The organism is Vibrio sp. B4-6 (assembly GCF_963888245.1).
In the GTDB taxonomy this organism is placed as follows: domain Bacteria; phylum Pseudomonadota; class Gammaproteobacteria; order Enterobacterales; family Vibrionaceae; genus Vibrio; species Vibrio anguillarum.
The window spans coordinates 1-55145 of the sequence record NZ_CAWPIM010000007.1; the positions used below are offsets into that span (position 1 = coordinate 1).

Annotated in this window: 51 protein-coding genes, 1 tRNA gene, 2 rRNA genes, 1 pseudogene and 1 riboswitch; of the genes and pseudogenes, 21 read left to right on the top strand and 34 right to left on the bottom strand. The window is 44.8% G+C overall.

Going from position 1 to position 55145, the window contains the following annotated elements; translation table 11 throughout:
• Positions 1-120, bottom strand: a 16S ribosomal RNA gene (locus AACV20_RS01980); the annotation flags it as partial.
• Between the two features lie 607 nt (positions 121-727).
• Here AACV20_RS01980 and AACV20_RS01985 point away from each other — a divergent pair.
• A complete protein-coding gene (locus tag AACV20_RS01985; RefSeq protein ID WP_017049959.1) occupies positions 728-1183 on the top strand; it encodes an RNA recognition motif domain-containing protein in 456 nt (151 codons plus the stop codon).
• Here the strand turns inward: AACV20_RS01985 and murI are convergent.
• The 3 genes from murI to btuB are packed head-to-tail and all read right to left on the bottom strand — an operon-like array spanning position 1146 to position 4550.
• Positions 1146-1949, bottom strand: coding sequence for a glutamate racemase (murI, locus tag AACV20_RS01990; protein ID WP_026028593.1), 804 nt, complete (start codon positions 1947-1949; stop codon positions 1146-1148). The genes AACV20_RS01985 and murI overlap by 38 nt on opposite strands.
• A 30-nt stretch (positions 1950-1979) precedes the next feature.
• Positions 1980-2669 carry an ATPase gene (locus AACV20_RS01995; RefSeq protein WP_442712885.1) on the bottom strand — a complete coding sequence of 230 codons (690 nt, stop codon included), beginning with the start codon at positions 2667-2669 and terminating at the stop codon, positions 1980-1982.
• 45 nt (positions 2670-2714) lie between these two features.
• Positions 2715-4550, bottom strand: coding sequence for a TonB-dependent vitamin B12 receptor (gene btuB, locus AACV20_RS02000; RefSeq protein WP_170907872.1), 1836 nt, complete (start codon positions 4548-4550; stop codon positions 2715-2717).
• 47 nt (positions 4551-4597) lie between these two features.
• Positions 4598-4793, bottom strand: a riboswitch (cobalamin riboswitch).
• Positions 4794-4953: 160 nt separating this feature from the next.
• Between btuB and trmA the strand changes: the two genes are divergently transcribed.
• Positions 4954-6063 (top strand): tRNA (uridine(54)-C5)-methyltransferase TrmA, encoded by a 1110-nt coding sequence (trmA, locus tag AACV20_RS02005; protein ID WP_170907873.1) that lies wholly within the window; start codon positions 4954-4956, stop codon positions 6061-6063.
• A 161-nt stretch (positions 6064-6224) separates the two neighbouring features.
• Positions 6225-7817 (top strand): DNA cytosine methyltransferase, encoded by a 1593-nt coding sequence (locus AACV20_RS02010; RefSeq protein WP_170907874.1) that lies wholly within the window; start codon positions 6225-6227, stop codon positions 7815-7817.
• A 9-nt stretch (positions 7818-7826) separates the two neighbouring features.
• On the opposite strand, the gene AACV20_RS02015 is transcribed toward AACV20_RS02010, so the two are convergent.
• Together AACV20_RS02015 and AACV20_RS02020 are read right to left on the bottom strand one after the other, a co-directional pair.
• Entirely contained in the window at positions 7827-8318 is a 492-nt protein-coding gene (locus tag AACV20_RS02015) for a HEPN domain-containing protein (protein ID WP_170907875.1), read from the bottom strand.
• 3 nt (positions 8319-8321) lie between these two features.
• Complete coding sequence (locus AACV20_RS02020; RefSeq protein WP_170907876.1) at positions 8322-9899, bottom strand: DUF262 domain-containing protein; 1578 nt, start codon at positions 9897-9899, stop codon at positions 8322-8324.
• 225 nt (positions 9900-10124) lie between these two features.
• On the opposite strand from AACV20_RS02020, the pseudogene AACV20_RS02025 reads away from it, so the two are divergent.
• Both AACV20_RS02025 and AACV20_RS02030 read left to right on the top strand, forming a co-directional pair.
• A pseudogene (locus AACV20_RS02025) lies at positions 10125-10482 on the top strand (JAB domain-containing protein); the annotation flags it as partial.
• Positions 10483-11068: 586 nt separating this feature from the next.
• On the top strand, positions 11069-14170 hold the full coding sequence (locus tag AACV20_RS02030; protein WP_170907877.1) for a beta-galactosidase: 3102 nt from the start codon (positions 11069-11071) through the stop codon (positions 14168-14170).
• Between the two features lie 159 nt (positions 14171-14329).
• Here the strand turns inward: AACV20_RS02030 and AACV20_RS02040 are convergent, their stop codons facing one another.
• Positions 14330-14707 carry a YijD family membrane protein gene (locus tag AACV20_RS02040; RefSeq protein ID WP_017042075.1) on the bottom strand — a complete coding sequence of 126 codons (378 nt, stop codon included), beginning with the start codon at positions 14705-14707 and terminating at the stop codon, positions 14330-14332.
• Positions 14707-15348 carry an HTH-type transcriptional repressor FabR gene (gene fabR / locus AACV20_RS02045; protein WP_017048583.1) on the bottom strand — a complete coding sequence of 214 codons (642 nt, stop codon included), beginning with the start codon at positions 15346-15348 and terminating at the stop codon, positions 14707-14709. The genes AACV20_RS02040 and fabR overlap by 1 nt, the downstream gene beginning before the upstream one ends.
• 286 nt (positions 15349-15634) lie before the next feature.
• On the opposite strand from fabR, the gene sthA reads away from it, so the two are divergent.
• Positions 15635-17035, top strand: a complete 1401-nt coding sequence (gene sthA / locus AACV20_RS02050) for a Si-specific NAD(P)(+) transhydrogenase (RefSeq protein WP_017048582.1) — start codon at positions 15635-15637, stop codon at positions 17033-17035.
• A gap of 103 nt (positions 17036-17138) precedes the next feature.
• Here sthA and dinF read toward each other — a convergent pair whose 3' ends face one another.
• The 3 genes from dinF to lexA all read right to left on the bottom strand — a co-directional run bounded on the left by dinF (position 17139) and on the right by lexA (position 20081).
• Positions 17139-18482, bottom strand: coding sequence for an MATE family efflux transporter DinF (gene dinF / locus AACV20_RS02055; protein ID WP_017044868.1), 1344 nt, complete (start codon positions 18480-18482; stop codon positions 17139-17141).
• A 62-nt stretch (positions 18483-18544) separates the two neighbouring features.
• On the bottom strand, positions 18545-19363 hold the full coding sequence (locus AACV20_RS02060) for a class I SAM-dependent methyltransferase (RefSeq protein WP_017048580.1): 819 nt from the start codon (positions 19361-19363) through the stop codon (positions 18545-18547).
• A 94-nt stretch (positions 19364-19457) separates the two neighbouring features.
• Entirely contained in the window at positions 19458-20081 is a 624-nt protein-coding gene (lexA, locus tag AACV20_RS02065) for a transcriptional repressor LexA (protein ID WP_026028591.1), read from the bottom strand.
• A 319-nt stretch (positions 20082-20400) separates the two neighbouring features.
• Here lexA and plsB point away from each other — a divergent pair, with 319 nt between their 5' ends.
• Positions 20401-22824, top strand: coding sequence for a glycerol-3-phosphate 1-O-acyltransferase PlsB (plsB, locus tag AACV20_RS02070; RefSeq protein WP_170907878.1), 2424 nt, complete (start codon positions 20401-20403; stop codon positions 22822-22824).
• A gap of 60 nt (positions 22825-22884) precedes the next feature.
• Here plsB and ubiA read toward each other — a convergent pair whose 3' ends face one another.
• Both ubiA and AACV20_RS02080 read right to left on the bottom strand, forming a co-directional pair.
• Complete coding sequence (ubiA, locus tag AACV20_RS02075) at positions 22885-23739, bottom strand: 4-hydroxybenzoate octaprenyltransferase (RefSeq protein ID WP_017042069.1); 855 nt, start codon at positions 23737-23739, stop codon at positions 22885-22887.
• Complete coding sequence (locus AACV20_RS02080) at positions 23736-24290, bottom strand: chorismate lyase (protein ID WP_013855487.1); 555 nt, start codon at positions 24288-24290, stop codon at positions 23736-23738. The genes ubiA and AACV20_RS02080 overlap by 4 nt, the downstream gene beginning before the upstream one ends.
• A 236-nt stretch (positions 24291-24526) precedes the next feature.
• Here AACV20_RS02080 and AACV20_RS02085 point away from each other — a divergent pair, with 236 nt between their 5' ends.
• Positions 24527-24934, top strand: a complete 408-nt coding sequence (locus tag AACV20_RS02085) for a flagellar basal body-associated protein FliL (protein ID WP_013855488.1) — start codon at positions 24527-24529, stop codon at positions 24932-24934.
• A 32-nt stretch (positions 24935-24966) separates the two neighbouring features.
• On the opposite strand, the gene glpG is transcribed toward AACV20_RS02085, so the two are convergent.
• The 6 genes from glpG to ftsY form a co-directional block, all read right to left on the bottom strand.
• A complete protein-coding gene (gene glpG / locus AACV20_RS02090) occupies positions 24967-25800 on the bottom strand; it encodes a rhomboid family intramembrane serine protease GlpG (RefSeq protein WP_170907879.1) in 834 nt (277 codons plus the stop codon).
• Positions 25801-25808: 8 nt separating this feature from the next.
• A complete protein-coding gene (glpE, locus tag AACV20_RS02095; RefSeq protein ID WP_010316900.1) occupies positions 25809-26129 on the bottom strand; it encodes a thiosulfate sulfurtransferase GlpE in 321 nt (106 codons plus the stop codon).
• A gap of 395 nt (positions 26130-26524) precedes the next feature.
• Entirely contained in the window at positions 26525-27382 is an 858-nt protein-coding gene (gene rpoH, locus AACV20_RS02100; RefSeq protein WP_170907880.1) for an RNA polymerase sigma factor RpoH, read from the bottom strand.
• A gap of 175 nt (positions 27383-27557) precedes the next feature.
• Positions 27558-28526, bottom strand: a complete 969-nt coding sequence (gene ftsX, locus AACV20_RS02105; RefSeq protein ID WP_170907881.1) for a permease-like cell division protein FtsX — start codon at positions 28524-28526, stop codon at positions 27558-27560.
• Entirely contained in the window at positions 28516-29190 is a 675-nt protein-coding gene (ftsE, locus tag AACV20_RS02110; RefSeq protein ID WP_010316903.1) for a cell division ATP-binding protein FtsE, read from the bottom strand. The genes ftsX and ftsE overlap by 11 nt, the downstream gene beginning before the upstream one ends.
• A 62-nt stretch (positions 29191-29252) precedes the next feature.
• Positions 29253-30437 carry a signal recognition particle-docking protein FtsY gene (gene ftsY, locus AACV20_RS02115; RefSeq protein WP_170907882.1) on the bottom strand — a complete coding sequence of 395 codons (1185 nt, stop codon included), beginning with the start codon at positions 30435-30437 and terminating at the stop codon, positions 29253-29255.
• 202 nt (positions 30438-30639) lie between these two features.
• Between ftsY and rsmD the strand changes: the two genes are divergently transcribed.
• Positions 30640-31239, top strand: coding sequence for a 16S rRNA (guanine(966)-N(2))-methyltransferase RsmD (rsmD, locus tag AACV20_RS02120; protein ID WP_170907890.1), 600 nt, complete (start codon positions 30640-30642; stop codon positions 31237-31239).
• On the top strand, positions 31236-31502 hold the full coding sequence (locus AACV20_RS02125; protein ID WP_013855495.1) for a DUF1145 domain-containing protein: 267 nt from the start codon (positions 31236-31238) through the stop codon (positions 31500-31502). Before rsmD ends, AACV20_RS02125 begins: the two co-directional genes overlap by 4 nt.
• 75 nt (positions 31503-31577) lie before the next feature.
• Here AACV20_RS02125 and AACV20_RS02130 read toward each other — a convergent pair whose 3' ends face one another.
• The 3 genes from AACV20_RS02130 to AACV20_RS02140 form a co-directional block, all read right to left on the bottom strand.
• Positions 31578-32165: a YhgN family NAAT transporter gene (locus AACV20_RS02130; RefSeq protein ID WP_017048588.1), complete on the bottom strand. Its 588-nt coding sequence runs from the start codon at positions 32163-32165 to the stop codon at positions 31578-31580.
• Positions 32166-32265: 100 nt separating this feature from the next.
• Complete coding sequence (locus AACV20_RS02135; RefSeq protein WP_170899709.1) at positions 32266-32889, bottom strand: lysoplasmalogenase; 624 nt, start codon at positions 32887-32889, stop codon at positions 32266-32268.
• 917 nt (positions 32890-33806) lie between these two features.
• Positions 33807-34181: a hypothetical protein gene (locus AACV20_RS02140; RefSeq protein ID WP_026028288.1), complete on the bottom strand. Its 375-nt coding sequence runs from the start codon at positions 34179-34181 to the stop codon at positions 33807-33809.
• 220 nt (positions 34182-34401) lie between these two features.
• On the opposite strand from AACV20_RS02140, the gene AACV20_RS02145 reads away from it, so the two are divergent.
• Entirely contained in the window at positions 34402-34731 is a 330-nt protein-coding gene (locus tag AACV20_RS02145) for a DUF2500 domain-containing protein (RefSeq protein WP_017042056.1), read from the top strand.
• Here AACV20_RS02145 and AACV20_RS02150 read toward each other — a convergent pair.
• Positions 34728-35741 (bottom strand): acyltransferase, encoded by a 1014-nt coding sequence (locus tag AACV20_RS02150; RefSeq protein WP_013855506.1) that lies wholly within the window; start codon positions 35739-35741, stop codon positions 34728-34730. The genes AACV20_RS02145 and AACV20_RS02150 overlap by 4 nt on opposite strands.
• Before the next feature lie 220 nt (positions 35742-35961).
• Here AACV20_RS02150 and AACV20_RS02155 point away from each other — a divergent pair, with 220 nt between their 5' ends.
• A complete protein-coding gene (locus tag AACV20_RS02155; RefSeq protein ID WP_013855507.1) occupies positions 35962-36432 on the top strand; it encodes a Dps family protein in 471 nt (156 codons plus the stop codon).
• Between the two features lie 63 nt (positions 36433-36495).
• On the opposite strand, the gene AACV20_RS02160 is transcribed toward AACV20_RS02155, so the two are convergent.
• Both AACV20_RS02160 and rhtB read right to left on the bottom strand, forming a co-directional pair.
• Positions 36496-37722 carry an EAL and HDOD domain-containing protein gene (locus AACV20_RS02160; RefSeq protein ID WP_013855508.1) on the bottom strand — a complete coding sequence of 409 codons (1227 nt, stop codon included), beginning with the start codon at positions 37720-37722 and terminating at the stop codon, positions 36496-36498.
• A 36-nt stretch (positions 37723-37758) separates the two neighbouring features.
• Complete coding sequence (gene rhtB, locus AACV20_RS02165) at positions 37759-38376, bottom strand: homoserine/homoserine lactone efflux protein (protein ID WP_170907883.1); 618 nt, start codon at positions 38374-38376, stop codon at positions 37759-37761.
• Between the two features lie 74 nt (positions 38377-38450).
• Between rhtB and AACV20_RS02170 the strand changes: the two genes are divergently transcribed.
• The 4 genes from AACV20_RS02170 (at position 38451) to AACV20_RS02185 (ending at position 42251) form a co-directional block, all read left to right on the top strand.
• A complete protein-coding gene (locus tag AACV20_RS02170) occupies positions 38451-39461 on the top strand; it encodes an alpha/beta fold hydrolase (protein ID WP_013855510.1) in 1011 nt (336 codons plus the stop codon).
• A 138-nt stretch (positions 39462-39599) separates the two neighbouring features.
• Positions 39600-40427 carry a Cof-type HAD-IIB family hydrolase gene (locus AACV20_RS02175; protein ID WP_013855511.1) on the top strand — a complete coding sequence of 276 codons (828 nt, stop codon included), beginning with the start codon at positions 39600-39602 and terminating at the stop codon, positions 40425-40427.
• A 189-nt stretch (positions 40428-40616) separates the two neighbouring features.
• On the top strand, positions 40617-41645 hold the full coding sequence (locus tag AACV20_RS02180) for a COG3650 family protein (RefSeq protein WP_170907884.1): 1029 nt from the start codon (positions 40617-40619) through the stop codon (positions 41643-41645).
• The gene (locus AACV20_RS02185) at positions 41646-42251 is read left to right on the top strand and encodes a tRNA-uridine aminocarboxypropyltransferase (RefSeq protein ID WP_017042049.1); all 606 of its coding nucleotides are present in this window, start codon (positions 41646-41648) and stop codon (positions 42249-42251) included. It abuts the gene before it with no gap.
• Here AACV20_RS02185 and yigB read toward each other — a convergent pair.
• From yigB to lptM, 6 genes are read right to left on the bottom strand one after another with little or no spacing between them, the layout of a single operon-like run.
• Positions 42237-42950 carry a 5-amino-6-(5-phospho-D-ribitylamino)uracil phosphatase YigB gene (gene yigB, locus AACV20_RS02190; protein WP_017042048.1) on the bottom strand — a complete coding sequence of 238 codons (714 nt, stop codon included), beginning with the start codon at positions 42948-42950 and terminating at the stop codon, positions 42237-42239. The genes AACV20_RS02185 and yigB overlap by 15 nt on opposite strands.
• A gap of 3 nt (positions 42951-42953) precedes the next feature.
• Complete coding sequence (gene xerC / locus AACV20_RS02195; RefSeq protein ID WP_010319873.1) at positions 42954-43886, bottom strand: tyrosine recombinase XerC; 933 nt, start codon at positions 43884-43886, stop codon at positions 42954-42956.
• Positions 43858-44562: a DUF484 family protein gene (locus AACV20_RS02200; protein WP_019281077.1), complete on the bottom strand. Its 705-nt coding sequence runs from the start codon at positions 44560-44562 to the stop codon at positions 43858-43860. The genes xerC and AACV20_RS02200 overlap by 29 nt, the downstream gene beginning before the upstream one ends.
• A 24-nt stretch (positions 44563-44586) precedes the next feature.
• Positions 44587-45417, bottom strand: coding sequence for a diaminopimelate epimerase (dapF, locus tag AACV20_RS02205; RefSeq protein WP_010319875.1), 831 nt, complete (start codon positions 45415-45417; stop codon positions 44587-44589).
• Between the two features lie 11 nt (positions 45418-45428).
• The gene (gene lysA / locus AACV20_RS02210; RefSeq protein WP_170907885.1) at positions 45429-46682 is read right to left on the bottom strand and encodes a diaminopimelate decarboxylase; all 1254 of its coding nucleotides are present in this window, start codon (positions 46680-46682) and stop codon (positions 45429-45431) included.
• Positions 46683-46711: 29 nt separating this feature from the next.
• Positions 46712-46831, bottom strand: coding sequence for an LPS translocon maturation chaperone LptM (lptM, locus tag AACV20_RS17595; RefSeq protein ID WP_033197445.1), 120 nt, complete (start codon positions 46829-46831; stop codon positions 46712-46714).
• A 75-nt stretch (positions 46832-46906) separates the two neighbouring features.
• Here lptM and cyaY point away from each other — a divergent pair, with 75 nt between their 5' ends.
• Positions 46907-47221: an iron donor protein CyaY gene (gene cyaY, locus AACV20_RS02220; protein ID WP_017044535.1), complete on the top strand. Its 315-nt coding sequence runs from the start codon at positions 46907-46909 to the stop codon at positions 47219-47221.
• A 44-nt stretch (positions 47222-47265) separates the two neighbouring features.
• Here cyaY and AACV20_RS02225 read toward each other — a convergent pair whose 3' ends face one another.
• Entirely contained in the window at positions 47266-49794 is a 2529-nt protein-coding gene (locus AACV20_RS02225; protein WP_170907886.1) for a class I adenylate cyclase, read from the bottom strand.
• 350 nt (positions 49795-50144) lie between these two features.
• On the opposite strand from AACV20_RS02225, the gene hemC reads away from it, so the two are divergent.
• The 4 genes from hemC to AACV20_RS02245 are packed head-to-tail and all read left to right on the top strand — an operon-like array spanning position 50145 to position 54194.
• Entirely contained in the window at positions 50145-51083 is a 939-nt protein-coding gene (hemC, locus tag AACV20_RS02230) for a hydroxymethylbilane synthase (RefSeq protein WP_026028808.1), read from the top strand.
• A 3-nt stretch (positions 51084-51086) separates the two neighbouring features.
• Positions 51087-51848, top strand: coding sequence for a uroporphyrinogen-III synthase (locus tag AACV20_RS02235; protein WP_170907887.1), 762 nt, complete (start codon positions 51087-51089; stop codon positions 51846-51848).
• Positions 51832-53013: a uroporphyrinogen-III C-methyltransferase gene (locus tag AACV20_RS02240; protein ID WP_170907888.1), complete on the top strand. Its 1182-nt coding sequence runs from the start codon at positions 51832-51834 to the stop codon at positions 53011-53013. The genes AACV20_RS02235 and AACV20_RS02240 overlap by 17 nt, the downstream gene beginning before the upstream one ends.
• A complete protein-coding gene (locus AACV20_RS02245; RefSeq protein ID WP_170907889.1) occupies positions 53013-54194 on the top strand; it encodes a heme biosynthesis protein HemY in 1182 nt (393 codons plus the stop codon). The genes AACV20_RS02240 and AACV20_RS02245 overlap by 1 nt, the downstream gene beginning before the upstream one ends.
• A 650-nt stretch (positions 54195-54844) precedes the next feature.
• Here the strand turns inward: AACV20_RS02245 and AACV20_RS02250 are convergent.
• Together AACV20_RS02250 and rrf are read right to left on the bottom strand one after the other, a co-directional pair.
• Positions 54845-54935 (bottom strand) — tRNA-Ser (locus AACV20_RS02250).
• A gap of 92 nt (positions 54936-55027) precedes the next feature.
• Positions 55028-55143, bottom strand: a 5S ribosomal RNA gene (gene rrf, locus AACV20_RS02255).
• Positions 55144-55145: the final 2 nt, after the last annotated feature.

A 55145-nucleotide genomic window follows, 5' to 3' on the forward strand; every position in this document is an offset into this window, starting at 1 on the left:
TTACTCACCCGTCCGCCGCTCGCCACCCAAGGAACAAGTTCCTCTGTGCTGCCGCTCGACTTGCATGTGTTAGGCCTGCCGCCAGCGTTCAATCTGAGCCATGATCAAACTCTTCAATTAAAGTTTTTTTGGTCCTAAGACCGGCTCAATGAATACTGACTTCAAAACTGCTCTTACTCGAAAGTAAAAAAGTAATTTTAAAGCTATTGTTGCTCCAACAGAACAACAATGAATTGACTGTGCCAAAATCAAGTAAACTTGATTCTGATTGGTCACTCAGTTTATTGATAAATCTTTTTTGATTATCATCAACGAGTGCCCACACAGATTGATAGGTTTATATTGTTAAAGAGCGTTCCTGTCGAACAAGACCGTTAAGTCCGCGTCGCTAGGGGTGCGAATAATACGCTTTAGCTTTTAAGAGTCAAGAATTATTTTTAACTATCTTTCTCTTTCAACTAGTAACTCGTTTGTGAGGCTTGCCTCACTCCGTGTCAGTGAGGCGGCATTATAGGGAGGTTTTACAATGTGACAAGTTCTTTTTTAAAATCACCTTTCATTCGCTTAAAAAGCCACCAATGTCGCGTTTTATTGAATAAAACTTCAACATTTGAAGGTTATCACAGCAATTGGTTGGAAAAACACCAAGCATAAACGTAAGATTGATGTGTCTATTTTGTTAATCCTAGACATCCTTCTTCTTTTACTTGATATGTAGTATTCCAATATGAACTCTAATAAATCGATTTTACTGGTTGCATCTCTTGCAATAATAGGCGCAATCCTTTTTTCTCTGGTCGCGCTTTCTCCCGCAATTACTTTTGTTCTTGGTGTTGTCTCTTCCGCTCTTGTTTTTAAATTTTTTGGCAGCAAAACGCTAACCGATGATGAGGAGTCAAAACTCTCAACGAAAACACTGTATGTCGGTAACTTGCCATACAAAGCGAATGAAGCTCATGTTCGTGAACTTTTTGCCAAATATGGAGAAGTCTTTGCCGTACGTTTGATGAAAGATAAGCGGACAGGCAAAAGGCGTGGATTTGGCTTTGTTGTGATGGCTTCTGCGAATGTAGATAGTGCTATTTCAGCTTTAAATGAGAAAGACTATATGCAGCGTACATTGAAGGTACGTGTGGCGAATGATCCTAAACATCCTGATGACGATATGTTTGAACAGGAGTAAAACCTAAGTGAGCTAATCGGCTATTGAGCGCGCTTTCTTCCCAAGGAGGTGCGCTTGATAATATCTTGTGTTGTTTGATTTTGCATTGTGGCTCGCTTTTAACGCCCAATAGCTCTTGCACACGACGAGCAATAGCTTCTCCGGAATCAACTAGTACGACACTCTTCCCTAATACGGCTTGGATCTCTTCTTTTATTAATGGGAAGTGTGTACAGCCAAGGACCGCCACATCAATACGGTTCACCAAAGGGCTAAGAATCTCTTTTAATTCTGCAAGATCGACAGCTTTGCCCCTCAATTTTTCTTCTGCCATATCCACTAAGCGCGTTGACCCTAGCAATTCAACATTCTTGTCAGATGAAAAATCTCGAATCAAATCGTGAGTGTATTGACGAGTGATAGTCGCTGGGGTGGCAATGAGTCCCACGGCTTTATTTGCCAGTGACGAGGCCGGTTTAATCGCAGGGACAACCCCCACAACTGGTACAGCAAGACAAGAACGCAACTTGGGTAAGACGATGGTGCTTGCGGTATTACAAGCAATAACGACCAAATCAATACGCTCTTTCACAACGACATCGCTTACCAACCTAACCACACGCTTAATTAACACCTCTTGATTGAGCTCTCCATAAGGATAAGCTTCATTGTCAAACAGGTAGATGTAGTTTAATTGTGGTAGTTTGGCTTGAACCTCTTGATAAACCGATAACCCACCAACACCAGAGTCAAAGATAAGCACATTAAGCTGAGACGGTTGCGACACTCTGAGCACCTTATAATGAAAACGTTCCGATCATACTCGCTCTTTATCAATTGGCAATGCTCTTGCTCGGTATCTTTGGTGACAAAAGCGTTCCCCCAGTTGGAGATGCGTCAACTCTAACTCCAGTGTTCCACCCAAAAAACAGGGCGCGTCGATGACCAGTGTATAAAACTCGCCATTTTCGCCACACGGGTCAACCTTTGCTGGTAAAGAATCAATAAACGCTCGTCCATAAGGTTGTCCACAATAGTCTGGCGTGAGGCTGTGACCATCTGTCGTCATCACCATGGTTTGGATGCCGCGATTTATGATCTCTCGCGCAAGAGCGCTACTATCTTCGCCTAACAAGGGCAACACACACTCCCAGCCAGCCGGTTCAATATAGCTTTTGCGATACTGCGCAATACCGTTACAGAACATATCGCCAAAAGCAACGGCGTCTATCTCTAATCCACTTTGTTTTAATGTGCTGATGATGGTCGATTGATAAAGCTCGTTACTTGGAAATACGGCAGGCAGCTCTATTTTGACAACGGGTAATTTTAAAAGTCGTGCTTGTAGCTCAATTACATACAAAGGGGTGGCTTGAAAGGGCACTTCATCTTCGACATAAGTGGTAAAAATGCCCACCACACAATAACGGCTATCTTCCAATAATCGCTCTAAAGTGAGGGTTGAATCTTTTCCACTAGACCAACTGACAATAACGTTCTTTTTCATCATCACACTCGCAAAGTAAAAACCGCCCACTGGCGGTTTCAAAAATTAGAATTGGTAAGTAGCATTTACGTAATATGTACGCTCTGGAGATGGGTATCCACCAGCTGTCTCGTACTCTTCATCAGTAAGGTTCTCGACTCGACCGTTTAAAGTAAGATTTTCATTTACGTAGTAGTTAACTGAAACATCAAACAAACTGTATGCAGCCAACTCTTCAGAGAAGTCTGGTCGCTCACCGACGTATTGGTACCCCAATGACAAATCAACATCATCGAAACTAGCTACCGCGTTATACTTATAAATCTTCTTAGCACGGCGGACTAACTGTTCACCAGATTGGTCTTTTGGATCTTGGAAGTTAGCGCTCACTTGGTGGTTAATAAAGCCTGTATCAAAACCGACAACCATTTCCACACCACGTAATTGGCTTTCACCATTAGTGTTGTAATACTTACTCGTCGCGTAATTATAATCAATTAAGTCTTCAACGTTTGTATCGTATCCAGTAATTGACCAATCAACCTCTTGGATTAAACCACTAAAAGTTAATTCAAATGAATCCGCTTTCTCGGCTTCTAGCTTGTCATTACCGTAGTAACTATATAGTTGATACAAGTTCGGAGCTTTAAACGATGTACCATAGGCAGCCTTAACCACAAGCCATTCTGCGTAACGATAACCTAACCCTGTGTTATACGTTGTTTCAGTACCAAACTGTTCATTGTCATCAGCACGAATGCTCAACTCACCAAACACTTTGTCCGCATCTGCGTTTAATGCTGTGAAGTATGCAACATTGGTTCGATCATATTCAGTATTCGATGGCTTAACGATGTAGGCCTCATCTCGCCAATCAACACCACCACTTAACGTCAGTGCTGAAGTAACTTTGTATGAGTTTACCCATTGAACATTAAGTTGCTCAAGCTCATCAGACGTAGCCGAAGAAGAGTTCTTACCTAGAGACTTTTCGTAATTCCAGTTGTCTTGGTTTTGATAATTAACTAGGAATTCAGACTTTAGCTCACTGCCATTAAATTTAACGCCAGCAGCAACAGTAGAGTTTTGTACTTCAGCTTCTTTGTAAGAGTGGACAGGGTTGCCGGTATTATAATCAACATACGAACCATCATATTGAGAGATAGTCTCGAACATTCGGAAATTCGCAAAGCCACTCCACTGTTGGTCGAAGTTATGTACGTACCCGAGCAAAGCATTACGTGATTCAAACCCATGACGGTCACCATCGTTTACTCCGGGCATTGGGTGAACGTTATAGCCCTCATCAGAATCGTAACCAACCGATACGTTTAAATGACCGTTCTCGCCAACTTTAGTACCACTAACAAAACTTAATTCTTCATAATCACGGCTGCCTAATCCTGCACTCACTACAGTTTCTTCATTGTCAGAACTGACAACTGTAATGATATTAATCACACCACCAATAGCCTCTGAACCATACATAGCAGCACGAGCACCTCGTACATACTCTACTCGGTCAACAAATGCGATTGGCAGCTGGCTGAAATCGACACCACCTTTTGCAGCGCGAGCAAAACGAATGCCGTCAATTAAGACAAGAACCTGATCAGAGTTAGCACCTCGAACAAAGATCGAAGCTTGCTGGCCTCTACCACCATTCTGTGTAACTTGAATACCCGTTAATCGTTTGAATACATCAGTTAGTGACTTAGCTTGAATACGAGCTATATCTTGACGTGTCACAACCTCCACTTGAGCAATAACACTTTCGGTACTTTGCTCAAAACGGTTAGCCGTAACCACCATGGTTTCGTCAGCAGATGCTTCTTGGGCGTGTAAATTGGAGATAAGTGAAAGCAGCGATGCTACAGCCGCCGCTAAAAGGGATTTATTCATATTGTGATCCTAATTCGCGTAAGTCCTACCAAATCAACCAAAAGGTGGCATAGATTTGGCTGCTGGCAGGTATTCGGACTTGAGAGCTCTTGACCTACTAACCCGACTTCCCACAGCATTTTCCTGCAGTGTCATATTGGGTGTTCGTTCTCTCTTACCGCTGCGCGTCAGTTCTGGATTCACACCAGATTCCCTTTTCGGCCATCTATACCGCTAGATAGCACCAGCTGAGGGCGATACTATGGCTCTATTGATAATTTGTCTAGTACTGATTGGTGTCAGCTATTTTTGTTAGCTCGCAATTAATGACTAATTCAGGACAAAACTGGACAAGCGCGAGGGATTGAATAAAATCTGCGCTCTTTATTATTTGAATGCACCATACCCAAGCAAAGGTAATACCATGGCGACTCTTGATGTAAACCCACAACACTACCAGCAACAGTTGGCGGAAAAGACCGAGCGTCTGACCCAAATGTTCGCACAATACAACATGCCTCAGTTGGAAGTGTTTGAATCACCAGAGCAGCATTACCGTATGCGTGCAGAATTTCGAGTTTGGCACGAAGGTGATGAGCTTTATTACATCATGTTCAACCAAGAAACGCGTGAAAAATACCGCGTTGACCAGTTTCCTGCGGCCAGTCGTTTAATTAATGATTTGATGCCACTTTTGGTCGATGCAATTAAAGGCAGCGACTCACTGCGCCGTAAACTTTTCCAAGTGGATTTTCTCTCCACTCTTAGTGGTGAAGTACTGGTTTCTCTGCTTTATCATCGCCAACTCGATGAAGAATGGATAACCCAAGCAAAAGCATTAAAACAGCGTCTCAATGATGAGGGATTCAACCTCAATTTGATTGGCCGTGCACGTAAAATGAAAGTCGTGCTCGATCGAGATTTTGTGATTGAGAAGCTGAACGTACATGGTCAAAGTTATATTTATCAACAAGTGGAAAACAGCTTTACTCAGCCAAACGGTACTGTCGCACAAAAAATGTTGGAATGGGCCGTTGACTGTACGCAAGAGAGCCAAGGCGATTTATTAGAGCTCTACTGTGGGAATGGTAACTTTTCACTGGCATTGGCGAAAAATTTCGAGCGAGTGCTCGCAACCGAATTAGCCAAACCTTCTGTTGATTCCGCGCAATACAACATTGCGGCGAATAAAATAGACAATGTGCAAATCATCCGCATGTCTGCCGAAGAATTTACTCAAGCGATGGAAGGTCAACGTGAGTTTCGCCGTTTGCAACAGGCTGGAGTTGATCTCAAAAGCTATCGTTGCAACACCATTTTTGTTGACCCACCGCGCTCGGGGATGGATATCGATACCTGCAAAATGGTGCAAGGCTACGAGCGGATTGTGTATATCTCCTGCAACCCAGAAACCTTAAAAGAGAATTTAGACACTCTATGTGAAACACACAAAGTGACTCGTTTCGCTCTATTCGACCAATTTCCTTACACCCACCACATGGAAGCAGGAGTGATGCTGGAGAAGATTAAATAAGGGATGGTAGCAAAATAATCATAGTTAAAAGTGCCACAGGGTATAGCCCGGGGTACAGCTAAGTTTAAAGCGAACATCAAATCGTTTGCCAAGTAATCCTGGACCTTAAACAACAAATGTTTTAGCATATCAATTGAATAATTATCTAAGTGAGTACTGATTTGAATCATATTGAGCTTTTTTCTGGGTGTGGCGGGTTATCTTTAGGCTTAGCTAAGGCTGGTTTTGAACTTACATTCGCTAATGAGTTATCACCAATGGCAGCTGAAACGTTTGCATATAACTTGTTAGGGGAAGATTTAGATTTATTTGCAAAACAAGGAAAAAACAGCAAGAAAACTTTCTGGCTCAGTAGCAAGTATCTAGACTTAACTCGTAGACTTAGAGAAAACCCTTTTGAGTATCCAGATCTGGATACAGGTGTTTCAGACATACCAGATGAATACCAAAAACTACAAGGAAGTCTTTTGATAGGGAATATCATTCATCTAAACCAGATTTTAGAAGCTAACCCTCAACTTCTTAATGAAATAAAAAGTGGATTTGGAAATGGTGGAATAGATCTTGTCTCAGGAGGCCCACCTTGTCAGAGTTTCAGTTTGGCAGGCCTAAGAAAAAAAGATTGCGATAAGAATTTATTACCTTGGGAGTTTGCAAAGTTTGTAGGCATGGTAGAGCCCAAGCTAGTAATGCTCGAAAACGTATCAGGTATACTGAGACCTTTCAATGAAGACGGTATAAAATACTATGCTTGGTTTGAGGTAGCCAAGGCTTTTGCAGAACAGAGCTACATACCATTATGTCTGCATGTTAATGCGCGGTTGGCAGGAGTCCCTCAGAATAGACCTCGTTTTATAATGATTGCGATCCGAAAGGATACGTTTTCAAGCATATCACCCTCTTTAAATGAATATGAAAAAAAACTACTAACCCCTTGTGTAGAGCTATTTAAAAAAATTCAAGAAGGTAAAGCCGTCGATATTCGAGATTATCACTGTTATGACGTTAGCATTGGAAAAGACTTAGACTTGTTTCGGAACTCTTTTTTAGCACCTCTTGTTAGCAATAAAGAAGTATCTGTAAAAATGGCAATTCATGATTTACGCCTCAGAAAAGAGAATAAAAAGTCATTATATGTCAATGAGTTAAATAAAAAATTTGAGAGTGTTTTGGGTAAGGCTAATTCAATATCTAACCATGTACCAAGAAAAAATAATGAGCTGGTAAAAAGAAGGTTTCGAGTTTATCAAGTGCTTCAAAAATGTAGCCAAGATGCAAAAAAACAAGTTTTTGGTATTTTAAAAGGTAAAGTGATTGATTTAAGTGATTCAGTTTGGGAAGAATTGAAAAAACATAAGTTTGTATCTACGGAAGGTGAGTATGTCAATTTTAGTGCAAAAGAAGACTTGACTAGATATCTAAAGAATCATCCGACAAAAAAACGAAGCCAACGTGCACTAGATGAACATCAACCAGCACCTGCGGCTTTATCTATACCAGACGATGCTTGCCATTACGATAGTAACGAACTCAGAACTCTTACAGTGCGGGAAATGGCTAGAATCCAATCCTTTCCCGATGCATTCAAATTTCGCGCGAAAGTAACTACTGGGGGAACAATGAGACGCTATGAAGTGCCTCAATATACTCAAGTTGGCAACGCTGTTCCCCCATTATTAGCTCGCAAGCTTGGTAGCTCTATTTTAGATTTATTAAACAGAGATCTAATTCGGACTTTAGAATCAACTTCATGAATAATCTTATTACTGGATTTTTTCCTCTATAAAAGAAACTAAATTGCTAACGGTAGAAAAAGCAGTGCAAACCGATACCAATGTAACGCCAGTAGTGTTCGATTCCTGACCATGGGCAATGCTGTTACGCCAACGGACGATCGAGTTTATATGGCTCTTTCTACTTGCATCTTCTTCAAGCCACGTAGAAAACTCATCACTCCATACTGAGTTAAATTGATGCAGAATAGTTTTTATATTATCTGCATTCATATTTCTAGATATCGGCCATGTCTCTTCTACATATCTAGCCACTTGAGGTCTGGATCCTTGAAACGCATAGTGTAACAATAACTCTTTAATAGATTGCTCTAAATATCCAGAGACCAACACAGCAAGATACTTAGCATTGTTAGCTTGGGTTTCTGGGCTACTATATTCATCCTCATTAAATAGCTTAAACAAATAGGTTATTCTAGACCTATATTTATCATGCCCTCTATGGCGAGACCTTGCTATCATAATCTAACCTTTGAATATATTTATCGCTATATTAATTCTATTTATTACATTTCCAGTATCATTAATAAACTCCGCAGTCGAATCTAAATAAATAGGATCAGAAATCAGCTGCTCTATCTTTCTATTTATTTTTTCATCAGTATCAAACACCACCCCCGAAGATAACGCTTTAGCAAAGCCAACAGTCACTGCATCAAATTTTGATAACAACAAAGTTCCACCAACTTTGAACAATGATGAGCCACAAGCATTCAATAAACGATCTACTATTGACTCAAAAAGTTCTTGCGATTTAAGAATCTTGTCATGCTCCATATTACGGTTCTCACCCATATATTTATCTAGGAAACTAGGCATCGGAGCTTTGTATTTTTCGTAGTTATTAAATAGAGCAAAAAATCTCAAAATAGTTTCGACGTCTTTATATCGGCTATGCTCAGTACCAAACAAGCTACGCCATGACGAATTTTTGTTTAATCGATGAAGAAAATCATCGAATGGGCCGTGGAAAATACACGATCTAAGCTCTTGTGCCTGTAAGGCTTTTCCACTAGTGTTTAAGCGTCTAAATATCTGAACAACTGCATTGTTGTATTCCTGCCCATATTCAGGGCTATCAGAAGATATATCTGGTTTTATCACTATACTATGTATTATCGAATCACTTAAGGTTCGGGCATCTACATCTTCGAGAATTTTAGACTTAGAACTTTTAGCGACCTCACGATTAAAATAACAGCCTCGTAGATCTGCATGGATTTTTTTACTATTTGATAAAGCAAAGTCTCCAGCTAAAAATCGTTGAAGTGTTTTTAGTCGCTGCTGCCCATCGACAATATTTAAAGTCTTGGAATCACGATCTTGAGCAAGAAAAATATTTGGTACAGGTAATCCCAGAATTAAGGATTCAATAAATCTGGACTGTTCGGTCAAACCCCATACAAAACCTCGTTGAAAGCCTGGTAAGTTTATATCTCCGCGCTTTAATCTCTTAACGAGTCCTTCGACATCGCTATCCCACCCATAACTAGAAACTTCAAATCGTGACAGCACAGCGCTTTCACTACTTTCGTCAAGTTCAACTTTAGTATCTTCTCCAGCTCCAACGATTCCCACTAATGTATCAGAGTCAATATTAATCCTACTGACAATTTCAGAAAAGTCTGAACCATCAGATACATCTAACGGACACTCATCAGATAGGTTTAACAATATGATATTATTATTTTCAATAAACACAGCAAACACTTGTCCATCCGAAGCAAAGCGATTGAACCTTCCAGGCCAAAATCGAGTATCGCCCCTCTTTGTCGCTTTATATAAGGAAGACTTTGTTTCCTCTCGAACTCCATTACTTAAAACAATACAAGGGAGCATCACTTTATTCTCTGGACCTGACAGCTGAGTATCATAGTCATGTACTTGCTTATCTTTCAGTAACTGATTTATTGGTGCAGTTGCATCTAAGATGCTTTTCGTAAGCCCAGTTTCTGTGACATAAAGCAGCTCAAAATCAATATTCAATTCTGTTAAAGCATCTGCCTTTTCTTGCTCAGTCGGTGTTAATTCTCTTGTGTTCATCTTTTCAACCTAAATTAAGAACAATAAGTCTTGGCCATTGTTTACATGAGTTGAGATAAGTTTCATATCTTGTTCTACTATGCCCTTTTAAAACAATTCAATCAAATGTAAAGCACATTTATAATAAGTTACCATCAAAAATACCACGCTAACTTCAATCCAAAAATTCTTCAGGTATATGTCATCAATGTGAAACCCCACCATTGATTCTGACAGGAGCCTGAAATGAATCCAAAAACACCCGATTACCAGAAGCAGCAACGCTATCAGGAAAATGAAATCCTAGAGCATACAGCTGAAATACTGGCAACACGCTATGAGCGTGAAGTGTTTGCCTTATTGCTGCTGGATAACCAAAAAGTTTAAAGAGCTGTTTCATGGAACGGTGGAACCACCAGCGTATACCCACGAGAAGTGGTGAAAGCGGTATTAGAAGTAAATGCAGCAGCGGTGATATTTGCCCATAACCATCCATCCGGAGATTCAACACCTTCCCTAGCTGACTTACGGATTACCGAAAGACTCAAGGACGCTCTAGCGCTGGTAGATTATTCGCGTACATGACCATATCGTGACAGGTGAGGATACAGCTCAATGCAGAGCCCATATGATAACCGTTGAGATCGCCGCTTACCTTCTGTCCCCAATGCAGAATCTCTGCATACTCACCCAATTCTACAATCAGTAGAGCCTGCCCACCGGTTAATTCAATCAATGGTTATCTGTCATTTTGTCTGACTTTGAAGCAGGAAATTACATCGCATCACAATGAATAGAACAAAATAATCGGTGAGCCAAACCAAATTCATGGGAACGTTTACAGATTGATTTTGATATAAACGTCAGATCCAAAGCCAATCTCATCAAGGAAAGTTCATCACTTCGCCGTTAAAATTGCTTAAAAGCATATTCCAGAGAGGATGATCACACGAAAGAAGAATAAATCCGTTATTACTATGAAAATGCAAATCCCATCATGGAAACGTTTCCACATTTTATTTACACTGAGTAGCAAGTTAGGACTCAAAAAATAAAACGATTAGCTACTCTATGTATGGCACTGTTTTTGGCCGCGTTAGCGTCGACTACCAGAGCAAAAAAGTCATCCATTACGGTATTCACTACCGTAGCGCAACACGGTTAGAAACAAAAAATCAAGTAGGAAAACCATGAAGGCATTTTCAGATATTCTCCAACGACGTGACTGGGAAACCCCACAATCAGTGAATATTCACTGCTTAAAAGCACACAGCCCACTTTCCAGTTACCGAGATATTGACCATGCCCGTGACGGCGTTTACGCCCAACGTCAATCGCTGAATGGCCAATGGAAATTCAAAGTGTTCGACTCGCCAGAACAAGTCGAAGGCGAGTTTATTCAAACCAAATTCAATGACACGAACTGGGATGAAATAACGGTTCCTTCCAACTGGCAGCTACAAGGCTACGACAAACCAATTTACACCAACGTAAAATACCCGTTTGAAGTAAACCCTCCATTCGTACCCGCCGAAAACCCGACAGGTTGTTACCGCACTACGATTTCCCGCTCAGAAGCCGATCTTACCAATACACAGCGCATCATCTTCGATGGTGTGAACTCAGCATTCCACCTATGGTGCAACGGCACTTGGGTGGGATACAGCCAAGATAGCCGCTTGCCTTCCGAATTCGACTTATCGCCCTACCTAGTGGCTGGCGAGAATACACTTGCCGTGATGGTGATGCGTTGGTGTGATGGCAGCTACCTAGAAGACCAAGACATGTGGTGGCTAAGTGGTATTTTCCGCGACGTAACTTTGCTTTCTAAACCGCAATACTGCATTGAAGATGTATTCGTCACGCCAGATTTGGATGCGTGTTATCGCGATGGTTCACTATCAATCGTGACGCACATTTCAGCGCCAGATTGTTACCAAGTGCAAGTGCAGCTCTTTGATGGTGAATGCGCAGTGACTGAGCCGCGAATTGATCGCCCGCACAACCGCCGTATTGACGAGCGAGGCACATACGATGACGTGGTATTTCAAACATTGCATGTGCGTGAGCCAAACAAATGGAGCGCAGAAACCCCCAATCTATACCGCCTAGTCGTTTCACTATTAGATGAAAACGGCATACATCTAGAGAGTGAAGCCTATCATGTGGGCTTTCGCAAAGTGGAAATCACTGATGGTCAGTTGAAACTCAACGGCAGGCCTTTGCTGATCCGTGGCGTTAACCGTCATGAGCATCATCCAGAGCTTGGGCATGTGATGACAGAAGAAGACATGATCCGCGACATCTGTTTGATGAAGCAATACAATTTCAACGCGGTACGTACAGCGCACTACCCAAATCACCCTCGTTGGTACGAACTGTGTGACCAATACGGCTTGTACGTGTGCGATGAAGCGAACATCGAAACCCATGGCATGCAGCCGATGAATCGCCTTTCGAGCAATCCACAATGGGCACACGCATACATGAGCCGCTACACCCAAATGGTGATGCGCGATAAAAACCATCCTTCTATCATCATCTGGTCTTTGGGTAACGAGTCTGGCCACGGCAGCAACCACAATGCGATGTACGCCTGGTCGAAAAACTACGATTCGTCGCGCCCTGTTCAATATGAAGGTGGCGGTGCCAATACCGCTGCAACCGACATCATTGCGCCTATGTACGCCCGTGTGAATACAACGATTGCAGATGAAGCAGTACCAAAATGGCCAATCAAAAAATGGATTTCTCTACCCAACGAAACTCGCCCACTGATCTTATGTGAATACGCTCACGCAATGGGTAACAGTTTGGGGAGTTTTAATGAATATTGGGATGCATTCCGCGAGTTTCCTCGCCTTCAAGGCGGATTTATCTGGGATTGGGTAGACCAAGGCTTGAGCCAATGGGACGAGAACGGCCAACACTTCTGGGCTTACGGTGGCGATTTTGGCGATAAAATCAATGACCGCCAGTTCTGCATCAACGGGTTGATCTTCCCAGATCGCACTGTGCATCCAACATTGGAAGAAGCCAAATACTGCCAGCGTATGATTCGCGTGTCGCTGCAAGAACAAGCGAAAGGATTCTGTCATCTATTAGTAACTAACGAAAACCTATTTCGTGCAACGGACAACGAGCAATTGAACTGGTCACTTTTGGAAGATGGCAAATTGATTCAATCTGGCTCTGTTGTGCTGAACATCAAAGCCGATAGCCAAGCAACCGTAGATATTGCTTTTGAATTTACACCTAAAGCAGAAGCGCGATACCACTTGAATACTGACATCACCTTAGTGGCTGAAACACTTTGGGCACCCGCGGGACATGTGAGCGCTTCTGAGCAATTTGCGCTACGCAATACCTCAGGTCTCGCCATGCCTAAATTGGAAACGCAACCAGCCCCAGCGATAAGCCAGCAAAAAGGCATGATCGTAGTCACCAGCCTAAATGAGAAGCATCAATGGTGCTGGGATAGTCAAACAGGCTTGATGATTGATTGGCAAGTCGATGGCAAAGCGCAAATGCTGGCGGCACCGCAAGATAACTTCTTCCGTGCGCCACTGGATAACGATATTGGTGTGAGTGAAGTGGATAACGTAGATCCAAACGCTTGGGTATGCCGTTGGGATATGGCTGGTATTGGCCAATGGAAACGCGAATGTGTCAGTTGCCATAGCGACATGTTGGCGCATGCCGTGCAAGTAACATCAACTTTCGCTTACCAATTCAACGGTGCCGTGCAAGCCATCACCACTTGGACGCATACGCTGAAAAACAGTGGCGAAATGCAGCTGACCGTTGATGTGACACTTGCCGATGATCTACCACCCATGCCACGTATCGGCTTGGAGTTGCAATTGCCATTGCATGAGCAGAGTACACCAATCACTTGGCAAGGTTTAGGTCCGTTTGAGAACTACCCAGACCGCCTATCTGCAGCACGTTTTGGCTTGCACACGCAAACGCTAGAAGAGATGCATACTCCGTACATTTTCCCAACCGACAGTGGCTTGCGTTGTGGAACTCAATGGCTGCAAGTGAACGAACTGGCGATATCTGGCGATTTCCAATTTAGTGTCAGTCAATATGCTCAACAGACGCTGGCAAAAGCAAAACACACCTGTGATTTAATGGCAGAAAAAACCATTTATGTGCGCCTAGACCATCAGCACATGGGCGTGGGTGGTGATGATTCTTGGAGCCCTAGTGTGCACAAAGAATTCCAGCTAACTGGCAATAATTACGTTTACCGAATATCGTTCAAAGCAATTTCGCATCGTATTTAAAAACGCACCGATAACGGCTATCGCCACTTACAACGATTACGTGACAGCGGGATGCATGACGCTACGACAAGAAAACGGCGTCCACATCCCTGTGATATGTCTTTGATAGGCTTGGATGACGGTCACATCGCACGCTATATCTACCTAGTCATTGATGACTTAGTCGGCGTGATGGCGACCAAGAAAACCCAATTTTCTTCCAACCCAGAGTAGCAACAACAGCAATACGAGAATGGCGAAAAAGTTAGAACCAGAATCTGGATATTGTGCTTTGATAAATGCCGAATGACCAAAAGCACCGACAAAGAAACAGGCAAGCGCTACCAATGGAAGATCTTCCGCCACCGGATGGCGCAAATATTCTTGATACAACGCCTGCACAGAAAGCACTAATGCAATCAGTGGGAAAATGGAGAACGGAACTTGGCTAATGGTTACCCAAGACAACAAGGCATCGCCGCACATACCTGCGATGAGCGCTAGCACAAGTGTTTTTCTTTCCGAACCACGATGGGTTGTGTTGTTTTCATTCGACATTACTCTATCCCCCCTTTGAGCCGATTACGTTCACGTTCTTTGCGATACCAAAATGCCCCTTTGGCTAGCATTCGCAACTGCATGATCAAACGTTCAGCAAGCTCATCTCGCTCACGTCGATCTAAATCTAAAGCTTCAGCGCCGGAGCTGAACACCAAAATAACGGAAGCTTCGGCCTGAGTTAATGCCTCGTCACGACCCATGCCTGTCGTCATCAAATACTCGGTGAGCTCTGCGGAAAAGTGCTGTATTTCTCGCACTACCGCGGCACGAAACTCGCAAGAAGTACCTGAGCGTTCTCGCAGTAATAAGCGAAACACATTGGGACTACTTTCAATAAATTCCATGAAGGTTTCAACCGACGTGCGAATCACACTGCCCTCTTTGACAATGCGCTGCCGTGCTTGGCGCATCAATTGACGCAGCAGTAAACCGCCTTCATCAACCATGGTTAAACCCAACTCATCCATATCTTTAAAATGTCGATAGAATGAGGTGGGCGCAATCCCCGCCTCGCGGGCCACTTCTCGTAAACTTAAGTTAGAAAAACTCCGATCGGCACTTAATTGGCTAAATGCTGCATCAATCAATGAACGACGTGTTTTTTCTTTTTGTAATGCGCGAATTCCCATCGATTTCATATTAAGTCGCTTCTCTTTTACTATCTGAGCCATACTATAACGTGATTGAGCACGTTGTCTAAGCCACAACATCGCCTCTTTGGACAAAGTAACCAATTAAACAGTCACCTAACCTAATTTCAATCACTCGCCACAGTAAGATGGGCAAAGCAATAGCATAAAGTGGCATTTTCACCTCTCGAGCGTGATCCTCTCCACTCTCTGATGGCAACATCGTTTACCGCACTGATGGATCAGTTAAAATCTCGCTACAGCAATGTTAAACAAATACAACAAGGAATAGAGTATGGCGAACCAAAACCACTTCGATGTCATCGTAATTGGTAGCGGCCCTGGCGGAGAAGGCGCCGCAATGGGTTTGACTAAAGCGGGGTTTAATGTCGCCATTATCGAAAAAGAGAGTAGTGTTGGCGGAGGTTGTACCCATTGGGGCACCATTCCCTCCAAGGCGTTACGCCATGCGGTCAGCCGCATCATCGAATTCAACAGTAACCCTCTATTTTGTAAAAACAACACCAGTATTCATCTCACTTTCTCTGATATTTTAGGCCATGCTAAATCTGTGATTGATAAACAGACGCGCTTGCGCCAAGGCTTTTACGATCGCAATCAGTGTACGCTGATTTTTGGTAACGCTAAGTTTACCCACAAAAACACCGTGGCGGTTACGCACGCTGACGGCAGCATCGAAAAATACAGCGCCGACAAATTTGTGATTGCGACTGGCTCACGCCCTTATCAACCTGATGATGTTGATTTTACTCATGAACGAGTTTATGACAGCGATTCGATTCTCTCGCTTAAACACGATCCTCGCCACATCATCATTTATGGCGCAGGCGTCATTGGTTGCGAATACGCTTCGATTTTCCGCGGCTTAGGCGTCAAAACCGACCTCATCAATACCCGTGACCGCTTGCTGTCGTTTCTGGATAACGAAACGTCTGATGCACTCTCGTACCATTTTTGGAACAGCGGCATTGTGATTCGTAATGATGAAACCCATGAAAAGATTGAAGGCACTGACGATGGTGTGATCGTTCACTTGCAATCGGGCAAAAAAATGAAAGCCGACTGTATCTTGTACGCCAATGGACGCACGGGCAACACTGACAAATTGAACCTCAAAGCGGTGGGCCTGAATGCCGACTCACGTGGCCAACTGGCCGTCAATCGTAACTATCAAACCTCGGTGGAGCACATCTACGCAGTCGGTGATGTAATTGGCTACCCAAGCCTTGCGAGCGCAGCCTATGATCAAGGTCGATTTGTCGCTCAAGCGATTGCTCATGGTCAAGCGCAAGGGCACTTAATTGATGACATTCCAACTGGGATTTACACCATTCCTGAAATCAGTTCAGTGGGCAAAACAGAGCAAGAACTCACCGCGGCCAAAATTCCGTATGAAGTTGGCCGCTCTTCGTTTAAACACCTCGCACGAGCACAAATTTCTGGCAAAGATATCGGCAGCTTGAAAATTTTGTTTCACCGAGAGACAAAAGAAATTTTAGGTATTCATGTGTTTGGAGAACGCGCGGCTGAAATCATCCATATCGGACAGGCAATTATGGAGCAAAAAGGCGAAGCCAATACCCTCGAATATTTCGTCAATACCACCTTCAATTATCCAACCATGGCCGAAGCCTACCGCGTGGCGGCGTTAAATGGCCTGAATCGATTGTTCTAATCATCGACCTAATTCTGCCTGCTAATGGAATGAAAGCCGCTAACGAGTGCGGCTTTCTTTTTGGTAACCTAGTGAGTGAAGTGCTTAGGGATAGATTCGGTGATCAAGTGAGAAAAACACCGCGTCGCCATTGTGAGATAAAGACCACACCTAAACTGATGCCGCGCATCGCCATAAAGCTGATCATCGCCATCCACAGGGCGTGATTACCCAAAGACTGAGCCAGATAGAAAACGCTGAAAAAACTGCACATCGCGACAAACATGCTGTTGCGCATCTCTTTACCTTTGGTCGCGCCGATAAAAATACCATCCAATAAAAAACACCACATCGCGGTTAACGGCATCGCCACCAGCCACGCTAGATAACGGTTAGCCGCTTGCTGAACTGCGTTAATGTCAGTGATCAGCGTGATCAACGCCGATCCCCACACCGCAAACATCACCGTTAACGCTAAACAGATTAGCGCACTCCAGAAAAAACTGCCGATCAGAGCACTTTTGAGCTGCGCCTCACTTTTTGCACCAATCGCTTTGCCAACCATGGCCTCCATCGCATAAGCGAAACCATCCATGCCATAGGATATCATCATCAAAAAACTCATTAAGACAGCGTTAGCCGCCACAGTTTGATCGCCAAACGCCGCCCCTTGAAAGGTCATAAAGCTGAACGCCGCCTGCAAACAGAGTGAACGCAGGAAAATATCGCGATTCAATTTCACAAAGCGGCTAAGACCTTGTGTCACTAAAACACCTAGCTGCAGTGGCGAAGGGAGTTGATGCCGCCACCAATAGCGCCAAACACACAGTAAACCAAAGCTCATACCCGCATAATCGGCGATAACCGATGCCAGCGCAGCACCTTCCACTTTCCAGCCGAAACCCAACACAAACAGAATGTCCAACGCGATGTTGGTTAAGTTAGTGATGATCACCATCCACATCGGCGCTTTAGCATTTTGCGTGGCTAACAGCCAACCGAGCAGTACAAAGTTGGCCAATGCGGCGGGCGCACTCCACGCTCGAATCACAAAATACTGCAACCCATATTGTTTTACTTGCTCACTGGCACTGCTAGCTGAAAAAATCGCATCGCCAATCCATCGATGCAGAATCAAAAACAACAACGCAAATGCCAGTGCCATCAAGAGTCCTTGCAGCAAGACTAACGCCAGTTTTTGTGGCGACTGTTCACCGTATGCTTGCGCCGCAAGGCCTGTGGTCGACATTCTTAAAAAGCCGAGTAACCAGAAAGTAACACTGACTACCGTACCGCCGAGTGCCACACCACCTAAATACCAAGCGTGTTCCAGATGACCGATCACCGCCGCATCAACTAAACCTAACAGCGGTACGGTAATATTGGACAGCACCATAGGTATCGCCAGTAGCAACACTTGTCGATGTACGGAACGGTTCGATAACGTTTGTAAAATAGATTGCAACACGTTGACCTCTCATGGGTGAGAGCAAAGTGTAGCGGAGTGATAGGAGGACGGCTAGCGGTTACTCACCAACGGACATAAACTAAAACGGGTGTTAAGCGCAGCTTGTAAACCATCACCTTACTTAACCAACGTTGCCATAATTTCCAGCGGCCACAATGTTGATCGAGCGGTGAAAACGTTTTTGCCGACGAAGCCCAAGGCAAGACATTGAGTACCGCTTCGGTTGGATTAGCAAAACCATGTCCGTAATGGCCTGAGCCCATTTTCTGACCTAAAGCGGAAGCAGTTTTGTCTCCAGCCAGCATTAAACAAGCCGCCGCATTAGAAAAATGCAAACCCAATGCGCGGATAAAATAGGTGAGTTGCTGCGCCGTACAATCTAATAACGCATGCTCACAAACGATTAAAACGGCTGAGGATTCCGCAATAGGCAATGCATCCAACCACTGAAGATCATCGACACTGCCACACACATGTTGATAACGCTCACTGCGATGAAACAATTTCTGCCGCCACAGCAGGTTTTCGGTGATATCGAGTTCTATCCAATGGCAACGCCCGTTGTCTACCCGATAAAAACGGGTATCTAACCCTGCACCGACATTAATGATCCATCCATCAGGGTTACGCTCAATAAACGCGCGCACTTGTTGATCGCACAATTGCGTTAAGGTCGCATGCAGCAATTGTTTTTGATCGATATCACCGCTTAAACATTCGGGGGCTAAGTGACAGCTCTGGCAGGCCTTTGCAGCGATCGGATCATACACTAACCCGTTATCAACCAAACTTTCGCGGCTACGAAACCACAACGGTTGAACTAAATTGGTTGGAATATGATGACGTGGGGTTAGTGAATGTTTATCGGTAGGCATTACCATCTTCCTTATGTCGCAACTCGATGTAACAACAAAGAAGATGATAATGAATATCAGTTAGAATGACAAGTTATTGAGAATAGATCTCAATAATAAATTACATCCAATCGGTATTGCGAATAATGCCGACGGCCACACCTTCAATGGTGAGCTGCTGAGATTTAAGATCCACTTCAATCGGTGAGAACGCTTCATTCTCTGCGTGCAATAACACGGTAGAGCCTTTGCGTTCTAGACGTTTTACCGTCACATCATCTTCAACACGCGCCACCACCACTTGCCCATTACGCACATCTTGTGTTTTGTGCACTGCGAGTAAGTCACCGTCCATAATGCCAATATCTTTCATACTTTCGCCTTGCACACGCAGTAAGAAATCCGCTTGAGGGCGAAACATATTGGGATCCACTTGGTAATGCGCTTCGACATGCTCTTGCGCCAAAATAGGCTCTCCCGCCGCGACTCGACCAATTAAAGGCAGGCCAAGATCTTCTGGCTCATTGGCAGCTTCAAGTAAGATACGCAACCCACGAGAGGCACCCGGAATAATTTCAATCGCTTGTTTACGAGCCAGTGCTTTTAAATGCTCTTCTGCGGCATTGGCGGAACGAAAACCCAGCTCGCGTGCGATTTCAGCGCGAGTCGGTGGCATTCCGGTTTCGTCGATCTTACTGCGGATAAGATCAAATACTTGTTGCTGGCGGGGCGTTAACGGCTTCATATCTCACCTGTCTGTTTATACAGTTAACTGTGAGTATATCCAGTAATCGAATAAATGGAAGAGCGGACGCTTATTTTTTGGCTATTTACAAAAAATGCCGCAATCGACCGATAAATACCTCACCGATTCACTCACCGCGCTCGCAAGTGATGCTGTTTTACTAAACAATAATGATTAAAAGGTTTGACCAGTTTCTGGTATCCTTGCGGCTCAAAAATAGCTAGCCGCTTCGGCGCATATCGATTTCTCTGAGTATAAACTCACAGGGAAATGGACATGCGCTTAAGCATATTAAAATATTCTTGAGGCGACGACCTTTATGTCTTCTGGACACTCATTATCTCGTTCACTACTAAAATTACCTTTGTCTGCGTTGGTCAAAGGCACGGCGATCCCTTCTAATCCAATAGAAGACCACGGCATTGATATTCACAAGCCGATTGTTTACGCCTTACCTTTTCGTTCAAGTGTTGATTTGCTCACCTTGCAAACTCACGCCAAAGAACTGGGTTTACCTGACCCGCTGCAACCACTTGAGCTAAACGGCAAAAGTTTTGCCCGTTATGTTTTCATCTCGGCGCGCCCAACCTTGATGCGCAATGATCAGCACGTTCCTAGTGACTCTATCGCTCTTTTTTCTGAACTGCTTGAGCTACATAAGTTTGATACGGAATTGGACGTTCAAATGATCCCAGCAACGGTGCTTTGGGGACGTAAACCAGGTAAAGAGGGGCAAGAAAAACCCTATCTCCAAGCCTTAAATGGCCCACAAAAAGCACTCGCGGTAATTTTTGCTGGACGCGATTGCATGGTGCGCTTTAGCCCCGTCGTTTCACTGCGCTATATGGCTGATTCACACGGCACCGACGAATCTATCGCGCATAAATTGGCACGAGTGGCTCGTATTCATTTCTCTCGCCAAAAGCTGGCGGCTTCTGGGCCAAATTTGCCCAATCGCCAAGCGCTGTTTAACCGCCTAATTAAATCACAAGCGATTGAAAAAGCGATTGAAGATCAAGCGAAAGCCAACAATATCTCCCTCGAAAAAGCGCGCAAAGAAGCGCATGACATCATGGATGAGATTGCCGCTGATTTCTCTTACTCCTTAATCAAAAAAGGTGATCGCATACTGGGCTGGCTATGGAACCGCATTTACCAAGGTCTCAATATTAATAATGCCGCTACCGTACGTCGCCTTGCGCAAGATGGACACGAAATTGTCTATGTCCCTTGTCATCGAAGTCATATGGATTATCTCTTACTTTCTTATGTGCTGTATCACGAAGGCATGGTACCACCGCATATTGCCGCTGGAATCAACTTGAACTTTTTCCCAGCAGGTCCGATTTTCCGCCGTGGCGGCGCATTCTTCATTCGTCGCAGTTTTAAAGGCAATAAGCTCTATTCGACCATTTTCCGCGAATATCTGGCTGAGCTATTTACCAAAGGCTATTCAGTTGAATATTTCAGCGAAGGTGGCCGTTCACGTACTGGTCGTTTACTGCCGGCGAAAACGGGCATGCTGGCGATGACCATCCAAGCCATGTTGCGCGGCCTTAACCGCCCGGTGACCCTTGTGCCAGTTTATATCGGTTATGAACACGTGATGGAAGTGAGCACTTACGCCAAAGAGCTACGCGGCAAAAGTAAAGAGAAAGAAAATGCGGGTTTAGTGCTGCGCACGATTCGTAAGCTGCGTAATTTTGGCCAAGGCTATGTCAATTTCGGCGAACCGATCCCGCTGAACCAATACCTTAACGAGCAAGTGCCAGAATGGACGCAAGATATTGACCCTATGGGCAGCACCAAGCCGCAGTGGATCAACCCGATTGTTAACCAACTGGCCACCAAGATGATGACGCACATTAACGATGCGGCGGCGGCCAATGCCTTAACTTTGTGTGCCACCGCGTTACTTGCTTCACGCCAAAGCGCACTGGCTCGTGACAATTTGGTTAAGCAAATCGACTGCTATTTATCGCTACTAAATAACGTGCGCTACTCAGCAACCTGCACTGTGCCTAAAGCCAGTGCGGAAGAACTGGTTAACCACGCACAGTCGCTCGACAAGTTTGTAATTGAATCCGATACCATGGGTGAGATTATTTCTCTTGATCGCAATCAGTCGATTTTGATGACCTACTATCGCAATAACATCATTCATCTGTTTGCCATTCCCTCGCTGATTGCGCAGATGTTGATCCGCCAGCAAACGTTGACGCTAGAGCAGATAACCGCCAATGTGGCACTGATTTATCCCTTCTTAAAGCAGGAGCTGTTTTTAAGCTTTGCGCAAGATGAACTCGCGGATGTAGTCAACGCTTACGTTAACGAACTGCAACGTCAACAATTAGTGACGCTAGAAGAGGGTGTCGTGGCTATTAATCAAGCCAAAACACAAGTGTTGATGCTGCTCGGTCGTACCATTTCAGAAACCCTACAACGCTACGCGATTGCTCTCAATCTACTGGTTGCCAACCCTGAAGTGGGCAAATCAGATTTAGAGCAAAAAAGCCAAGAAATTGCACAACGTCTTGGCCGTTTGCATGGCATCAATGCCCCTGAGTTTTTTGATAAAGGGGTATTCTCCGCCATGTTTGTCACGCTCAAAGAGCAGGGCTATTTGGATGTTGATGGCAATTGCCATTTAGAACCAACCGTTCAGCTAGCACGCCTACTTTACTCGATGCTCTATCCTGAAATTCGCTTAACCATTCAAGAAAGTCTCTGCCAAGCGAACTAATCGGGCGTAAGAAACAGTAAAGGCATCCCAATGGATGCCTTTACTTTATTCGTGAACTACTTACCAAAACGCAAAAAGCAGTCCTAACGTTAACACCATGCCAACGTGATTGTTATTGAGAAAAGCGTGGAAGCATAAATCACGATCACGATGACGAATTAAACGCTGCTGATAGACAAACAAAGCCGCTGCAGCCAATACTGACCAATAAAAACTCGCCCCTAACTGATAATAACCACCAAGTGCGATCATCAACGCCAGTACCAATAACTGTAAAATGCCGATGATGATTTTATCAAAACGACCAAATAAAATAGCGGTCGATTTGACTCCGATATTGATATCGTCATCACGATCAACCATCGCATACTGCGTATCATACGCCACAGTCCACAACGCATTGATCAAAAATAGCCCCCACATCACCGCTGGCAATTCGTTGGCTTGCGCCGCCCATGCCATCGGAATCGACCAACTAAAGGCCAGCCCTAATACCAACTGCGGAAGGTGTGTATAACGTTTCATGAACGGATAAACAAACGCTAATGCGATACCAACAAAGGAGAGCTGAACAGTGAGTGGATTCATGGTCAAAACCAGCAGGAAAGAAGTGATACCTAGCGTTAAAAACAGTGCAATCGCCTCTTTGGTTGTCACACGCCCGGCAGGCAAAGGCCGCTGTTTGGTTCGTTTAACATGTCCATCGACTCTGCGATCAGCAAAATCGTTGATCACGCAACCCGCTGAGCGCATCAACAACACCCCCAACACGAATACCAATAATACTTTAGGATCGGGGAAACCTTGCGCGGCTAAAATCAATGCCCATAAGGTTGGCCACAACAATAGCAAAGAACCAATTGGCCGATCCATGCGCATCAGTTGCCAATAAGCACGCGCCTTAACCAAAGTCATGACACTCTCTCCTTAGAGTAAATCGGTGAAAAGGGTAAAAACAGCTCCGCAACTAACATCGGTTTATTATTCATCCATAATCGTGAACGGCGTGCAAGCAACGGCCCCTCTTCCATCATTGCCCAGCCCACTTGTAGTGCGTCACGCTTAACGTGCTCAGCACGAAAAACCGTTAACCCAAGCGGGATATCACCTTGACGCGCTAAGTCATATTGCTGACCCAGCATCGAAGATTGAGGAATTAAAGTACGGCCTAAAACCCATGGCTGTTGATCACCACGCAGCACAACCTGACGTAACAAACAGGCTTCATCAGATAACAGAGCCATCTCATCGCCCTGTAATTTTTCTGCCTCAACGAGCTTATTGTGCAGTAGTTCAACGCTCAGTTGCTGACACTGCGCCTCTAACACGCGAGATAATGATCCTTGCTCTAAAAGCCAAGACTGAGAAACCTGATCAGGAAAAGAAAAAACGTCAGGTTGTTGCCAAATTACTTCTCGCAAAGCAGACAGATAGAGCGAAATTGATTGATTCATACTAGTATTCAATTAGTGGCTTTATCAACATACAATAAAGGTCCATTTTTGGTTAACACAACCATAAAAAGCGCTCACTCACAGAATCCCTCGGTTGGAGGTTAGAAACCCGCTTGTAAAAACGGGAAGCGACAACTGCGGTATATTCCAAACAACGAGATAAGCATTTTGATTACAATCCGATGCTCTATTGTAACAAGACTCAAGCGATTCGAGTATCGTGAACCAACTAAAGAAAAGATAGAAATATGCTTAAACGTTATGTAGCCCAAATAATTATCGCCCTAAGCTTGTTTTGTGCGTTACCAAGTTATGCACAAGATGAAAAAGCGCCTAGGCTGGCGTACTTTACCTTAGAGCCGGATCTCACCACCAACTTTTTCACCAAAGGAAATAAGTTAGGTTACATCCAAGTTCGTATCGACGTGATGGTATCCAGCGACGCTGATTTACCCGCCGTTGAACGGCATCAACCACTGATTCGTGATGCCATCGTCGAGCTACTCGGTAAACAGACCGAAGAGACGATAAAATCACTCGCAGGTCGGGAAGATTTAAGAAAAACGTTGGTCACAGAGCTCAATGCGGTGTTACTGCCTGAAATAGGTCGAACCATTATTGCTGACCTACTGTTTACTAAATACATCTATCAATAGAGCAGCGATTGCCGCTCTATTGATGTTTTTTCTTAACGAGTTCGATGACGGCTGGCGTCATTTAATCCAAAGGCGATTCCTGAAAATAGGCCCGCTAAATGCGCGCTGTTGGCAATCGCCATAAAGGGTTGTACAAACCCGAGCACCAACCACACCAGCATGAAACCGATCACGGGTTTGGGCATTTGCAAGCCAAGATGAGGGGCTTTCCAACCGAGCATCCATAGATAACCGACCAACGCATAGACCACACCCGATAAACCACCAAAATTGGCTCCTTCAACCCAGTACTGAGCCGCACCGGACAACAATGCTGACACTAAAAATAGCTGTCCAAGTTTGAATGAGCCAAGCCGTTTTTCAACATCGCCCCCCAACTGCCACCACCATAACAAGTTAAAGACGATGTGTAGCACAGAGAAATGAAGTAAAGCATGACTAAACCAGCGCCAAATCTGCCATTGCTGCCCAGCCAAAGCAGGAAAATGTAATGCAGAAAATACTTGATTGGCTAGCCCAAACTGCTGCAATGCAAAGATAATGGCGCATGCCATCATCACGCCCAGTGTTAAAGGCCCAGCTTTGGCTTTGAGCATCGCCAACATGCTCGGTGAACGATATTGAAAGTGACTTTTACGGCTTTCAGCCACATCCCATGAAGCGGCTTGATACTTTCTATCATTTGGATTGTGCAGAAAATGGTTGAGTTCCGCTTCGGCTTCAATCTGATGTTGCTCATCAAGTAACCATAACGCAAATTGACCACTCCCTTCCGGCATCATTTGAATCTCAATTTCACGAGAGGCCATGTAATCAATAAAGGCTTGCGCCATTCTTGGGTTATTGAGCGTGATCAGTCTTAACATAAGTCATCCTAATTGCTGGTTACGGGCAAGCCTGCACGATGCCAAGCTTCGAATCCACCATCCACACTATACACCTGTTCAAAACCTTGGTTAATCAGATACTGTGCAGCACCTTGGCTGCTAATACCGTGATAACACATCACTAAAATGGGTTGGTCAAATTCGCTTTTTTCCATAAATGAAACCATGCTGTCGTTGGTTAAGTGGAATGCGCCATTTGCATGTGCAACCGCAAAAGATTGCGCATCACGAATATCCACTAATTGCGCATCATGTTGTTCCATTAAAGCTTGTGCTGCTTGAGCATTGATATGTTGAAACTGATCCATCGCTTCCTCTGATTGGTTTTATTTTTAGCATTTGATTGTAACCTATCCCAAGGCAATCAAGTACACGGCCTTTATAAGGTTATCCACCACTGATCACTTTTTCGCCGTTTGTGGATAATCTTGTGGATTGCGTTGATAAAGTAGTAAATGAGAAATAGATCCACAACATGTAGTGATGATCCTTACTTTTCTGTGTGTAACACAATACATATCCCCAAATATAAAACGGTGTTCAAGCCTTGATTTAACCGACTTGATGACAGCTCACGAATAATTTTGTCACAGAGTTATCCACAATCAGCGCGCTGAAAATTTGATCACTTAAAGTGATCAAAAATAAAAAAACCGAGATCGTAAGATCTCGGTTTTTAATGCACTTCACAATGAGTCAGTGATTAGAACTCGCCGACAGCATCCTTTAGCTTCTTCATTGCATTTTTTTCTAGCTGACGAATACGCTCAGCTGAGACACCATACTCTTCCGCTAACTCTTGTAGCGTAGCTTTTTGATCATCCAACCAACGAGAGCGCACAATATGTTTACTGCGTTCATCTAAGCTAGCCAACGCCAAGCTTAAACGATTGTTGGTGTGATGTTCCCAATTCGCCGCTTCAATGTTATCCGCAAGATCCGAATGCTTATCTTCGAGATAAAGCACAGGTGCCGTGTAAGAAGAGCTCGAATCATCGTCTTCCGCCGACATTTCAAAGGTGGCATCTTGCGCGGCTAAGCGTGATTCCATTTCTCGCACTTCAACTGGGTCAACGCCCAACTCACGGGCAACCGCTTCCACTTCACCGCTATTAAACCAGCCTAAACGCTTTTTCGATTTGCGTAGGTTGAAGAATAGCTTACGTTGCGCTTTCGTGGTCGCTATTTTTACAATGCGCCAGTTGCGTAACACGTATTCGTGAATTTCAGCTTTGATCCAGTGCACAGCAAAGGAAACCAGTCTCACCCCAACTTCTGGGTTGAAACGCTTCACCGCTTTCATTAAGCCAATATTGCCTTCCTGAACTAAATCCGCCATGGGCAGGCCATAACCAGAATAGCCACGAGCAACGTGAACAACGAATCGAAGGTGCGATAAGATCAACCCTTTCGCCGCTTCAATTTCACCTTTGTAATGTAATCGCTCTGCGAGTGACCGCTCTTCTTCCGCGCTCAGCATTGGGTAGCTGTTCACTGAACGAATGTAGCTGTCTAAGCTGTCTTGTGAAACGAGAGCCATTTGATACGTTTGGTTTGTCATTCAATTCCTCATCAATTTCTGATCTGGAGTAATGGATGTTTTTAACCCGACAATCTTGAACCTAAAATGAACAAGATTCAAGCAAGGGGAAACTATTATGCATAAACAAGTCGCCTATACAAGTGCTGTGGCTAAAGCTAGCCAACAGTTATTGCCTACATATGACAATATTCAACTAAACTGGTTCAATTTCTTTTAAATGACGCTGCGCAGATACTTTTGCCGCTACGCATCCTAAGAAAGTACCGAGCATCAACAGCAGTAAGGATTCATCCCAACTTAGGCCAATAAGACGAAAACGGCTGTCATACAGTAGGGCAAGATCTTCAACGGCACCGTTCAATAAAATAGTCACAAAAGCGGTTAACAGCCAAGCGGCGAATGCGCCCAACAAGCCAAACCACATGCCAGCATAGAGATAAGGGCGCAAAATGTAGCGATCGGTGGCACCGATCAATTTCATGGTTTGGATCTCTTCTTTATTGGCTTGTACGTTAAAGCGCAAGGTGTTGCCAACAATCAGAAATACAGCGCCCAACATCAATACCGATAAACTCGCGACAATGATCGCCGCTAAAGTTCGAATGGCGTTTAACCTAGCAAGCCAATCTTCATCCAAGCGTACATCCGTGACGTCTTGTTCTGCTTGTATTTTTTTCGCCAGCACTTTGATTTGCTCTTGCTGCTCAACCTGCGGGGTAACAATAAGCACGCCAGGTAAAGCGTAATCATCCAATAAACTAATGGCTTGTTCAAACCCGGCGTATTGACTCAGGTCATCCAATCCTTGCTGCGGTGAGATGTACTCCACGCTGGCGACATCGGCCAAACTTTCTAGCTCATCTTTCAACACCATAATTCGTGCTTCAGGTGTGCGCTCATGTAGATAGACACTGATCTGAGCAGGGCTGGTGACATTATTGGCTACAGACGCGATATTTTTGCTCAGCAGGTACATACAGGCTGGCATCGCAAGCGCCATCGAAATAACGGCGAGCGTTAAAATATTGCCGAGTGGGCGTGACCATAAACTTGAAAATGAGGCCTTGGCCTGCTTAAAGTGGATGGCTAAGAAACTATCGGTTTTGGCCCGTTTCGGTTCACGTGCTTTGGCATTCCTTTTATTCGACGACTTAACGGCCATAGTCTTCTACCTCGCTTAAAAAACCTTGGTTAAGTTCTAAATGACGATATTGAGGACGCGTGTTGACTAAGCTGATGTCGTGCGTCGCAAGCAAAATAGAGACTCCGGCACGGTTAAACTCTTCAAACAGTTTAAGCACACGGTTAGAAAGCTCTGGGTCTAAGTTACCCGTAGGCTCATCGGCCAGCAGTAAGGTAGGTCGGTTCACGACCGCTCTTGCGATACCCACTCGTTGCTGCTCACCCCCAGAAAGTTGGCTCGGTAAACAGCGTGCTTTGTCTAATAGATCAGTTTTATCCAGCGCGGCTGAGACGCGACGCTTAATTTCATTTTCTGAAATCGATTCAATGCGCATTGGCAATGCCACATTGTCGTAAACCGTTCTGTCCATCAGCAAGCGATGATCTTGAAACACGATGCCGATGTTGCGGCGTAAAAAGGGAATATCTTGATTGGGAATACGCGTAATATCGTGACCGTTAAAGCTGATGCGCCCATCGGTTGGACGCTCAATCGCACAGATTAACTTCAACAAGGTGCTTTTACCGGCTCCGGAGTGCCCACCCAAAAACGCCATTTCTCCTCGGCGTAGGTGAAAGTCGACCTTTTGCAGCGCCTGACGGCCTCCGCGATACGCTTTGCTGACTTGTTGAAACTTAATCACTCGCTATTCCTCTCACCAGTCTCCATTGGATGATGAGGTGCTCATTGAGCACCCACGCACACTTACTCTTCGCGGCTAAACAGAGCTTCAATAAATTGCTGCGTTTCAAACGGACGTAAATCGTCAATCCCTTCGCCAACCCCAATAAAGCGGATCGGAATTTCAAACTGATCGGCCAGCGCAAAAATAACGCCGCCTTTCGCCGTGCCATCCAGCTTGGTTAATGTGATCCCAGTCACCGGGGCCACTTCACTAAAGAGTTTGGCTTGGCTGATGGCGTTTTGCCCAGTAGCGGCATCTAACGTCAGCATCACTTCATGCGGCGCTGATTGATCAATTTTTTTCATGACGCGCACAATTTTACGCAACTCTTCCATGAGGTTGCTCTTGTTTTGCAAGCGACCAGCGGTATCGGCGATCACCACATCCACACCACGTGCTTTGGCGGCCTCAATCGCATCATAAATCACTGATGCGCTGTCTGCGCCAGTGTGCTGCGCAATTACTGGTACGTTGTTACGCTCGCCCCACACCTGCAACTGCTCAACAGCCGCAGCACGAAAAGTATCGCCCGCCGCTAAGATCACTTTTTTACCTTGAGCTTGAAACTGTTTGGCCAACTTACCTATCGTGGTCGTTTTGCCTACACCGTTGACGCCGACCATTAAAATAACGTAGGGCGTTTTTTGGCTATCGATCACTAACGGTTGCTCTACTTTGGCCAAAATGTCGGCCATTTCGTCTTTCAGTAAACCGTAGAGTGCCTCTCCATCTTTCAACGCGTGGCGAGAGGCTTTTTCTGTTAGATTACTGATGATTTTGAGTGTGGTTTCCATCCCAACATCGGCAATCAGCAGTTGCTCTTCCAGCTCTTCAAACAGCTCATCATCAATTTTCTTGCCTTTAAACAGACCAAAGAAACCCGCACCAATATTGGCTTTGGTTCGGCTAAGGCTGCGTTTTAAGCGTGCGAAAAAACTCTCGCTGGGTTTTTCTTGCTCTTGAATTCGTGCTTCTGCTTCTGCTTCTGCTTCTGCTTCTGCTTCTGCTTCTGCTTCTGCTAGCGCAGTGTGTGGCTCTTCGATGGGTTGAGCAACTGCCGTCGTTTCTTGTTCTTGCTCAGCATCAACTGGTTCGACAAGCGTAGATGGCTCGAGCACTTGTTCCGTTTCAGTGGTTGATTTACTTGATTCTTCGTCACCAAAACCGAGCCAAGAGAGTAATCCACGTTTCTTTTTTTCCGTCATCTGGGGATATCCTAGATCTAACTAACTACGACCCTTTTCTTGAAGGATTATCCCTCGTAAGAAAAAGAAAAATGACAAAGCAGTGAAAAGTTTCCAATTAGATTGGTAAACTTTGTCATTATTGAAATTCAATGGCTATACCAAACCCGTTTCGGGTTGGCAGATTGGGTATAGTATCACTTTATTAGCGGTCAAAAAATCTATGGTAAGACGTCGCCAACAAAACTCATCACAAAATAAGCCTTCAACGGGCTTTGTTCGCATTATTAGTGGCTTATGGAGAGGTCGCAAACTGCCTGTTCATGATGCCCAAGGTCTGCGTCCCACGACGGATCGCGTCAAAGAAACTCTTTTTAACTGGTTAGCACAGGAGATCCCTGGTGCACACTGCTTAGATTTATTTGCAGGCTCTGGCAGCCTTGGGTTTGAAGCTGCCTCAAGGCAAGCACAAGCCGTGACGCTGATTGAGCTCAACCCGACGGCATTCAAACAGCTTAAACACAATATTGGTGCGCTCAACGCAACTAACTTGCGAGCGATAAATAGTGATGCGCTGGCCTTTCTCAAGCAGCAAGGGACACCTCACCACGTGGTGTTCATCGACCCGCCTTTTCGCCAAGGCTTATTAAGCGAAGCCGTCTCGCTTTTAGAACAAAATGGCTGGCTTGCCGATGAAGCGCTGATTTATATTGAGACGGAAAAAGAATTGGCGCTAGAAGGCATCCCTGCTAATTGGCATCTACACCGTGAGAAAAATGCAGGCCAAGTCAGTTATCGACTATTTGAGAGGAGCTCGGAATGAGAGTGTTACTGGTACTTGCAAAAGCGGCGATTGCTTTTGTTTGGTTGATTCTATTACTGAATATCTTCATGCCGTTCCCCGGTAAAGCGGCGATTGCACTTTACATTATGACGGCATTTTTGTTCATTATGCACGGACTACAAATGCTGATTTTTATCGGTGCGTTTGGTGACAAGATCAGCATGAGCCGTTGGGAGAAATGGTCGATTCTGGTATTTGGAGTCTTCGCGCTGCTCGATATCCGCCGCAAACACATGACGTAAGTTAACGGCATAAAGAAAGCAACATAGGAAAAGCCGCTTCAAGTTCACACGATAGGCGGCTTTTTTATCCCCGAATCACAGCCCCATATAGCTTTTTACGCCATTTAAGAACATTTGCGTTGAGATCATAACTAGCAATAATCCCATCAAACGCTCGACCGCTTTTAAACCACGTTCACCCAGCACTTTGTGGAAGAAACCGTAGAACATCAAAATGATGAAAGTGGCGCCCCACGCGAGCAGTACAGAGGCTGACAGCTCAAGGAGTTTGTCAGGGTGCTGAGTCGAAAGAAGCAGTAAGGCCGCAATCACTGAAGGACCCGCGATCATCGGAATTGCCATCGGTACGATGAAGGGCTCTTCCCCCGCCGCTAATCCAGTAATGCTACCTGCACTAGGGAAAATCATTTTAATCGAGATGATGAAGAGAATGATACCGCCAGAAATGCTGAGAGTTTCCGGTTGCACGTGCAAAAAACCCATGATGTTTTTGCCAGCAAACAGGAACAGCATCAAAATGATCAACGCAAAACAAAGTTCGCGCACAAGCACAACACGGCGACGTTTGGGATCAAGGTGTTTTAAGATGGAGAGCATGACCGGCAGGTTGCCAAGCGGGTCCATGATCAAAAAAAGCATGGTCGCCGCCGATAAAATATCCATCTCTCACTACTCACATCGATTTAAAGTGGCCGCAGTATATCAGCCCAGTCATGAGATTTCGATGCTCCTGAAAGTAACGATATAGATGAAGCGATAATGTTTACAAGGCCACCGAGGCAGAGATTAACGCTTGCGCTAATAAATAGCTGCCAGAAATAAGATAGCGCCCACAAGGCAATGGCCTGCGGTAATCGTGAATGGCTAACAAACTGGCCGAGAGCATCAGCACCAGACAGCCAACAAACCCGGCAAAGGCAGGCACTGTTTGCGTCTGCAGCCACAACTCTCCCGCCGCCCACGCCAACTGAACTAACATCATACCCATAATGGTTACGGGAAAGATCAAGGTGTCAATTTGCGGCAGCAATAGGAAAAAAGCCACAATACTGGTCGCAATCAAAAGGGCAGGTAGCCACCACACCATAGTGTCAGAAAGTTGCGCCCAGAAGGCTTTACTGTACATCAACTGTGCGACAAGAAAGCTAGCAAAACAGAGTTTTGAGTAGCGTTGCAACAGATGCAATGTGTCCGCGATTGCGGAAATAAGCAGACCGAGCGTGACCCATAAGATAGGAGAAGTGAGCTGCGTGGTATGGCTTAGAACTATCGCCACCAATAACAGCATACTGAGTGTTTTAAACATTACCGCTTGCTTGATTTTGTTACTTTCAACAGCCGAAATACTAATGAATCCAGACAAAGCAACGGAGAGCCAACTCCACATCTCATTTCCCCTTTAAAAATCTGCGGTCAGTGTAGGCATGTCATCATTGAAGTCCAGCAGATGAACGCAAAAATTGGATCTTGCTAGCGAATCGGAACGTTGGCTTTATTCAACAACAAAGAGTGCGAAAACAATCAAAGCTCACTCTTTGCTCACTAACCCTCACTTTCAATCACCACAATGACACCCAGAGACATTCCACTCATTTACAATACATAAACAAAGAAAAACCAACAAAAAACGATACTAAAACAGAAATTATAAAAATAAAAATAAAAATAAAAACAATGATTTAGGAAAAAAACCAAAAGAAAAACTAGAACTTAAAGCCTCTAATAAAAAAACAGCAACAACTGACTTACTAACTAGCAAAAAAACTGGTTTAACCAATTTTATTTGCGAGAACATCTCATTATTAAATTAATTTTTCTCGAAAAATGAGAATTCACCAAACTCTGACAATGATAAGCCACCTAAGATAGTAAAACCAAAAAAAACCATACAAGCAACATCACATTAACCTAATAAAATTAAACAAATTCAACTAATTAAATAAATACAGATTAAAACAACACCAAGAAGAACATTATATAAACACACCAAAACAAGCACTAAACATTGTCAATATTCCCTGAATATGATGATGTTAAGGTGTTATTTTGGATACTTCATCAAATTGAGGTTGATCAACTAAACAAAGTAGTGCTATTCTCATATTCATAGAATGAAACCACAGAATAAAGGAGCAGTGTTATGATTTCTTCATCTCAAAAACAGGGACTTGTAATGATCGCGGTTATCGTAGGCCTAATGACACTGCCAATGATGTACTAAGTATCTAATTCCCAATAAAAAAAGAGGACACCTTCGTGTCCTCTTTTTTTATCTAACGATTGAGTAAAACAACCTAATACCATTTATGGCATTGTGACGTGTTTCGATAGGGCTTCCCAATGAAGATAGTAAAAAAGAAGCGCCGCTAACGTGATTAAGGTCATTAATGAAATGGCTACGCGCCAAATAAAACGACCGCTGCGCGGAGTCAGCTCCTTCTCACATTCATCACACACACGAAGAAATGCTTTGCGATCTTCTAACTGATAGTTATCTTCATGCACAACTTTGTTACGAATAGTGGCAATGAACCTCAGCTTGCCCACCACATCATGTGGTAAACGCTCTTCACAGCTGGTCACCAATTGATGTAACCCCTTCCCCTCAGCGTGATATTGCTCTCTCAACAAGCTTTCCAATCGACGCGTTCGCAAAACCACTTTCTCAATATCTGACATTATCGCCCTCCTGTGCCAACTCTGGTGGCGCTCCATCTATTTTTATCATACTTCCCCACGGAATAGTTGAGCATTTTTGCTCGCTAACCTACCGAGGAAATGTGATATCCGCTGGAAAAAAAACCGTCAAACCAATCAAACTCACGCTTTAGTAGCAAGCAACACTCCTTTGCCATATGTTGCACGCTAAAATGTCGCCTTCATCACTAAGGAGTTCACCATGCCGCTTTCATTACTTATCGTTGTCGCTTTGTTAGTTATCTCTGCTATTTGGGTATTTAGCTATTTCTATCGTCGCCATGTGCAAGGCGAAAACGCCCCCGAACGCACTGCTAATGTCACGATTATCGACAAGCAAGCCATCGCCATCCCTCATGCTCGCCCTGGGGAAGAGGATCAGGAGTTCTGGATTTACGTCCAAAAAGGCAAACTTGGCCCAAAGCGGGAATTTCAAGTCGGCGTGCATTATTACCATGCACTTAACCCAGGCGACCAAGGAATGCTGACTTATTGCGGACACAAGTTTCTACACTTTGCACTCAAGCGTTAAGGTAATAACCAACGTGTTTTTGCAGAGCGAGCAACCCATATACTCACCGCCAGTGATCCTGCGCCGCTTACGAGAATCCATAACGGGATCACCCATGCGGGATTCCCTTGATCCCACCCATACTCTTTTACAGGCCATAGAAAGATGGGATGTAATAAATAGATGCCTAAGCTGTGCTGGCTTATCACACTTACGACTTGCTTAGCACGAGCGGGCAATCTCTCAGCAAAATATCGACACACGATAAATATCATGCTGGCGGCTAAAACGACGTTCAGTGTTTTATAAGAGAGCCAGCGACCAATCGTATACTCACCCGCTGCGACACTGTGGCTAACCACCATCCATACCGTCGTCAATAGTGCCAGACAGCCAAGCAGAATCGCCATACATAGCGTTACCCGGTTGAGTGGCACCTTCTGATAGAGCAAGTAACCCAACGGTAAATAACCAGCAAACAGCCATAGCTCATTGCTCCAAGGGCCATCAATACCGCATAAAAATAAGGTGGTCGTCAGCAGCCACACGGCAACTAATGCGTACAGCGCTTTATCATCAACTCTTCGGACCAGCAGTTGTAGAAAAGGGATCACAAAATAAAGTGGGATAAAGTAATAAAAAAAACCTAAATGGTAATACGTTGCGTGGTGCGTACTGTTACTCAGCACCGCCTTTGCAACTTGCCCATCAAATCCACTCGCACTCCAGCCGGACAAATAAGCATAGAAGAGCGACCAAACGATAAATGGCAGCAAAACTTTGCCAAGACGTCGCTGAACATAATAACGCGCATCAAAAGGGCGACGATCACTAAGCATTAAGGCTCCAGTGATCAATATAAAAACTGGCACAGCCCAACGGCTTACACTATTGATGCCAACCGCAACCACCCACTGCTCAAAAGGAATATCGCCGAGTTGCTGCCGATAGGGGGCCAACACATGAATACCGATCACCGCTACAGCCGCCAAACAGCGCAATAAATCAAAAAAAATAACTCGTTTGGTCATAGTGCCTATCCACAGTGTTTTAAGGTTTCTACTATAAAGTTGAAATAGTTGGCTATGTAATCCGCAAGTCAGTTATCGGTAAAGGATCACTAACGCCATTATAATTAATAGCTAATACCTATCGAATAAATCAATCAAAACGAATTTATTTTGTTCACTTCAAGGTGCAATCTAATGCTTAACAAGAGAAATCACTTATCCATGACAACGAGGTGAACACATGACAACAAATTTGATCGGTTTAGATACCAACCAAAGCCAACAACTTGCACAAGCGTTAAACCAATTATTGGCTAACTACCAAGTGTTTTATATGAATACTCGTGGTTACCATTGGAATATCAAAGGAAAAGAGTTCTTTGAACTGCATGCAAAATTTGAAGAGATTTACACTGACATACAGGTCAAAATTGATGAGTTAGCGGAACGAGTTTTGACTTTAGGTTATCAACCGCTGCATAGCTTCAGCGCCTATTTAGCAACAGCACAAGTGTCAGAACACACTAACGCAACTAATGGTCAAGAAACCATGCAAGGATTGGTTAAGGGATTCAGTGTATTGATCCACCAGCAACGAGAAATTCTTGAAATTGCGACGCAGGCGGGAGATGAAGGCACTTCAGCACTGATGAGTGACTACATCCGCGAACAAGAGAAACTGGTATGGATGCTGAATGCTTGGCTGCAATAAACCCCAAGTTTGGGCAAACCGCCGTCGCTCATGACGGCGGTTTTTACATTCGCACGAAATTTATTACAGCAAACGATGAATATCTTGACTCCAGCGCTGCGCCGCCGAAAGCTCATCACTGACTTGATTTAATTCAAGCCCTAGCAGATCACAATGGCTTTCCACTCCTTGCCAGTCCGCTTGCTCAAAACACTCCTCAAGTGCCAACAGCTCGCCAATGGGTCCTTCACGCTTTTGCAGTGCTAGTTTGACCACGTCACACAAGGGTAACTGCGCAACCAGCTCTTCAATTGAAATATCCAGTAAGGCATCTAACACAGAAAAAAGACCGATTAAAAAAGCTTGCTCGCGATGTTGACGAAATGAAGGATGCCCAGACATTAATTGGCAAAATTGAGCACGTTGCAAAGAGAGGTTATACAACTCTTTCGGCTTTTTAGCTGAGACAAATGAAGCAACGGCTAATGATACAAAGGTTTTGAGTTTATCTTGACCAAGATAGACCAAGGCTTGACGAAAAGAGGAAATTGGCACGGATAAGCGATCAGACATAGTGTTGACGAATCTGAGCAACTTGTATGAGAGCGCTACATCTTGCGCGACAATGTATTCAATCCGTTCAAAATCAGCATTTGGCTTACAAACTTCTCGAAACAGCTCCAAGGCGATAATCTGCTCTGGTCCAACATAACGCTGCTTGATCATTTCTGGTTTACTAAAGAAATAACCTTGGAAAAAGCTAAAACCGGCATTACGTGTCACGGTGAACTGGTGATCCGTTTCAACTCGTTCCGCTAAATAACGGCGCTTACTGCCTTCCGCTAAACGCTGACGTACAAACTCGCAAGCGTGATCTAAGCCCAGCGCCATAATATCGAGCTTGACGATGTGCACATAACTCAGAAAGCGTTCCCATTCTGGCGCATACACAAAGTCATCCAGCGCCACCAGATAGCCACGCCGATACAACTCTTTTATCGCCTCAAGCAGTTCATCCGTCGGCTCACAGGTTTCGAGCACTTCCACCACAATTTGTTCCCGCGGCAACGTTAAAGGCAGACGGCGAATTAAACTCTTGTAGGGAAAATTAATAAAACAACGTGATTTGGGAATATTGGGATTGATCCCCACCGCAAGAAAGTTTTCGACGATCAAGCGATACGTGGCTCGATTCGACTCAATGTGTGCTGGAAACGCGTTTTTTTCCCCATCACGAAAGAGCAATTCATAGCCAAGCGTATGCTGCTTGGCATTTAAGATCGGTTGTCGTGCGACATAAGAATAATGCATTAGTGATTAACAACTAATAATTGAGACATAGCCATCTTAGGACTTCGCCACTGCCAGTAGCGCTCCACAACCAATAAACATCGAGCCAAATACTCGGTTAATCTTACTCATGACACTCTCTGAACGAATAAAGCGCCCCATTCGTGCGGCTAAGGAGGTGTAACCAAGCATCACAATCGAATCAATGGTTACCGTGGTCACGCCTAACACCAACAATTGAATGAACTGATCTTGGGTTGGGTCAATAAATTGTGGAAAAAGCGCCACCAGAAAGACGATGGATTTAGGATTTGTCAGGTTGATCAACACCGCTCGACGCAATAAAGACCAACTCGTTTGCATTTGAGCCGTTGCATTGGTCATCATACTTGAACGATCACGACATTTTTGAACACCTAACCACACCAGATACGCAGCACCAACCCACTTAATCACACTAAATGCCATGGCTGATTGTGCCACTAAGGCACCAATTCCGGCTCCCACCAACATGATGTGAAAAGCCAACCCCAATTGTAAACCCACAATCGCGGCTAGTGATTTACGTGTACCGTAGCTAAGGCCATTGCTGATGGAATTGACCGTACCTGAACCCGGCGCCAAACTAAACAGTATCGCGGTCACCACATAGGCAAGCCAAACATGAGTATCCATTGCAATTCCTCTCAACTAGACTAATCTAGCCTAAAAATGAACTATTCCTCGAATCTGTCCAATAAGAATAATCTATGAATCAGACGAGTCCAAACTCCCCACCTTATACTCAAGAGTCTTTCTTTGAGCAAGTGATCAATACCACGATTGCCGATTTCTGGCACTCCAGAGAAGAAGGTTTTATCAAATCTGCTGATAAAACAAAACTTTATTGGTGCAAACTTACCTCGCCTCAACACTCAAAGGCGATCTTCGTCGTCAACGGACGAATTGAATCTTGCTGGAAATATCAGGAGCTATTTTATGATTTTTTCCAACAAGGTTATGATATTTATTCTTTTGATCACCGTGGCCAAGGGCTTTCTGATCGATTAATCGACGATCCACAAATCGGCCATGTCGGTGAATTTGATGACTACATTTTAGACATGCAGCGTGTCATTGAGCACTTTGACTTAAGCCATTATGCACAACGTTTTCTCGTCGCCCACTCGATGGGCGGTGCCATTGCGACCCGGTATGTACAAACATACCCTCAACACCCATTTGCGGCTATGGTGCTCAGCGCGCCAATGTTTGGTGTCAACATGCCATGGCAATTACGTCCTATCGCCATGACACTGAGCCAAGTGCTGACGGCGATGTATAGCAAGCCAACCTATGCGCCAGGCTATCAAGCCTATTCGGCAAAGCCTTTTGAGATTAACCCATTAAGTCAAAGTCAGGTGCGTTACCAATGGTTTCGAGACCTGTACCAACGCAAACCCGAATTGCAAGTCGGCGGCCCTAGCACGCGCTGGGTATGGCAAGGGCTCATGGCAGCGAAGCTGTGCCAACTGATGACTCGTCAAGTGAAGTTACCAACACTCATCTTGCAAGCAGGACAGGATGACATTGTCAGTAATGCGGATCAAATTCGCTTTGTCACTAAGCTGGCGAAAACCAATCCATCTAGCAAGCTGGTCATCATTGAAGGAGCAAAGCATGAGCTCTTTTTTGAAAAGGATTGCTATCGAAACCAAGCACTTGATGAGCTATTTAAGCAATTCCAATCTCTTGAGAACACAGTTAAATCAAGATGTTAGAACTGAGCAAATAGAGGAAATTTCAATTGAGCGTTTTACCCTCTTTTTCCTCTTTAAGATGGCGTAAACTAAGCCACACCAAAGTTTCTCCACCATCTGCGATCTGCAAACCAAATCGACCATGATAATGAGGGTTTTATGACCACCGAATGTAAAGAGCACGCGATTCATATCGTGGCGTCCGATCTCGACGGTACACTACTTGCGCCAAACCACCAATTGAGCGAATTCACCAAGCAAACGCTACAAGCACTTCACCAAAAAGGCTTTACTTTCATCTTCGCTACCGGTCGCCATCACGTTGATGTGGCGGGTATTCGCCAGTTAGCGGGCATTCCAGCCTACATGATTACTTCCAATGGCGCGCGCGTTCACGATCAACATGACAACCTGATGTACAGTAAAAATGTACCGCAAGAATTGGTACAGCCCGTCATTGATGTGTTTAAGCAAAACCCTGATATTTTTGTTCACATCTATCAAGATGAATCGTGGTTATTGAATAAAGAAGATGAAACGCTGCGTGATTTCCACGAAGAATCCGGCTTTAGCTACCAAGTATTTGATGTCAATAACGCACCTACCGAGGGCGTCGCCAAAATATTCTTCACCCACCCAGCGCAAGATCATGAGTTATTAGCTCAGTTTGAAGAGCGCTTAAACGATATTTTTGGCGACAAACTGAACGTCGCCTTCTCAACACCTTGGTGTTTGGAAGTGATGGCAGCAGAAGTGTCGAAAGGGGATGCGCTCAAAGCCGTTGCAGAATCATTAAACCTGACCCTAGATAACTGTATTGCGTTTGGCGATGGTATGAACGATGTGGAAATGCTGTCGATGGCTGGTAAAGGCTTGGTGATGGGCACATCGCATCAAAAAGTGTTCAATGCACTGCCTAATAACACAGTGATTGGTAGCAATGCAGAAGACGCCGTGGCTCACTATTTGCGTGAACATTTATTGTAACAGCAGCCTGCAGTAACGAGCGGTCACAAAACACAGCGCCATTTGAGCGCTGTGTTTTTGTTCATAACGACTTCGCGATTTATCTCTGATTCTTGTCCGCGGGTTGTTAAATTCACACCCATCAGTTCAATTTGCCAGCGCCTTTGTGCCATAATCTAGTCTCGTTGCATTGCCCAAAAAGAGTCTGCTATGAAAGTGCTTCACTGTTCCGCGCTGTTATTGACCACATTAATGCTGCAAGCCTGTACGACACACAACGCATCACAGCCACCAGCCGTACCGATGGCGAGTTTGGATAAACCCAGTTCAATCAAAGCACAGTCCTTTATTATGCGTGGAGAAGTCGTGGTAGGTCATGAGGCGCAAACCTTTACACCTTGTGGTAGCAATCAACAATATTGGCTAGCACTGACACCACAGCAGACTCAGCAAGCCTTGAGTTTGGCTCGCTCGCCTTATCAGCCTTTGTATGGAGAGCTCATCGGTACTTTATCAGCACCAAGCCGCACAGGCTTCGATGCCGATTCCAGCGCACGTTTCAACGTGACCAGCATCAATATGCTCAGTGCTGAAAATCCTAAACGCTGCAATCAACCACTCAAACCGACACGTGCTTTTGGCAACGAACCATCATGGTCCATCCACTTTGAAGGGAAAAACCTTAACTTTCAAACCATCAGCGGTGAAACTCAAACATTCGCTATCACAAAAAGTCAGCTATCTGAAACTAAGCGTGAGTACCAAATGAATCAAGGTTCGCTGCTCCTCACACAAAAAATGTGCAGTGACGGGATGAGTGACTCGCTGTACGGCTGGAGTTCCACCTTGAAAGTCGGTGAGAAAAGCTATCAGGGGTGTGCCACCTTAGGTAATAGTGATGCGACGCTTCCATGGGTTGGGGATTATCATGCTACTTCGACCCAAAATAGGGATTTCACGATTCGTTTGCAACTGAATGCGGATCATACCGCTAGCACTCATTATGACTACAACGATGGTCAGCCATCGACCGTTGAAAAGGGGTTTTGGCAACCATTAAACCTAAATCAGATCCAAGTTGTCATGACGCGCCACCAGCAACAATATCTGCTTTCTGAACGTATCTTTACTCGCACTGGTTACCAACTGAAAGCAGAAAAAGAGAAGGTGGGCGATGTACTCTACCCTATCGCCAATGGCGGTTTAACGTTATTTTCTGAAAATATCGAGACACCATAAGTGACCAGACCTTGCCCTTGCCCAGTTTGCCATTTTAGCTATCAATGCCTCTGTTCACTGCAACCAACACTGGATAGCCAACTGCGCATTGCACTACTGATGCATGAAAATGAACCGCATCGAGCGACCAATACTGGCAAACTGCTGCTGCGTAGCTTGCCCAATTCCTCAGTGTACATCTGGGACCGAGTCTCTACGGCGAAATCATTACAAAAGAGAATTCTGGATGAGAAGTTAAACGCTGTGGTTATTTTCCCTTCGACGCGCAGTCAATCGCTCACCGAATACCAATCTCTCTCAACGTCTGACACTCAGGAAATCGTGTTTATTATCCTGGATGGGACATGGCAAGAAGCCAAGAAGATGCTCAATAAGAGCCCTTGGTTATCCGATTTACCGCAGCTACACCTCACCCCAAATCAAATCTCTCAGTATGGATTAAGGCGAAATCAAGATGCTGGTCATTTATGCACGTTAGAAGTGGGCGTTGAGCTGCTCAACTCTCTCGGAGAACCAAATAACGCGAGAGAGTTACGCGCGTTTTTCACTTACTATCTCAAGGCTTTTCAAGCGGATAAAAGCGGTCACGCCCTAAAGCTGCAGTAATGAATCCAGTTGATGGATTTCAATATCAGGCAACACTTTGGCCTTACGACTGGCGAGCAAGGTTTGGCCTTGATCGTTATACCAACAGGCTTGAAAACCATTACATTTTGCGCCTTGCACATCGGTTATCAGATGATCACCAACGTGTAAAATCGAGGCTGCAGGTAGCTGTAATGCAGCCTGCGCTTTGTCAAAAAGATCCGGATACGGCTTGGCCAAGCCATCGGGACCCGCTTTAAAAATTTGTTGAAAATAATGCCCCAAGCCAATTTTGTGCGGGTCAACATTGCCGTTGGTAATCGCCACTAACGGCATGCGCTTTGCCAGTTCGGTCATCACGCGGTGCGTCTTCTCTGGCACCGTGATTAAGTGACGTAACCGCAACACTTCTTCAATGGCATTCTGCGCAGCCTGTAAAGCAAGTTGCGGCGAATAGCCTAACTGAATTAAGCCTTGTTCTATCTGCTTAAATCGCCACTGAGTGACATCATGACCGAGCAGTGGCTCTTGCAGCGCCAGTTGCTGTTTAAGTTGCTGCCACCAACTTATCGGACGCGTCGCGGAAAGCGGATGATGAGTGTGCAGCCACACGACCATTTGCTGCTCAACATGACGGATCACTGGATGGTTGTCATACAGCGTGTCGTCCAAATCAAAGCTCATCGCTTTAATGGGGCCGATATTGCGATAAAAGTGCATGCGTTACTCGCTCTGTTTCTTTTTACGTGCTCTTGGGTGCGCTTGGTCATAGGCCTGCGCAAGATGTTGAAAGTCCAAATGAGTATAAATTTGCGTCGTCGAAATATTCTCATGACCCAGCAACTCTTGCACAGCACGTAAATTATTGCTCGATTCAAGCATGTGAGTCGCAAAAGAGTGGCGCAGTTTATGTGGGCTAATATGGCTAGCCACCGCCTGCTTTTGCCCCCACTCGGCCATGCGTTTTTGTACGTTGCGATGCGAAATACGAACACCCAGCTTTGAAACAAACAAGCTTTGCTCATCAGCGTTCGCAAACTGCGTTCGTATTTTCAACCAATGCGCCACCCATTCTTTGGCTTGGCCTGCAAAAGGCACCTTACGTTCTTTATCCCCTTTACCCACCACTCGAATCTCGCCGCGGCTAAAGCTCAGGTCTTTTACGTTAATGCTGACGAGCTCCGCTAAACGCAACCCAGCACCATACATCAATTCCATCATGGCTCGATCGCGCACTGACAGCGGATCATCATCCTTGACTTCGAGTAGTTGCGCGACTTCATCCACATCTAAGTTTTTCGGTAACGGGCGTTTTTTACGCGGTGCTGCAACGCCTTTGGCCGGGTTAGCCGTCAGTTCACCACGCAAGATCAAGAAATCAAAAAAACTGCGCAATGAAGAGAGACGCGTCGCTAAACTGCTGGCTTTCATCCCTTCACGCATCCCTTTGCTCGCCAGCTGTCGCACCCAAGCGGCATCGACTTGTTGCCATTGATTCAGCCCCATCTGCACCAAATGCTGCGCCATGGTTTCCAGCTGTTGTTTGTAATTGCGTTGGGTGTGCAAGCTCAACCCTTTCTCGCTCCGCAGATATTCATAGAAGCGAGTTAAGGGCTGCTGTAAGCCGTTAGGCAGAGGTGTGGCTGATTCGGTCATGCTCAATCGGTTGCCAAGGTAGAGTCTCAATTAAATGAGAGAGAACTAACGCCAAATGACGTAAAAAGAGGGTATCCATACTCGGTTGAAAATGGCCGCCATCTTCACTTGCAAACGCTAACACGCCTTGTGATGAGCGCTTACCTAATGGTAGCACCACATACGAACCCATTTCTGGCGCAGCGGTTTGTTCACCAAATAACGCTTGGCGATCCAACTTTTTCATACGCCCTAAATAAGCATTTTTGCCATTAAAATGGTTAGTTGCAAAACGCTGCCATTGCTCTTGGGTCAATTGATAATCGGTTTCAGGCGAGGCCAGTAAACGAATATACGCTACCAAACCTAAGGTTTGCGCTTTGTTTTCTATTGCCTTACATACTTGCGGCATTGAATGACATTTTAAGATCTGCTCTTGCAGATCCATAAATTCGTGGAAAGTGCGGTCATTATTGGCCGCTAATGACATAAAGGCTGTGATCTCTTCCTCTAACTCCTCAATTCTCTGGCGCTGACGATTCAGTTGTACATGCACCAAAGAGACCGCACCTTGTTGATGGTGCGGCAAGGAGAGCCTGTCAACCAGCTCTGAACGCTGGAGGAAAAAATCTGGGTGATCTCGTAAATATTCAGCCACAACTTCGGCTGTGAGTGCATCCGCTTCAACGTGTGACAAAACGATTCCTTATCTTACTTAACCCTAACAAGAGACTTGACCATCAAACACATGAGTCGCAGGGCCTGTCATATAGAGTGGCTTACCCGGCCCTTGCCAGTGGATCTCTAACGAGCCACCAGGTAAGTGTACTGTCACCTCTTCCGCCAATAACCCTTGAAGAATACCAACGGCAACCGCGCCACACGCACCACTGCCACACGCTTGAGTTTCACCCGCGCCACGTTCATAAACACGTAGCTTCACTTCATTGCGATTCAGCACTTGCATGAAGCCTGCGTTAACACGCTCTGGAAAACGCTCATGAGATTCAAGCAGTGGACCCAAAATTTCAACCTCAGCGGTTGTCACATCCTCCACCACTGTCACCACATGCGGATTGCCCATGCTCACCGCCCCGCAGAACAAGGTTTTCTCTTCAACGCGCATGATGTAGGTTTTCTCTGCCTGTTTGGCTCGAAATGGAATCTTATTAGGCTCAAATTCTGGTATGCCCATGTTGACGGTGATTTGATCATCCTCTTCAACATTTAAAACCATTTTGCCTTTTTTAGTCGTAACTCCAATGCTGTACTTATTGGTCAGCCCTTTCATCCGCACAAAGCGAGCAAAGCAACGTGCGCCGTTGCCACATTGTTCAACTTCGCTGCCATCGGCATTAAAAATACGGTAGTGAAAATCACTTTCCGGATCATACGGCGCTTCAACCACTAATAGCTGATCAAACCCCACGCCAGTATGACGATCCGCCAAGCGGCGGATCAAATCAGGGGAGAAGAAGACGTTTTGTGTAATGCAATCAACGACCATGAAGTCATTACCCAAACCGTGCATTTTAGAAAAATGGAAATGCATAATGCTTCAATTTACTCCGGCAGAATACGCTCTAATGCCCATAGGCTCGATAGTGCTTCACGCTGACGAACAAGGTGGGTTTGTGCACCATCCACCATCACTTCCGCCACGCGAGTACGTGTATTATAGTTCGAAGACATCACAAAACCGTAAGCTCCTGCTGAGCGAACCGCCAGTAGATCTCCCTCATCCAAGACCAATGAACGATCTTTACCCAAGAAGTCACCGGTTTCACAAATAGGCCCAACCAAGTCATAGGTTAGCGCTTCACCTTGGCGCGGCACAACAGGAACAATATCTTGCCAAGCTTGATAAAGCGCTGGACGCATCAAATCGTTCATCGCCGCATCAATAATGGCAAAGTTTTTGTGTTCGGTATGTTTGAGAAACTCTACTTTCGTCAACAACACGCCCGCGTTAGCCGCAATAGCACGTCCCGGTTCAAAAATCAGTTCGAGATCTTGATGGTTACTCAAACGCGCCAACAAGGCTTTGGCATAATCGGAAGGCTGCGGGGGTAACTCATCGCGATACACCACACCTAAACCACCACCAACATCCAAATGTTTAATGGTGATCCCTTCCTCTTTAAGCTGATCAATTAACGCAAGTAAGCGATCGGTTGCATCAATAAAAGGGGCAATAGCGGTCAGTTGAGAGCCAATGTGGCAATCAATACCATGAATGCTGAGATTCTCTAGGCTTTGTGCCAAGCGATAAACATCCAGTGCACGGTCAAAAGCAATACCAAACTTATTGTCACGTAAACCGGTTGAAATATAAGGGTGGGTTTGTGCATCCACATCAGGGTTGATGCGCAGTGAAATCGGTGCTTTGACACCCAGCTCGCCAGCCACTTTATTTAAACGTGCTAATTCAGGCTCTGATTCAACGTTAAAGCATTTAATCTTGAGCTCCAACGCGCGTTTCATTTCCGCTTCCGTTTTACCTACGCCAGAAAATACCACTTTCGCCGGGTCACCACCCGCCACCACCACACGCTCTAGCTCTCCTGCCGAAACAATATCAAAACCTGACCCTAAACGCGCCAACGTGTTTAATACGCCTAAGTTTGAGTTAGCCTTCACCGCATAACACACCAGATGAGGGTGTTCGCCTACCGACTTATCAAAAGCATGCCAGTGACGCTCTAAAGTAGCGCGAGAATAGACATACAAAGGCGTGCCGTATTGCTCAGCCAACTCTATTAATGCGACATTTTCAGCCCAAAGCTGACCATCGTCCTGATAATTGAAGTAATCCAAAATTCGTTTCCTTTAAGCTAAATCAATGACTATGGCTGAGGTTGTTCACTCTGCTCAGGCTCTGCTGGCATGTATAACGGCCCGGTTTGACCACACCCTGCGAGAGCAAGGAGTGACAACATAAAAAGTGCAGCGATTGATTTTTTCATTTTGCATGTCGTGATTATTGAGTCAATGCCCCCTATAATCGCACCACAATCAGGAAAAGCAATAGGATAGACAGGATGAACGATACTGAATTTCACCAACTTGTCGATGAGCAGCTAGAAATCATTGAACAAGCGATAGACAACGCAGGTGCCGACATTGATTACGAAACCTCAGGCAATGTGATGACGTTAGAATTTGATGACCGCAGCCAAATTATTATTAACCGCCAAGAGCCAATGCATGAAATTTGGCTGGCATCAAAGTCAGGCGGTTTCCATTTCAAACTGATCGACCAAAACTGGATTTGTTCAAAAACAGGGCTGGAATTGATTGCGATGGTGAAACAAGAATGTGAAAAACACGCTGGCGAAACGATCGACTGGGTGTAAAGCAACAACGCCAAGTGACAGATGTGTGACTTGGCGCTACCGAACTAAGCGTTGACCGCTTTTGAAGGACGAGAATAGAGCGCAGAATCGTTACGATAAGGGACAATATAGCTTTCCCCTTCTTCTGGGTGGACGATTTGATAATACTGCGGCAGATTGAAGTTAATAAGTTTAGCGGAGAGTGGGTTACCGTCGCGCACTGAGGTATAAAAGCTGTTGACGTTGGTGATCATCTCATCTTTTTCACCGCTGAACTGGTGATAGACTTCAATTTGGTTCGACTCATCCAGCACATAAATGTTGAAACCTTTGTCGGTATCTTCAAAGAAAAACTGCACTAAGCCTTCACTAGCAAAACCATCGACGATTTCCGGCAGTTGATAATCTTGATCGCGATCGAGCATTAACAGCGGTGAACCTTTCAATTTGTTGGTTGAAATACTGCGGTAAAAATCTACCGAGTTTTCCAACTTCTGTACCGAAACCCCTCGCCGCTCAAAAAACAGGCCATACATTTGATCGCCAATGCGTAACGCTTTAAAACGGCGACGTTTCTCTTGCTCTACCGGTTTCAAACGCAAATCGATACATTCCGCCAGCAACTGGTACACCATGTTGCGCATCACGCCACGCAGACTTTTGCTGTAACAAAATACATCGACAGACTCTGGCGGTAGCGCATCTTGGTGCATTTTGCCAAGCACGGTTTTCAACGCGTCGAGCATCGCCGTTTCGCCAGTAAAATGGAGAGTCCGTACTTCATGCCACGAGTTGCGATACACTAAATCGACACTACCGACTAAGCTTTTTTGCTCAGATCCGAAACTGAAAATATCTATATTTTTCAAATCAATTTTGAGCGATTTACCGCTTAATTCCGCGGTAGGATCATTTTCAAAGTTGATGAACATCGCCAGTTGGCTGATTTCACAAGGGCTCGCTAAGGCCTGCATGGTCGGCCGCCGCTTACGCAACGAGAAGGTATTACGCAAATCGCTAACCATTTGATAGAACTTATCAATATCCAACTGTGCGTCACGTACTACTGAATGCAAATGAGTTGATTCCGTGATCAAACCATTAAAGAAGGCCCAAGAGACCAGCTTACTGAGGTATTCATTATGCTCAAGGAAAGGTTGGCCAATCATACGATGGGCAACCAGAGGCTGTTTATACAGATACCAGCCCGCTTTATTGGTTCGCCCTTCTCGAACTTGAATGAACGAGAGATCCGGCTCGTGCAGATCTGGCGAAATTTGTGGATTCAGTAGCGTGACTTTACCCGGCAACACCTCAAACACCGCATACAACTTACGCGCGAGGATTGATATATCTTGTGGGCTAATGGCCGAGGTGATGTCATTACGACGCGCAAACTGGATCAGGTTTCGATAGCTCAGCATCAACGCATCTAACAACGCATGGTGGACAACTTTAACTTGTTCGACTTTCCAATTACGGCGATTGTCTAATTCTTGAACAACAGATTCCGACCAATTCCACTGCTGAATCATGTGGCTTAATGCTTCTCGACGCCATGCCACTGAGCCTAAGCTCGGCTCACGGGATAACTTTTCATGCGTTTTGAGATAAAAACAACGACGCACCAGATCAAGACGGGCAGAATCACCAATGCGTTCAAGGTAACGCGTCACTTTTTCAAGCATCAAATAGTAAGCATCCATACTGTACAAATCAGGTTCATGAGTAAAAAACCGTCGTTTAGTATCAATGCTTAATAATTGCGTGTGTGGGTACTCCCACGAATACGCCTCAAGCAGAATCGCTTTTAACACTGACTTGTAAGGCGAGTCGATGCTTTTATAAAGCTGCCAAAGGTTTGCGCCGAAATACTCTTCAGCAGGAATGCGGTTCAATTTACCAAAATCGATCCATTCACTGCAATTGATGTAATCATTGCTGCACAATTCGTGCACGTATTCGTCGTAGCACTCTTCCATTTCAGGAGGCACAATTTGCCACAGTAAACGCTTGCCTGCCAACCGAACAGCAGAGCGATAGAACTCGTCTAATAGCAGAAGATGTTGCGATGAACCGCAGTTTTCGCCTGTCATCTGCTCAGAATGATTACTGCGAAAACGTAGCTCATCCATCAAGAAAAAGTTAGCTTCCACCCCTTGGCTCTTTGCCCAATCAGTGATCAACAAACATTTGTTGCTTAAGCTTTCCCGCTCATCACAGCTCATACTCGATGCTACACATACCCAAATATCTAAGTCACTCGAGGTGCTTTGACCGATCGACGAGGTACTGCCCATGGTATACAGAGCAAGAATAGCGGGGGTGTCTACTGTCGGTAAGGGTTGACCTAAGGTGAGTTCTGTATCTTCAACCAACTGACGTTGGATGTCGTTAGGCTCAAAACCATAGACACCATAAGGGACTTTTGCATCGTAGTAGCCGGGAATAATCGGGTGATTGAAGTGCAGTAATGCAGGAATGAAATGAAATACACGTTGACTTTGCAAATCCATAAGCGCCAGCGCACGCTCGGTACGTTGCTGGTTGAGATTGTCTAATCGTTGAATTAACGTCTTGGTGTAAGCCTGCAAGGTTGATTCCTTGGTTGAAACATTAACACGCGCTTTGATTATATTTTATTCTAAAGCACCAAAAAAACGTGATCAATCTAACATTTTCTTTCCATTTGGTAAAGCCCTCTCGATGCATATCACACTCAGGCAGAGCATGCCTACAATGCACTCCAACGACCTTAGCTATAGTGTCGTAGCTATTTACACTTTGTCGTAATAGCTCATTATATAAACGAGATATAAATCACACAATTTTGACCAATTTATGCTATCTCTTCATCAATCCTTCACAGCGACGATCTAGTAGTAAACCTTTCATAGCGGGAATGATAGGATTAAACCATCCATTACCTACACTCGGGATTATCATGACTCACGCAACACCCATTCGAATCGCCACACGTAAAAGCCCGCTCGCCCTTTGGCAAGCTTATTATGTTAAAGATGCGCTGCAAGCGGCTCATCCTGGCCTAGAAGTGGAATTAGTGACCATGGTAACCAAAGGCGACGTCATTTTAGATACGCCTTTAGCTAAAGTGGGTGGTAAGGGGCTTTTTGTCAAAGAGTTGGAAGTCGCTATGCTTGAAGGCCGTGCCGATTTAGCAGTGCATTCAATGAAAGATGTTCCCGTCGATTTCCCTCAAGGGCTTGGACTAGTGACAATTTGTGAACGCGAAGATCCACGTGATGCTTTCGTTTCAAACACCTATCAAAGCATTGAACAACTGCCTCAAGGTGCCATCGTCGGCACCTGCAGCCTACGTCGCCAATGCCAACTCAAAGCATATCGACCAGACCTTGTGATTAAAGAATTGCGTGGCAATGTCGGTACTCGTCTTGGAAAACTCGATGCAGGTGAATACGATGCGATTATTCTCGCCGCAGCAGGTTTAAAACGTCTGAAGCTGGAAGATCGCATTCGCAGCATTATTGAACCAGAACAATCGCTTCCTGCAGTAGGGCAAGGTGCAGTCGGGATTGAATGCCGTTTAGATGACGAACGTTTAAGAGCATTACTTGCGCCACTCAACCATTCTGACACGGCTGATCGCGTAAAATGTGAACGAGCCATGAACCTAACATTAGAAGGCGGTTGCCAAGTACCTATCGGTAGCTACGCATTGCTCGATGGTGATCATATTTGGCTAAGAGCATTAGTCGGTGAGCCTGATGGTTCTAAGATTGTACAAGGTGAGATTCGCGGCCACCGCTCCGATGCCGAGCAACTAGGAATCACGCTTGCCCATCAATTGCTCAATGATGGAGCGCGAGATATTCTGTCCAAACTCTACTGCGAGCACGAATAAAGCATGACGGTGTTGGTCACTCGCCCCGAAAATCAAGGGATTGAACTTTGCCAACAATTAGCGGATCTCGGTATCCGCTCCGTTCACCATCCGCTGATTCAGATTAATGCGGGAGCCGATCTCCCGCATTTACTCCCAGAACTTCAGCAATGCGACATTATTATTGCGGTTAGCCAAAACGCGGTGACGTTCAGTCATCAATTTTTGCAAGATCACCGATATTTTTGGCCAAATGACGCCAGATACCTTGCCGTTGGTCAAAAAACCGCACATGTTTTCAGCAAATTAAGCCAACAAAAAGTACACTATCCGCAGATAAGTGACAGTGAACACCTGCTTGCCCTACCGCAGTTGCAATCAATATCGGGCCTTAAGGTGATGATTTTGCGTGGTAATGGCGGACGTGAGCTCATCCACGACAGCTTAATCGAGCGTGGTGCTGATGTGGTATATAAGGAAGTGTATCGACGCGATACGATCACCTTCTGTGCCGCTGAATCGATATCTCTGTGGCAGCAACAGCAAGTCACTCAGTTAGTTGTCACCAGCTCAGGTCAACTCAATTTTATGATGGATCAATTCTCTGATTCACAACGACTCTGGCTGCTAAATTTAGCTCTTTTTGTCCCAAGCGAGCGAATTCGACAAGAGGCGCTGCACATGGGATTTGGGTGCGTCACGAACGTGGGAAGCGCCTCCAATACAGAACTCGCGGCTAGTATTAGCCAATCTAGACAGGACTCTAAGCATGACAAGCAAAAATAATAACCCGCATATTGAACCTGAAAAAGCAGCCACACCTCCTCTGGTTACAGAAAAAGACGCAACGGATAACCTTGATTCACCAAAAAGTTACGTGCAGGATCCCACGTCTCAGCCTAAAGAAAAGAGTGATAAACGAGCAAAGCGCAGCATCAAACTTTCTGTTATTGCAATTAGCCTATCCATCATTTTCAGTGGTGGTATTGCCTATCAAATGCAGCAAAAAGACGCCTTTTACCAAGCCAAAATCAACGTATTGCAGGCTCAATTAACACAAACCCAAAGTCAGCTCGCGGCTGAAATCAATCAAATAAAGCAAGAAACACAAACCAAAGCGGACCAACTCACTCACAAAACTGACGTAGCCTTGAATCAACAGCAAAAAAGTATCGACAGCTTGCAACTGGCGATAGCTGATATCAAAGGCCGCCGTCCCAACGACTGGCTACTAGCAGAAGCAGACTACTTAGTAAAACTGGCAGGACGTAAACTTTTTCTAGAACATGACATCGTCAGCGCGACCAAGCTAATGGAAAGCGCTGATCAGCGCATTGCTGAATTGAATGACCCAAGCTTAGTTCCACTACGCAAAGCCATGGCGCGTGACATTACTCAGCTCAAAATCATCCCATTGATTGATCGTGAAGGGCTAGTGTTACGCTTAACAACCTTACAGCAACAAGTTGACACTCTACCGCTGGCTAATGCCATGTTGCCTGAAACTCAGCAGCAATCAGCACCACAAGTTTCCGAAAATATTAACGACTGGCAAAATAATCTCGTTAGCTCATTGAAAGACTTCTCGGAGAACTTCATTACCTTCCGCACTCGAGACGGTAATGCCATTCCGTTACTGTCACCTGAACAGCACTTCTATCTAAAAGAAAATCTCAAAGCAAAATTAGAAACCGCCATTAAAGCCGTATACGCAGAACAACAAGAAATTTATACAACGGCACTGAACACAGCAGATAAATGGTCAGTCAGCTTCTTTAATTCCGATGATCAGAGTGTGCAGCAGTTTAATCACGCGCTATTGCAGCTCAGTAAACAAAATATACAAGTGCAATATCCAGTTAAATTTGAAACTCAGCACGAACTTGCTGATGTCATCACTGAACGCCTACGCCGTGAAGTCTCTCCAATGAGCGTTACGGAGGATAAGTAATGTTTAGAGTCATCTTTCTTTTTGTAGTATTAGGGACCGGTTTATTTGTCGGAACCCAATATGCTGGCCAGCAAGGTTATGTTCTTATCTCTATAGCTAATAGAACAATAGAGATGAGCGTGACCACCTTAGTGATCTTTGTGATTGCACTCCTCTCTGGATTATTTAGCTTAGAATATCTCCTCAAAAAAGCATTCTACGCCAGTTCAAACACATTAAACTGGTTCAGCGTACGTAAGTTAAAGCGCTCTCGCCGTTATACCAATGAAGGTATCATTAAACTTCTAGAGGGAGACTGGAAGCAGGCAGAAAAGAAAGTCACTTGCTGGGCGAACCACCATGATATGCCGCTGCTCTGCTATCTTGTTGCATCGGAAGCCGCGCAGGGAATGGGCGATAGAGCAAAACGAGATCACTATTTAGATCTCGCCAGTCAACAAAGTAATGCAGGCCTAGCCGTTGAATTAACTCGCGCCAAGCAGCAAGTACGAGAAGGAGAGTTTGATCAGGCGCTAAGCACTTTATCAGCATTACAAGCCACTCATCCGAATAACACCATCGTGCTCAACTTACTCAAGACAACATACGTGCACCTAGAACAGTGGCAACCGCTGCTTGAGCTTTTACCTAAGCTCCAAAAAGCAAAACAGATTAATGCGGACGAGAGCCAACAACTGAACCAAAAAGCACAATGCGGTTTACTAAAAAACGTGGCCCAGCAACAAGGTAGCGAAGGCTTAATCAATCATTGGGACAAGCTCCCAAGGAAAACCAAAAACGACGTCATTTTAACTCAATGCTTCATCGAACAGTTGATCCAACGAAAAGCAGACTCGGAAGCATTTACCGTCATTAAAGAAACATTAAAAAAACACCCAATGCCAGCTCTGTATTCATTATTGGCAGAGCTCAATTTACCAGATAGATACCCAGCAATTTTGTTGTTACAAGAAGCCATTAGTAAGGATAGTGGTAACGCCGAAGCACACAGCGCACTGGCTCAATTGTATATGAGAGAGCAGAAATGGGCGGAGGCGCAAAGCCATTTGGAAAAAGCGTTATCGCTCCGTGCCAATGTATCTGATTACGCTTATCTTGCCGATAGCCTTGAAAAACAAAACTACCCTAAAGCCGCCGCAGAAGTCTCACGTAAGGCACTGACCATGATAGAGCATGTTTAAATGGCAATCTAACTAAGCACCTAAAAATAACCTTATACCAATTAAAGAAAAGTACGATCTCATTAAGGCTATCTAGCTATTGTTAAATATCACGATGGATAGCCTTAATAGCACCGATTTTAAAACGCTGGCGAGCCAACAAAAACCATCCTAATTCTACTATTACCCGCTTGAACACCTGGGATTTCCTGGATAATTTCTTGATCAAAATGCCATTTGACTTAAGGCCGAGCACGGCACAAAACCTCGAACTGTGAAGCCACAGCTATTTGAATATGCGTATTTATTTGGGTCGGCTTGGGTCAGCATGCCCCTAAAAATGAATAGGTGAGGCCGTCGTTATAATGAATGGTGCTGGTAGGTATATAAGTGCAGTTTAGTCATGTTAGTGTCATCACGTTTCCTCCTACTCACCGTGCTAAATCCAATAGAGCAAGTGTGCAGTTAGCTCATGCTAACCAACAAAGTTTTGCGGATCACGACGACATTATGTCTGAGGTGTTCAATGTGTAAATCGATTTTTGGAAAGTACAGATAGGGTGATCAAGATATGTTCGAGAGATTGAATTAAGCTATTAATTTTCCAGATTGGCATGTTGATATAAAACGAAAAAAAACCGCTGTAAAAACAGCGGTTTTTTCTTTAAAAGTGGCGGAGAGATAGGGATTTGAACCCTAGGATAGCTATTAACCATCGCCGGTTTTCAAGACCGGTGCTTTAAACCACTCAGCCATCTCTCCACAAATTGTCACTAAAAATTAGTCTTACTTTGATAATGCTATATTTTTAGTTTTGCTTTCATATTTTTAATGATATGTAAGCGATATTCAAAGCCTGGCGATGTCCTACTCTCACATGGGGAGACCCCACACTACCATCGGCGCTGTTGTGTTTCACTTCTGAGTTCGGCATGGAGTCAGGTGGGTCCACAACGCTATGGTCGCCAAGCA

Bases quoted from the DNA above. Each gene is read 5' to 3' on its own strand.
- AACV20_RS02170 (WP_013855510.1), top strand. From the start codon at position 38,451: ATGAATCAGACGAGTCCAAACTCCCCACCTTATACTCAAGAGTCTTTC.
- AACV20_RS02015 (WP_170907875.1), bottom strand. From the start codon at position 8,318: ATGATAGCAAGGTCTCGCCATAGAGGGCATGATAAATATAGGTCTAGA.
- AACV20_RS02040 (WP_017042075.1), bottom strand. From the start codon at position 14,707: ATGTCGAATGAAAACAACACAACCCATCGTGGTTCGGAAAGAAAAACA.
- AACV20_RS02130 (WP_017048588.1), bottom strand. From the start codon at position 32,165: ATGGATATTTTATCGGCGGCGACCATGCTTTTTTTGATCATGGACCCG.
- AACV20_RS02020 (WP_170907876.1), bottom strand. From the start codon at position 9,899: ATGAACACAAGAGAATTAACACCGACTGAGCAAGAAAAGGCAGATGCT.
- lexA (WP_026028591.1), bottom strand. From the start codon at position 20,081: ATGAAGCCGTTAACGCCCCGCCAGCAACAAGTATTTGATCTTATCCGC.
- hemC (WP_026028808.1), top strand. From the start codon at position 50,145: ATGACTCACGCAACACCCATTCGAATCGCCACACGTAAAAGCCCGCTC.
- AACV20_RS02060 (WP_017048580.1), bottom strand. From the start codon at position 19,363: ATGGTAATGCCTACCGATAAACATTCACTAACCCCACGTCATCATATT.
- xerC (WP_010319873.1), bottom strand. From the start codon at position 43,886: ATGACCGAATCAGCCACACCTCTGCCTAACGGCTTACAGCAGCCCTTA.
- AACV20_RS02085 (WP_013855488.1), top strand. From the start codon at position 24,527: ATGCTTAAACGTTATGTAGCCCAAATAATTATCGCCCTAAGCTTGTTT.
- AACV20_RS02240 (WP_170907888.1), top strand. From the start codon at position 51,832: ATGACAAGCAAAAATAATAACCCGCATATTGAACCTGAAAAAGCAGCC.
- rsmD (WP_170907890.1), top strand. From the start codon at position 30,640: ATGGTAAGACGTCGCCAACAAAACTCATCACAAAATAAGCCTTCAACG.
- glpG (WP_170907879.1), bottom strand. From the start codon at position 25,800: ATGTTAAGACTGATCACGCTCAATAACCCAAGAATGGCGCAAGCCTTT.
- dapF (WP_010319875.1), bottom strand. From the start codon at position 45,417: ATGCATTTCCATTTTTCTAAAATGCACGGTTTGGGTAATGACTTCATG.
- AACV20_RS02125 (WP_013855495.1), top strand. From the start codon at position 31,236: ATGAGAGTGTTACTGGTACTTGCAAAAGCGGCGATTGCTTTTGTTTGG.
- AACV20_RS02155 (WP_013855507.1), top strand. From the start codon at position 35,962: ATGACAACAAATTTGATCGGTTTAGATACCAACCAAAGCCAACAACTT.
- ftsY (WP_170907882.1), bottom strand. From the start codon at position 30,437: ATGACGGAAAAAAAGAAACGTGGATTACTCTCTTGGCTCGGTTTTGGT.
- plsB (WP_170907878.1), top strand. From the start codon at position 20,401: ATGTCTTCTGGACACTCATTATCTCGTTCACTACTAAAATTACCTTTG.
- AACV20_RS01995 (WP_442712885.1), bottom strand. From the start codon at position 2,669: ATGAAAAAGAACGTTATTGTCAGTTGGTCTAGTGGAAAAGATTCAACC.
- cyaY (WP_017044535.1), top strand. From the start codon at position 46,907: ATGAACGATACTGAATTTCACCAACTTGTCGATGAGCAGCTAGAAATC.
- rpoH (WP_170907880.1), bottom strand. From the start codon at position 27,382: ATGACAAACCAAACGTATCAAATGGCTCTCGTTTCACAAGACAGCTTA.
- AACV20_RS02235 (WP_170907887.1), top strand. From the start codon at position 51,087: ATGACGGTGTTGGTCACTCGCCCCGAAAATCAAGGGATTGAACTTTGC.
- AACV20_RS02150 (WP_013855506.1), bottom strand. From the start codon at position 35,741: ATGACCAAACGAGTTATTTTTTTTGATTTATTGCGCTGTTTGGCGGCT.
- ubiA (WP_017042069.1), bottom strand. From the start codon at position 23,739: ATGACTTTGGTTAAGGCGCGTGCTTATTGGCAACTGATGCGCATGGAT.
- ftsX (WP_170907881.1), bottom strand. From the start codon at position 28,526: ATGGCCGTTAAGTCGTCGAATAAAAGGAATGCCAAAGCACGTGAACCG.
- yigB (WP_017042048.1), bottom strand. From the start codon at position 42,950: ATGCACTTTTATCGCAATATCGGCCCCATTAAAGCGATGAGCTTTGAT.
- btuB (WP_170907872.1), bottom strand. From the start codon at position 4,550: ATGAATAAATCCCTTTTAGCGGCGGCTGTAGCATCGCTGCTTTCACTT.
- AACV20_RS02030 (WP_170907877.1), top strand. From the start codon at position 11,069: ATGAAGGCATTTTCAGATATTCTCCAACGACGTGACTGGGAAACCCCA.
- AACV20_RS01985 (WP_017049959.1), top strand. From the start codon at position 728: ATGAACTCTAATAAATCGATTTTACTGGTTGCATCTCTTGCAATAATA.
- fabR (WP_017048583.1), bottom strand. From the start codon at position 15,348: ATGAAATCGATGGGAATTCGCGCATTACAAAAAGAAAAAACACGTCGT.
- AACV20_RS02140 (WP_026028288.1), bottom strand. From the start codon at position 34,181: ATGTCAGATATTGAGAAAGTGGTTTTGCGAACGCGTCGATTGGAAAGC.
- AACV20_RS02180 (WP_170907884.1), top strand. From the start codon at position 40,617: ATGAAAGTGCTTCACTGTTCCGCGCTGTTATTGACCACATTAATGCTG.
- glpE (WP_010316900.1), bottom strand. From the start codon at position 26,129: ATGGATCAGTTTCAACATATCAATGCTCAAGCAGCACAAGCTTTAATG.
- lptM (WP_033197445.1), bottom strand. From the start codon at position 46,831: ATGAAAAAATCAATCGCTGCACTTTTTATGTTGTCACTCCTTGCTCTC.
- AACV20_RS02175 (WP_013855511.1), top strand. From the start codon at position 39,600: ATGACCACCGAATGTAAAGAGCACGCGATTCATATCGTGGCGTCCGAT.
- AACV20_RS02135 (WP_170899709.1), bottom strand. From the start codon at position 32,889: ATGTGGAGTTGGCTCTCCGTTGCTTTGTCTGGATTCATTAGTATTTCG.
- sthA (WP_017048582.1), top strand. From the start codon at position 15,635: ATGGCGAACCAAAACCACTTCGATGTCATCGTAATTGGTAGCGGCCCT.
- rhtB (WP_170907883.1), bottom strand. From the start codon at position 38,376: ATGGATACTCATGTTTGGCTTGCCTATGTGGTGACCGCGATACTGTTT.
- AACV20_RS02245 (WP_170907889.1), top strand. From the start codon at position 53,013: ATGTTTAGAGTCATCTTTCTTTTTGTAGTATTAGGGACCGGTTTATTT.
- AACV20_RS02160 (WP_013855508.1), bottom strand. From the start codon at position 37,722: ATGCATTATTCTTATGTCGCACGACAACCGATCTTAAATGCCAAGCAG.
- trmA (WP_170907873.1), top strand. From the start codon at position 4,954: ATGGCGACTCTTGATGTAAACCCACAACACTACCAGCAACAGTTGGCG.
- AACV20_RS02145 (WP_017042056.1), top strand. From the start codon at position 34,402: ATGCCGCTTTCATTACTTATCGTTGTCGCTTTGTTAGTTATCTCTGCT.